The 57,671-nt window shown below is 47.7% G+C and carries 50 protein-coding genes (1 of these 50 running past the window's edge); 24 read left to right on the top strand and 26 right to left on the bottom strand.

What is annotated here, in order from left to right; all coding sequences use genetic code 11:
• Window positions 1–200: 200 nt before the first annotated feature.
• From MJ770_RS04890 to MJ770_RS04900, 3 genes are all read right to left on the bottom strand, one after another.
• On the bottom strand, window positions 201–365 hold the full coding sequence (locus tag MJ770_RS04890; protein WP_239250484.1) for a DUF1328 family protein: 165 nt from the start codon (window positions 363–365) through the stop codon (window positions 201–203).
• An 80-nt stretch (window positions 366–445) separates the two neighbouring features.
• On the bottom strand, window positions 446–757 hold the full coding sequence (locus tag MJ770_RS04895) for a BON domain-containing protein (protein WP_239250485.1): 312 nt from the start codon (window positions 755–757) through the stop codon (window positions 446–448).
• Between the two features lie 166 nt (window positions 758–923).
• On the bottom strand, window positions 924–1,082 hold the full coding sequence (locus tag MJ770_RS04900) for a DUF3309 family protein (protein WP_239250486.1): 159 nt from the start codon (window positions 1,080–1,082) through the stop codon (window positions 924–926).
• A gap of 891 nt (window positions 1,083–1,973) precedes the next feature.
• Between MJ770_RS04900 and MJ770_RS04905 the strand changes: the two genes are divergently transcribed.
• A complete protein-coding gene (locus MJ770_RS04905) occupies window positions 1,974–2,270 on the top strand; it encodes a BON domain-containing protein (RefSeq protein WP_239250487.1) in 297 nt (98 codons plus the stop codon).
• Between the two features lie 384 nt (window positions 2,271–2,654).
• Here the strand turns inward: MJ770_RS04905 and MJ770_RS04910 are convergent, their stop codons facing one another.
• Window positions 2,655–5,150, bottom strand: a complete 2,496-nt coding sequence (locus MJ770_RS04910; protein ID WP_445083126.1) for a glycogen/starch/alpha-glucan phosphorylase — start codon at window positions 5,148–5,150, stop codon at window positions 2,655–2,657.
• Between the two features lie 609 nt (window positions 5,151–5,759).
• Here MJ770_RS04910 and MJ770_RS04915 point away from each other — a divergent pair.
• From MJ770_RS04915 to MJ770_RS04930, 4 genes are all read left to right on the top strand, one after another.
• Window positions 5,760–6,527 carry an RluA family pseudouridine synthase gene (locus tag MJ770_RS04915; protein WP_239250488.1) on the top strand — a complete coding sequence of 256 codons (768 nt, stop codon included), beginning with the start codon at window positions 5,760–5,762 and terminating at the stop codon, window positions 6,525–6,527.
• A gap of 238 nt (window positions 6,528–6,765) precedes the next feature.
• Window positions 6,766–7,305 carry a sigma-70 family RNA polymerase sigma factor gene (locus MJ770_RS04920; RefSeq protein WP_239250489.1) on the top strand — a complete coding sequence of 180 codons (540 nt, stop codon included), beginning with the start codon at window positions 6,766–6,768 and terminating at the stop codon, window positions 7,303–7,305.
• Window positions 7,305–7,940 (top strand): DUF1109 domain-containing protein, encoded by a 636-nt coding sequence (locus MJ770_RS04925; protein WP_239250490.1) that lies wholly within the window; start codon window positions 7,305–7,307, stop codon window positions 7,938–7,940. The genes MJ770_RS04920 and MJ770_RS04925 overlap by 1 nt, the downstream gene beginning before the upstream one ends.
• Before the next feature lie 302 nt (window positions 7,941–8,242).
• Window positions 8,243–8,929 carry a spondin domain-containing protein gene (locus tag MJ770_RS04930; RefSeq protein WP_239250491.1) on the top strand — a complete coding sequence of 229 codons (687 nt, stop codon included), beginning with the start codon at window positions 8,243–8,245 and terminating at the stop codon, window positions 8,927–8,929.
• A 605-nt stretch (window positions 8,930–9,534) separates the two neighbouring features.
• Here the strand turns inward: MJ770_RS04930 and MJ770_RS04935 are convergent.
• Window positions 9,535–10,278, bottom strand: coding sequence for a hypothetical protein (locus tag MJ770_RS04935; protein ID WP_239250492.1), 744 nt, complete (start codon window positions 10,276–10,278; stop codon window positions 9,535–9,537).
• Between the two features lie 540 nt (window positions 10,279–10,818).
• Between MJ770_RS04935 and MJ770_RS04940 the strand changes: the two genes are divergently transcribed.
• Together MJ770_RS04940 and tyrS are read left to right on the top strand one after the other, a co-directional pair.
• Window positions 10,819–11,490: a 2OG-Fe(II) oxygenase gene (locus MJ770_RS04940; protein ID WP_239250493.1), complete on the top strand. Its 672-nt coding sequence runs from the start codon at window positions 10,819–10,821 to the stop codon at window positions 11,488–11,490.
• A gap of 426 nt (window positions 11,491–11,916) precedes the next feature.
• Entirely contained in the window at window positions 11,917–13,113 is a 1,197-nt protein-coding gene (gene tyrS, locus MJ770_RS04945; RefSeq protein WP_239250494.1) for a tyrosine--tRNA ligase, read from the top strand.
• Window positions 13,114–13,152: 39 nt separating this feature from the next.
• Here the strand turns inward: tyrS and folB are convergent, their stop codons facing one another.
• The gene (folB, locus tag MJ770_RS04950) at window positions 13,153–13,515 is read right to left on the bottom strand and encodes a dihydroneopterin aldolase (protein ID WP_239250495.1); all 363 of its coding nucleotides are present in this window, start codon (window positions 13,513–13,515) and stop codon (window positions 13,153–13,155) included.
• Between the two features lie 93 nt (window positions 13,516–13,608).
• On the opposite strand from folB, the gene plsY reads away from it, so the two are divergent.
• Window positions 13,609–14,223: a glycerol-3-phosphate 1-O-acyltransferase PlsY gene (gene plsY / locus MJ770_RS04955; RefSeq protein WP_239250496.1), complete on the top strand. Its 615-nt coding sequence runs from the start codon at window positions 13,609–13,611 to the stop codon at window positions 14,221–14,223.
• Here plsY and tsaD read toward each other — a convergent pair.
• Window positions 14,211–15,233: a tRNA (adenosine(37)-N6)-threonylcarbamoyltransferase complex transferase subunit TsaD gene (gene tsaD / locus MJ770_RS04960; RefSeq protein WP_239250497.1), complete on the bottom strand. Its 1,023-nt coding sequence runs from the start codon at window positions 15,231–15,233 to the stop codon at window positions 14,211–14,213. The two genes, plsY and tsaD, sit on opposite strands and share 13 nt — an antisense overlap.
• 609 nt (window positions 15,234–15,842) lie before the next feature.
• Here tsaD and MJ770_RS04965 point away from each other — a divergent pair.
• From MJ770_RS04965 to MJ770_RS05025, 13 genes are all read left to right on the top strand, one after another.
• The gene (locus tag MJ770_RS04965; RefSeq protein ID WP_256448797.1) at window positions 15,843–16,562 is read left to right on the top strand and encodes a response regulator; all 720 of its coding nucleotides are present in this window, start codon (window positions 15,843–15,845) and stop codon (window positions 16,560–16,562) included.
• On the top strand, window positions 16,559–18,703 hold the full coding sequence (locus MJ770_RS04970) for a putative bifunctional diguanylate cyclase/phosphodiesterase (protein ID WP_239250499.1): 2,145 nt from the start codon (window positions 16,559–16,561) through the stop codon (window positions 18,701–18,703). Before MJ770_RS04965 ends, MJ770_RS04970 begins: the two co-directional genes overlap by 4 nt.
• Window positions 18,700–20,601 carry a GGDEF domain-containing response regulator gene (locus MJ770_RS04975; protein WP_239250500.1) on the top strand — a complete coding sequence of 634 codons (1,902 nt, stop codon included), beginning with the start codon at window positions 18,700–18,702 and terminating at the stop codon, window positions 20,599–20,601. The genes MJ770_RS04970 and MJ770_RS04975 overlap by 4 nt, the downstream gene beginning before the upstream one ends.
• Window positions 20,602–21,137: 536 nt before the next feature.
• Window positions 21,138–21,605 (top strand): rRNA maturation RNase YbeY, encoded by a 468-nt coding sequence (gene ybeY / locus MJ770_RS04980; protein ID WP_239250501.1) that lies wholly within the window; start codon window positions 21,138–21,140, stop codon window positions 21,603–21,605.
• A 180-nt stretch (window positions 21,606–21,785) separates the two neighbouring features.
• Window positions 21,786–21,965, top strand: coding sequence for a hypothetical protein (locus tag MJ770_RS04985; protein WP_239250502.1), 180 nt, complete (start codon window positions 21,786–21,788; stop codon window positions 21,963–21,965).
• A 101-nt stretch (window positions 21,966–22,066) separates the two neighbouring features.
• Window positions 22,067–23,311 (top strand): serine hydroxymethyltransferase, encoded by a 1,245-nt coding sequence (gene glyA / locus MJ770_RS04990; protein WP_239250503.1) that lies wholly within the window; start codon window positions 22,067–22,069, stop codon window positions 23,309–23,311.
• Window positions 23,312–23,431: 120 nt separating this feature from the next.
• Window positions 23,432–23,911: a transcriptional regulator NrdR gene (gene nrdR / locus MJ770_RS04995; RefSeq protein WP_239250545.1), complete on the top strand. Its 480-nt coding sequence runs from the start codon at window positions 23,432–23,434 to the stop codon at window positions 23,909–23,911.
• 2 nt (window positions 23,912–23,913) lie between these two features.
• Window positions 23,914–25,026, top strand: coding sequence for a bifunctional diaminohydroxyphosphoribosylaminopyrimidine deaminase/5-amino-6-(5-phosphoribosylamino)uracil reductase RibD (gene ribD / locus MJ770_RS05000; protein WP_239250504.1), 1,113 nt, complete (start codon window positions 23,914–23,916; stop codon window positions 25,024–25,026).
• Between the two features lie 225 nt (window positions 25,027–25,251).
• The gene (locus MJ770_RS05005) at window positions 25,252–25,845 is read left to right on the top strand and encodes a riboflavin synthase (RefSeq protein ID WP_239250505.1); all 594 of its coding nucleotides are present in this window, start codon (window positions 25,252–25,254) and stop codon (window positions 25,843–25,845) included.
• Between the two features lie 5 nt (window positions 25,846–25,850).
• Window positions 25,851–26,945 carry a bifunctional 3,4-dihydroxy-2-butanone-4-phosphate synthase/GTP cyclohydrolase II gene (gene ribBA, locus MJ770_RS05010; RefSeq protein ID WP_239250506.1) on the top strand — a complete coding sequence of 365 codons (1,095 nt, stop codon included), beginning with the start codon at window positions 25,851–25,853 and terminating at the stop codon, window positions 26,943–26,945.
• 92 nt (window positions 26,946–27,037) lie between these two features.
• The gene (gene ribH / locus MJ770_RS05015; RefSeq protein ID WP_239250507.1) at window positions 27,038–27,490 is read left to right on the top strand and encodes a 6,7-dimethyl-8-ribityllumazine synthase; all 453 of its coding nucleotides are present in this window, start codon (window positions 27,038–27,040) and stop codon (window positions 27,488–27,490) included.
• Window positions 27,487–27,963 (top strand): transcription antitermination factor NusB, encoded by a 477-nt coding sequence (gene nusB / locus MJ770_RS05020; protein ID WP_239250508.1) that lies wholly within the window; start codon window positions 27,487–27,489, stop codon window positions 27,961–27,963. The genes ribH and nusB overlap by 4 nt, the downstream gene beginning before the upstream one ends.
• Window positions 27,964–28,489: 526 nt before the next feature.
• Window positions 28,490–29,209: a DUF2490 domain-containing protein gene (locus MJ770_RS05025; RefSeq protein ID WP_239250509.1), complete on the top strand. Its 720-nt coding sequence runs from the start codon at window positions 28,490–28,492 to the stop codon at window positions 29,207–29,209.
• Window positions 29,210–29,466: 257 nt separating this feature from the next.
• On the opposite strand, the gene MJ770_RS05030 is transcribed toward MJ770_RS05025, so the two are convergent.
• Window positions 29,467–29,655, bottom strand: coding sequence for a hypothetical protein (locus MJ770_RS05030; RefSeq protein ID WP_239250510.1), 189 nt, complete (start codon window positions 29,653–29,655; stop codon window positions 29,467–29,469).
• A gap of 688 nt (window positions 29,656–30,343) precedes the next feature.
• On the opposite strand from MJ770_RS05030, the gene MJ770_RS05035 reads away from it, so the two are divergent.
• Window positions 30,344–31,561 carry a type II secretion system F family protein gene (locus MJ770_RS05035; protein ID WP_239250511.1) on the top strand — a complete coding sequence of 406 codons (1,218 nt, stop codon included), beginning with the start codon at window positions 30,344–30,346 and terminating at the stop codon, window positions 31,559–31,561.
• Between the two features lie 596 nt (window positions 31,562–32,157).
• Here the strand turns inward: MJ770_RS05035 and rng are convergent.
• The 16 genes from rng to MJ770_RS05110 all read right to left on the bottom strand — a co-directional run bounded on the left by rng (window position 32,158) and on the right by MJ770_RS05110 (window position 51,626).
• Window positions 32,158–33,618 carry a ribonuclease G gene (rng, locus tag MJ770_RS05040; protein ID WP_239250512.1) on the bottom strand — a complete coding sequence of 487 codons (1,461 nt, stop codon included), beginning with the start codon at window positions 33,616–33,618 and terminating at the stop codon, window positions 32,158–32,160.
• Window positions 33,615–34,232 (bottom strand): Maf family protein, encoded by a 618-nt coding sequence (locus MJ770_RS05045; protein WP_239250513.1) that lies wholly within the window; start codon window positions 34,230–34,232, stop codon window positions 33,615–33,617. Before MJ770_RS05045 ends, rng begins: the two co-directional genes overlap by 4 nt.
• A 32-nt stretch (window positions 34,233–34,264) precedes the next feature.
• On the bottom strand, window positions 34,265–34,735 hold the full coding sequence (gene rlmH, locus MJ770_RS05050) for a 23S rRNA (pseudouridine(1915)-N(3))-methyltransferase RlmH (RefSeq protein WP_239250514.1): 471 nt from the start codon (window positions 34,733–34,735) through the stop codon (window positions 34,265–34,267).
• Complete coding sequence (rsfS, locus tag MJ770_RS05055) at window positions 34,732–35,091, bottom strand: ribosome silencing factor (RefSeq protein WP_239250515.1); 360 nt, start codon at window positions 35,089–35,091, stop codon at window positions 34,732–34,734. The genes rlmH and rsfS overlap by 4 nt, the downstream gene beginning before the upstream one ends.
• 1 nt (window position 35,092) lies before the next feature.
• Window positions 35,093–35,749 carry a nicotinate-nucleotide adenylyltransferase gene (nadD, locus tag MJ770_RS05060; protein WP_239250516.1) on the bottom strand — a complete coding sequence of 219 codons (657 nt, stop codon included), beginning with the start codon at window positions 35,747–35,749 and terminating at the stop codon, window positions 35,093–35,095.
• A 3-nt stretch (window positions 35,750–35,752) separates the two neighbouring features.
• Window positions 35,753–37,075, bottom strand: coding sequence for a dihydrolipoyllysine-residue acetyltransferase (gene aceF, locus MJ770_RS05065; protein WP_239250517.1), 1,323 nt, complete (start codon window positions 37,073–37,075; stop codon window positions 35,753–35,755).
• A 17-nt stretch (window positions 37,076–37,092) separates the two neighbouring features.
• Entirely contained in the window at window positions 37,093–39,753 is a 2,661-nt protein-coding gene (gene aceE, locus MJ770_RS05070) for a pyruvate dehydrogenase (acetyl-transferring), homodimeric type (RefSeq protein WP_239250518.1), read from the bottom strand.
• A gap of 103 nt (window positions 39,754–39,856) precedes the next feature.
• Window positions 39,857–40,456 (bottom strand): 5-formyltetrahydrofolate cyclo-ligase, encoded by a 600-nt coding sequence (locus tag MJ770_RS05075; RefSeq protein WP_239250519.1) that lies wholly within the window; start codon window positions 40,454–40,456, stop codon window positions 39,857–39,859.
• 68 nt (window positions 40,457–40,524) lie between these two features.
• A complete protein-coding gene (locus MJ770_RS05080; RefSeq protein WP_239250520.1) occupies window positions 40,525–40,701 on the bottom strand; it encodes a hypothetical protein in 177 nt (58 codons plus the stop codon).
• Window positions 40,702–40,795: 94 nt separating this feature from the next.
• Window positions 40,796–42,304, bottom strand: coding sequence for a threonine ammonia-lyase, biosynthetic (ilvA, locus tag MJ770_RS05085; protein WP_239250521.1), 1,509 nt, complete (start codon window positions 42,302–42,304; stop codon window positions 40,796–40,798).
• A gap of 420 nt (window positions 42,305–42,724) precedes the next feature.
• Complete coding sequence (locus tag MJ770_RS05090; RefSeq protein WP_239250522.1) at window positions 42,725–43,777, bottom strand: hypothetical protein; 1,053 nt, start codon at window positions 43,775–43,777, stop codon at window positions 42,725–42,727.
• Window positions 43,778–44,093: 316 nt separating this feature from the next.
• Complete coding sequence (locus MJ770_RS05095; RefSeq protein ID WP_239250523.1) at window positions 44,094–45,005, bottom strand: hypothetical protein; 912 nt, start codon at window positions 45,003–45,005, stop codon at window positions 44,094–44,096.
• A 169-nt stretch (window positions 45,006–45,174) separates the two neighbouring features.
• The gene (gene mpl, locus MJ770_RS05100) at window positions 45,175–46,509 is read right to left on the bottom strand and encodes a UDP-N-acetylmuramate:L-alanyl-gamma-D-glutamyl-meso-diaminopimelate ligase (RefSeq protein ID WP_239250524.1); all 1,335 of its coding nucleotides are present in this window, start codon (window positions 46,507–46,509) and stop codon (window positions 45,175–45,177) included.
• Between the two features lies 1 nt (window position 46,510).
• On the bottom strand, window positions 46,511–46,693 hold the full coding sequence (locus MJ770_RS15585; RefSeq protein ID WP_445083127.1) for a DMT family protein: 183 nt from the start codon (window positions 46,691–46,693) through the stop codon (window positions 46,511–46,513).
• Between the two features lie 159 nt (window positions 46,694–46,852).
• On the bottom strand, window positions 46,853–50,584 hold the full coding sequence (gene metH / locus MJ770_RS05105) for a methionine synthase (protein ID WP_239250525.1): 3,732 nt from the start codon (window positions 50,582–50,584) through the stop codon (window positions 46,853–46,855).
• A 784-nt stretch (window positions 50,585–51,368) separates the two neighbouring features.
• Window positions 51,369–51,626, bottom strand: a complete 258-nt coding sequence (locus MJ770_RS05110) for a hypothetical protein (RefSeq protein WP_239250526.1) — start codon at window positions 51,624–51,626, stop codon at window positions 51,369–51,371.
• 243 nt (window positions 51,627–51,869) lie between these two features.
• On the opposite strand from MJ770_RS05110, the gene MJ770_RS05115 reads away from it, so the two are divergent.
• A complete protein-coding gene (locus tag MJ770_RS05115) occupies window positions 51,870–54,995 on the top strand; it encodes an EAL domain-containing protein (protein ID WP_239250527.1) in 3,126 nt (1,041 codons plus the stop codon).
• Window positions 54,996–55,081: 86 nt separating this feature from the next.
• Here MJ770_RS05115 and MJ770_RS05120 read toward each other — a convergent pair whose 3' ends face one another.
• Both MJ770_RS05120 and MJ770_RS05125 read right to left on the bottom strand, forming a co-directional pair.
• Complete coding sequence (locus MJ770_RS05120; RefSeq protein WP_239250528.1) at window positions 55,082–55,474, bottom strand: YqaA family protein; 393 nt, start codon at window positions 55,472–55,474, stop codon at window positions 55,082–55,084.
• A gap of 63 nt (window positions 55,475–55,537) precedes the next feature.
• Entirely contained in the window at window positions 55,538–56,356 is an 819-nt protein-coding gene (locus tag MJ770_RS05125; RefSeq protein WP_320412214.1) for a DUF4197 domain-containing protein, read from the bottom strand.
• A gap of 226 nt (window positions 56,357–56,582) precedes the next feature.
• Between MJ770_RS05125 and MJ770_RS05130 the strand changes: the two genes are divergently transcribed.
• Window positions 56,583–57,671, top strand: partial view of a helicase HerA-like domain-containing protein gene (locus MJ770_RS05130; protein ID WP_239250529.1) — the 5' portion only. The gene runs 423 nt beyond the window's last position; 1,089 of the gene's 1,512 nt are visible here — the first part of the coding sequence; it begins with the start codon at window positions 56,583–56,585; its stop codon lies beyond the right edge, outside the window.

The raw sequence follows: 57,671 nt of genomic DNA on the forward strand, positions 1-57,671 counted from the left end.
TTGCTTAAAATATGGCCTCGTTAAACAAATTTCTAATTTTTAAAAGGCGTATCTTGTATGTTAGTAAAAAATAAGCTTGTTCAGATCTGTAACCAATATTAAATATTCATATTCAATATGATATCCGTTACGAATGTGACAGAAGCATAATCTTTTACACCACCTGTACTCTGCGAATTACCTCGCGGCACCTATAAAAGTCACTTGCGACTCATCAGTCCCATAATAAGCGAGATGACAAACAGGATCAGGAAGATAAAGAAAAGTATCTTGGCAATCTCGGCAGCGCCAGCTGCGATACCTGTAAAGCCAAAGAGCGCAGCGACAATCGCGATGACTAAAAATACAACGGTATAGTGGAGCATGATGTCTTCCTTTCACTTAATGGTCGGTCAACCAGACAAGGAGTGCTTGAGGACCGACCGCTATTCTTAACTTACTTGGCTTACTTCACCCGCATATCATTCTTGACCGATTCCACGCCTTTGACGCTACGTGCAACCTCTGCTGCCTTATTAATATCAGCTTGAGAGTTAACAAAACCGCTCAGTTGTACTACACCCTTGAAGGTTTCGACGTTGATTTCGGCGGATTTCAGGGTAGGCTCTTTTAAAACTGCCGCTTTGACTTTTGTGGTCAGAATGGTGTCATCGATATATTCACCTGTCCCCTCCTGCTTTGACGTGGCTGCACAGCCAACCATAAAAGCCAGCAAGGCAGTCAGGATAAAAGTTGAAAAACGATTAAATTGTGTCATGGTGATACCCTCCAGGTTTAATTGATGAAGCTAAATTTCCTCTCGATGCTTGCACTAGAACAGAACCAAGAGGCTTGTTTTTGCAACTTTCGTTGCGTTACAAATCAGAAACTCATATTTTGTTGTTCGTTGAGCGATCGCCACAAGGCAAACTCAGAGCAGCGTGCTATATTTTGCCCATCAGCAACAGAATGATCAGAATCAGCAACACCAATCCAATACCACCGCTGGGACCGTAACCCCAATTTCTACTGTAGGGCCAGCTTGGGATTGCACCGATCAGAAATAGAACCAGTATGATTAGCAGAATTGTTCCTATTGACATTTGATGTCTCCCATAATAAATCGAAGCAGCGTAAAGCCTGAGAAAGCTATTGCAGCACGACAACAATGATGCTTTCGTCGGCATTTTTAAAAAATTTGTTTCAACCGATATTTCTTCGAAACACTTTTTTGTAAGTCTAGGTAACAATCACCATTAGCTTTGGCAGTCATCGCTAAGTCTACGGTTGGAAGTATCACCTACCACGATATAGTTCGTCTGTGCTCCACCGCACATAGTGCTTATTTTTCTGCTCGTGGTTTATTAGGGGGCTTCTCCTGGCAGGATTAAGTAATCTGTTGCGCTGTAAGTATTAAAAAATGTAGTTTTTTATGAGGTCAAGTTAATCATGTTGATTTTGACGGTTGCAGAAGCCAAGGGCCTTTCCAGGCCGGCAATGCATTGATGGAAGATTCTGATAATCACCACTGGCTAATTTATTTCAGGGTATACATTGATTGAGCCCACCCGGCAGATTACTCTATAGTCAGCTTTACTTTGAAGGGAGTTTCAAACATTAGGACAAATTGCTTCTGGTTTAATGTATGTGATCATATGCAAATATATTTATATAACTTATTGTTTGTATTGCATATCTAAGGATTGTTGCATCTGATCAATGGGTTGTTTTTTATAAGTGGGCGCCAATTCAGTGATTATTTAAAATCATAGCAAAGCGATAAGCTTAAAGTTATGTACAATACTGCACAGACCGTACATACGCTGGTTAGTAATCTGCACCTCGGCTGCTAGTGCCAGCTTCCAACCTGTCGTAGTACTACTCCCCAGCTTTCCTAAGTTGGAATTTAAAATCTGTGTGAACAGGTTGGAGCATCCCCGCCCCAAGGCAGCGGTCAATCAGGCGTTTTTTTTAATAATCTGGGAGAAATTAGTATGAAACATATTAAATCTTTTTTTACTATTTGCACTGTAATTCTAGTCATGTCAATTTCAGGTTGCGCATCTATGACTGGAGAACATGTGCCTGATAACGTAATTACATCGAGGGTTAAAACGGCAGTTTTTAGTGATCCTACGCTGAAAGCTACCGATATAAATATTGAAACCTATAAAGGTGTCGTGCAGTTAAGTGGCTTTGTAAATTCCCCATCTGTGATACACAGGGCAGAAGCAATCACTCGTACTGTTATGGGCGTTAAATCTGTCCAGAATGATATGCGACTCAAGTAAATATGACATGGGGGATTACTAACGTAATCTCCCAAATATAAGCTGTGCTGAGATGGGCATGGCGTATCACCGGTCGCAATCACATCATAAGTTATGTTCCTTTTCTGGAACTCGAAATACCACCCCCCAATGTTCCGTTCAAAAATACCTTAAGGTGCCTCTAAAATTCAATTTTCCAGGCAAGGCATGGTATGAATAAAAAATTTGAGTGCGGCATATTGTTGATATGTAAACGACAATTTTTGGTGACGCCGTATTGTGACGGAGCTGGGTAAGCAGGCAAACTTTAAAGCGGCTGCTCGCAAAATTGGATTTTTTAAAAAATGTCCTTAATTTGTGAACCCAGAAGATTATCAGCGTGTATGGTTCGATAGTCTTCATGGGTTATTCGTTCGTATTGTCACTTAGAGATGGTTTGGTTATCGGCGCTACATGCCAGATATGTTTCGCATATTCGCCAATAGTACGGTCACTAGAAAACTTGCCCATGCCGGCGACGTTAAGAATGGCGCGTTTTGTCCACTCTTTTTGATCGCGGTACATTTCACTTACCTTGTCCTGGCAGTCAACATAAGAAGCGTAATCAGCAAGGAGCATGTAGCGGTCTCCATGCTTGAGCAGTGCATCTACCAACTCTTGATAGCGTTGCGGCTCATCGGGACAGAAATATCCCGACGCAATCATATCAAGCGCGTTCTTCAATTCAACGTTGCTGTGGTAATAATGCTGCGGATCATATCCTTGATGGGCAAGCGCCTTGACTTCATCGGTAGTCATACCGAAAAGAAAGAAATTCTCCGCCCCCACTTCTGCGCGGATCTCAACATTTGCTCCATCCAGCGTGCCAATCGTGAGCGCACCGTTCAATGTCAGCTTCATATTGCCTGTGCCTGACGCCTCCGTTCCAGCAGTAGAAATCTGTTCAGAGAGATCGGCGGCAGGCACGATGCGTTCCGCATTCGACACATCATAATTGGGGAAAAACACCAGTTTAAGCTTGCCATCGACCTGTTGGTCGTTATTGACGACGTCAGCAATATCGTTGATGAGCCTGATGACACGCTTAGCCATGGCATAACCGGGCGCCGCTTTCCCAGCGATAATGACTGTGCGGGGAGCAATGTCTGGATGCGATCCCGAACGGATGCGGTTGTATAGCGTGATGACATGCAACACATTAAGCAACTGTCGTTTGTATTCATGGATGCGCTTGATCTGAATATCGAACAGCGATTTTGAATCGACCGTAATGCCGAGTTGTTTGTGAATCAATCCGGCAAGGCGTTCCTTGTTAACCTGTTTGACTTCACGAAATTGTTTGTGAAAAGTGGCATCATCGGCATGCTTGCGCAGCTTCTGCAACTGGCTTAGTTCGGTCAGCCAATTTTTTCCGATGTGCTCGGTGATCAGCTTTGCTAATTTAGGATTGGCCTGATTTAACCAGCGACGCTGCGTGATGCCGTTGGTCATATTGATAATTTTGCCCGGAGTGATGCGCTCGAAGTCAGCAAAGATGGTTCCTTTCATCAACTCAGTGTGCAATGCGGCAACACCGTTCACCGCATGGCTACCGACGATGGCAAGGTGCGCCATACGGATGCAACGTACGCCATTCTCGTCAATGACGGACAGACGGCGCAACAGTTCATTGTCTCCGGGGAATTGGTGTGCCACCTGCTGCATGAAACGATGATTGATCTCGTAGATAATCTGCAAATGGCGTGGCAACATACTCTCGAACATGGCCACTGGCCATGTCTCCAACGCTTCTGGCATCAGCGTGTGATTGGTGTAGGAAAAGATGCGCGTGGTCAACCCCCATGCCTCGTCCCACAACAGATGATGTACATCAACCAGCAGGCGCATCATTTCAGCAACGGCAATGGAAGGATGGGTGTCGTTCAGTTGTACCGCAATCTTGTCCGGCAACGCCTCCCATCCGTCATGATTTTTTTTGTAGCGATGCAGCATGTCCTGCAGAGACGCACTGACAAAGAAGTATTGCTGCCGCAGGCGCAGCTCACGCCCCATCTCGGTGGAATCGTCCGGATATAGTACCTTGGCTAAATTCTCCGATGCGTTCTTGTCTGCTACTGCTTGAATATAATTTCCCTGATTGAAGTAGCTCAGTTCAAAATCTCGCGAAGATTTTGCTGCCCATAGCCGCATGTTGTTCACCGTCTTGCCGCCATAACCCGGAACTGGTGTGTCGTAAGCCATTGCCATCACATCGTCAGCATCCACCCAGTGGTGCCGCAACACGCCATCTTCATGTGTGTATTCCACTACACGTCCGTAAAACTTCACCGGATACAACAACTCAGGTCGCGGAAATTCCCACGGATTCCCATAACGCAACCAGTTGTCTGGGTGCTCCACCTGCACGCCATTTTCGATACTTTGTCGGAACATGCCGTATTCATAACGAATGCCGTAGCCATAGCAGGGAAGGTCGAGAGTCGCCATGGAGTCTAGAAAACACGCTGCAAGCCGTCCGAGCCCACCGTTCCCCAATGCTGCATCAGCCTCTATCTCGACAACTGCCTCTAGCTCCTGCCCAAATTCATACAGTGCTGCTTTGCATTGTTCATCAATTCCCAGATTGAGCATGGCATTGCTCAAAGTGCGTCCCACGAGAAATTCCAGCGACAGGTAGTAGACACGCTTAACATCGTGCTCGTAGTAGCTTTGCATCGTCTTCATCCAGCGTTCGGCAAGGCGGTCGCGCACAGTATAAGCGGTGGTATGAAACCAGTCGCGCGTTGTCGCATTGATGTGATATTTACTGTTGGAATAGACCAGATGATTTGCAAGTGAAGTCTGAATAGCCTTTTTACTCATACCGGCACTTCGATGCTGCTGTTTGACTTTGTTGCTCATTACGACCTCCATAGTTTTATGAATGTATCGCGATACTCTTGAGTCCGCGCTGATTCTCTGCGCATGGAGAAATAGTGTGTAGACATCAAGATGTTAGCTGGCGAGGTAAAAGTGCAAAAGGTAAAGTCGAATGGTACTAAGTTAAGTAAATTTAGCATGCAGCAAATTAGCATGGAGCGTTTGCTACCATTGAATTAACCTGTAGGACTTGTAACGGCACTATTCTGTAATTCTGAAATCATTGATCAAGTTATTGGATTATTAATAAATTTACAGACCTCTTCTATTTCATTCATCAATTCGATATCCTTAGCTTAAATGAACTGGTCAAGCGACTTGACCTGCGATGTGCGATGTTTTGTGTCAAGGCGTAGAAGGCGGAATCATGACTTTCAATATAGTGTAGAAATATTTAAATATTGGCACTTATGGCAAGGTCACTCAGAATCAAGGACACCTTTAAAATTGTTCGGCGGGCTGTCTCATGTGACTTCGAGAGGCAACACAAAAGGTGCGATCTACCTTGATGAGGAAGATAGGCTGAGCTGGTTTGCGCTGATTAACGAAGTAAGCTCGCGCTTCAGCGCATAAAGCTTCGCACAAAATTACATGACTGCAAGCCCCGAACCTTATCCCTCCACTTTCTTTGCTCACCCCATCGTTGATGACTTTGTGGCGCCTGCATGTCACGATTTTGTGGAAATTTTGTATCAAGATGACGATATCTTGTTGATCAACAAACCCAGTGGCCTGCTCAGTTTATCGGGTGCAAATCCTCTAAATTGGGATTCGGTACACTACCGTTTGGTACACGGCCAAAAAAGCGTGAGTCCTGCATTCCCGGAGGCAAAATTACCGCATCGATTAGATTTTGGGACATCGGGCATTATGGTTGTGGGGCTGAATGCAGAGTCAGCGCAACATCTCAATAAACAGTTTCAAGCACGCACGATTCAAAAGCGATATGTAGCCCTGCTAGAAGGTTGGGTTGTCGACGATCAGGGGCGAATTACAGCGGCCATAGCTAAAGATACAAACCAATTTCCTCGGGTAAAAATTTGCCACACCACAGGCAAAGCGGCCATAACTGAATACACGGTGTTACAGCGTCTAGAGCAACCGCGTCGGAGCCTTGTGCAATTTACTCCTCATACGGGACGTACACACCAGTTACGGATTCACAGCCAGGCGATAGGTCATCCTATTCTTGGGTGTGGCCTGTATAAAAGCGATCATAGTGAACAGATGGCAGATCGTTTGCTACTACACGCAAGTGACTTATATTTTGAGCATCCTACTGGCGGTAAACAGTTCCATGGACAGTGTCCCTGTCCGTTTAATGGGCTGAATGGTGTATGCCTTCCTCAGGTTGGTTAGTATCATATTGGTGCAAAATGAGATAAGTGGGGAGCTGACGATCGTTAATTCGATATCCTTGCTTATATGTGCGGATTAAGCGATTTGAATCGTGACTTTCACTTTTTTGTTTCAAGGCATGACTACAATATTTTGCATTCGCAGATTGAGTGTGGCTCCGGGCCCTCCACACTATTGACTGGAGCAGACTAATGGGCGAATCCCATCGATAATTAGAAAAAAATGACGCAGGAATTCGATGGCGAAAATTACTAAATCCCTTGAGACGCTGATGCGACAAGCGCTAGATGGGGATAAATGCGCTTACTCTGACTTGCTACGGGAGACCGCACATTTTTTGCGACCTTTTCTGCAACAGAAACTGAGCTCTAGGAATGACGTAGATGATTTGCTGCAGGAGATCCTGTTATCCATCCACAAGGCTCGCCATACTTATAATGACTTGCGTCCCTATAAGCCATGGGCCTATGCGATTGCCAAATTCAGATTGTTAGACTATTTACGCACACGCTATGCTGATCACCTGCGTTTTGCCATAGAAATATCAGAAGTGGAGAATTCTTTATATGGATGTGTAACAGAGCCCCGTATTAGTTACGAGTCCATCAACGGAGAAATATTTAAGCTTTCAGAAAAACAAGCGCTTATATTACAAATGATGCACCAGGAGGGGTACACGACCAAGGAAGTGGCTGGGAAAATCGGCATGACTGAAACGGCAGTAAACGTTGCAGCACACCGTGCTTACAAGGCATTAAAGCGCCAGTTGGAGGAGTGATGGATAGTATTGAACAATTGATTAAAGCATTGACTGAAGATGAAACAAAGTTGCGACCTGCGCCTCATCCGTTCATGCAAAGCCTCAAATGGATTGTTGCGGCAGCAGCCTACCTAGCCATTTCACTAGTATTTTTTGGCCTGCGTCCAGACATCATGCAAGCCACAGAAAATAAGTGGTTTATTGTCGAGCTTGTGACGCTGTTTGGCATCTTTGTAGCTACATCAGTTAGTGCTTCGTTACTCGCGTTTCCCGATTTGCATCAGAAACGCATCACTGCCTTTGCACCTATTCCTGTGTTAGTTCTGTTCCTGGTCGTCATTTTTCTCGCGTGGAGCGCAGACAATCCTTCTGCACTGTTGCCTGAGCATACCTATGAATGTACCTATTGCATCATCATGGTTTCATTGCTGCCAGCTATATGGACATTTTATTCATTGCGCAAATTTGCAAGCATACACTACCGCCTGGCAGGAGGCCTTGCTCTGCTTTCAGCGTCCAGCATTGGTGCTTTATGGCTGCGGCTGTATGAAGCGAATGATTCCATCATTCATGTCGTCGAATGGCATTACCTACCTATGCTTGTTGTCGGATTCATCGGTTTATGGCTGGGAGACATTATTTTGAAATGGTAGTCATCGCATGTGACTTACACTAAGGGTGATGTCCTATTTCAATAAAATCATCTGTTGTTACGTGTTTGTCGTGATGGGTAACCACGCCGTGCATAAGTAATTTCAAATTTTTCTTTTGAGATGCATCTATTTTTTAATGTCTTATGTAACCTTTTTTCCAACGAATACGAATTGTAGTAAGCAAAGCAAATTAGATGCAGCAACCCAAGTTGGACTGCGAATATCAAATTACGCTTGGCAAAACGTTTAGAGATTGACGTCTCTATTTTCAATTCTTATGAAGAAGGAGTTTTACAATGCACATGAAAAAATCTCTGATTCTTGGGTGTATTCTTTGCGCCACCGCCCTCAATATTGCCAATAGCTGGGCGAGCGAAGAGAAGGAAAAGAACAAGAATCATTACAAGTTGACATACAAAATATCTATTACAAACCTCACTCCTGGCCAACCAGTTACTCCCCTTATGGCCGCCACCCATCGACCGGGGATGTCGTTTTTTAACGCGGGCGATGCTCCAACCCCAGAATTGGCTATCTTAGCTGAGACCGGTAACGGCAATCCTATGGCGACACGGCTGAATAATACGCAGGGTTATGGCGATGTACAAGTCGGTGCAAGTGGAACTGCACCTGGCGAAACCACAATGATGACAATAACTGCGAACTCTGACAGAAATCACGTGAGCTTTGGCGCAATGCTTGGCAATACCAATGATGCATTCATTGCCCTGAGAGATGTTAAGTTGCCCAAAGGTAAGCGAGTCGTTACTTATTATGCAGATACTTATGATGCCGGCTCTGAAACTAACGATGAATCTTGCGGCACTGTAGTGGGCCCAGCTTGTGGCGGCGAGGGTTTTTCGCCGAATGACGTCGGCGAAGGTTTCATGCATATTCACAACGGTATTCACGGGATAGGCGATCTTGATCCTGCAATTTATGACTGGCGTAATCCGGCCGCCCAGATTGTTATTCAGCGCATGAATTGATTTAGTCTATTTGCTCGCGGTAGCAAAAGCCAGAGTGAATCGGCGCAACCAGCATCGATTCACCTTTTCAGTTCTTTCCTAAATCCTGAAAAAACTAGGCTGCATATTTTATAGTTGTAAACTCCCATAATTGATTTTGATATCCTCATGCACTTTCATAAGAAAATTTAGACGAGGATTAATATAAACCCATGATGAAAATATAAAAGCAACAAGAACGAGAGTGCGTGGGATCAGGTTCTGGCATGCCAACATTTCGTTGAAATGTCAGATATCACTTTCCGTGTAATAACTTTAATTGTCCTATTGACGACGCAACCAAATAATCTATGTATTGCTCTTTGCTTCAAGGAGGAATTCAATACAGCTTGTCAAACTTAAAAGATCGTAGCGAAAAGTGAGCTGAGCGAGAGTGATTTTGCGAACTTTCAACTGGCGGCGAAATGTCTGCTTACCCCATTTGAAGATTATTGCAAAATAATAGTTGTTCTATTGCCAAAACAAAACGACAAAATATACACCGCTCAGCTGCAATTTGCAGCCGATTGCCTATAAGTCCGACAGGCTGCTAGGGGTTTAGGCGGTGGGTCGTTAAGTAGTGTTGGCTAAAATCCTAATGGCAAGAACACTGCTGTAGAGATCGCCTGCACGATGCGTGTAATGCCGCGCTGCAATTTTTCTGATAACGTAATTGCCAATATGTCCAGGCTGCCGATAATTTTCCCGAATTCACGCTCAAAGCTAAGATTACGTTCGTGCTCATTCAGTTCATTGGTTAACAAATAAAGCTGTCCTTTGTCATCGCGCTTATTGGAGAGTTGCCACACAACGATTTCGACGTTACGTGCGGCATTAAAGATATTTTGCGGATCAATGATGTCGTTAAAGTAAAATTCAGTATCTCCACCGTGTGCTTTGATCAGCATCGTTTGCAGGCCTACGATCAACGACATTACTCGATCACCTTCATAATCAGGTTGGAACGCCTGTTGAATGGCATCGGAGCTTTGTGCTTCGCTAATTTCCTTGAAACGCCAGCCATGCTGGTTTTGGAATACTGATTTCACAAACTCTTCCGCGCTAGCCGTGGAGTTTTTTCTGAGTTCGCGGGGATTACGTTTATACAGTTTTATCATTAACGTACGCAGGATTTCGGTGTTTTCACGCATTTCTACATCAGCCAATCGATCAATATCTGACTTGCCAAGCTGGCTGAGAAAATTACGATCATTATTTTGAGGAATGTTCTTGCTATTGTTGACAGGTTCTGTAGTAGAGCAGGCAGCCAGTAAGATAGCTGCTGAACTGAAGACAAGGCAACGGAAGCTATTTAGTAACGTTAGGATCATGCGGTTCCACAATTATCGTTATTGTAAGATCGTTAGAGAGTTGAGCTGCGTTAGCATAGTAGCCTCTTGAACGGTCAAGCAAAAGCAGTATAAATGAATCCATGCATACATATTTGCAAGTAGTAATATTGAACTCATGGAATAAAATTCATCCTGCATAACGTGGTGTGTCGAGGCACTGCCTTAAGACTTCGTGCCGCTTGTTGTTCACGCTGCTATGGAGACAGACGCCAGATTCCAGTCTTCCCGGTAAGTTCATGCCCGTCGGTGTCAAATGATCGGGGAACAGTTTATCGATGGCCCTCGTCCCGGGATGAATTGTCTGACAATTCTGGATGTGCTGCCGTTTTTGTGCCATGATTCATTGCAGTCTCCTGAATTGTTTTAGACTCGCGCATGACGACCATGATTTATGGTGCCTCTAAAATTCAAGTTGCTAGGCAAGACACAAGTATAATATTTGAGCGTGACATATGGTTGATATGTAAGTGATAAATTGTTCGAGTAACGCTGTATCCATGATGGGCAGCAATGTTATGCATGTATTTGGTACATTTTTTAAAAACTGACGAACCAGGAATTCTGGTTTTTTTTGGATTAAATAAAATGATAATGTTACATAGCAAAGATTACATAGCACCTAAATGTGGCGTATTTACACAGGTCGCTAGTGATATATTTTCGACTCCTTTTTGGACGCCTGAATTTTGTGCGGGTCTTATTAAAGAGTTAAATTCAAGACCAGAGTTATTCTATGCGCACAATCCAGATGGGTATTCCGCTTCTGAACTTAACCTTCATAATTTAAGCAGGGTGTTTTCAATAGATATTTGCAAACAAATTATGGACAAATGCCTCCCTTCTCTGCTTTATGTATATCCATTGTTGAATATTCTAGGATTTACTTCTCCTTATTTTGTACGTTATGGAGAAAACGACGTGAAAAATATGAAGTTACATCATGATGTTTCTCTTGTTTCTATGCTTGTGAAGCTTAATGATGACTATACTGGGGGTGAACTTGTTTTTCCTCGGCAAGAATACAACAACAAAGACCTTCCTGTTGGACATGCAATTTTTTGGCCGGGGCAGGTTACGCATCCTCATCAAGCTCTTGATGTCACCTCAGGGACTAAATTTGCATTAACTGTTTGGTCGTGGCCTGTTCCATGGTCTGGAGAACATGGAATTTCAATTGAGTCTTTAAAATAACGTGTATTCAATTACGAAGTGCAACACTTAATGGTGGTTTGGTATAGTGCATCGGTATTCCAGAAAGCGCTTCAATGTGTTCTAAATTCCAGCACGTTCACGGTCTGTGGCAGTACAACCCATGCACGTCGTACTGCTTCCCCGATCACATTAGAGAACTACTTCATCGTCAAAGGAAAGTGTTTGATGTAGGTTGTCAATAATGGAAGCTGATGATTCTCGTTCTGCCAGTTTTTTTCGTAGAGCTGGTGTTTAAACTTAACGGAAGGGAGATAACTCAGCTGAACCTGCTAGTGCTGTCGCCTGTAAAATATTCCATTAAACACATCATAAGCATCCACGCATAGTTGCGAGCTCCGTTTGGTTTTACGGATAGAATGATTATTTACATAAATTAATTAACGAACATAAAAGAATCTGCTCAACATGACATTACAAGAATCAATAGGCGTGATCAAACGTGGTTGCGACGAGTTGCTGTTGGAAACCGAATTAAATCACAAATTGGTACTGGGTCGTCCTTTGCGCATCAAGGCTGGATTTGATCCGACCGCACCAGATTTGCACCTTGGGCATACAGTATTGCTCAATAAAATGAGGCAGTTGCAGGATCTTGGTCACCATGCGCTATTTTTGATTGGTGACTTTACCGGCATGATAGGCGATCCGACTGGAAAAAACACGACTCGCCCACCGTTGTCACGTGAACAGGTGTTAGAAAATGCGGAAAGTTACCGAGAGCAAGTATTCAAGGTGTTGGACCCGGATAAAACCGAAATTGTTTTTAATGCTGCTTGGATGGACAAATTTAGCGCAGCTGATTTAATTAAGCTAGCAGCTACCCATACTGTTGCGCGTATGCTGGAGCGCGATGATTTCGGCAAACGCTACAAAAGTAACCAGGCAATCGCCATTCATGAATTTATTTATCCCCTGGTACAGGGTTACGATTCGGTGGCGCTCAATGCCGACATGGAATTAGGGGGGTCTGACCAGAAATTCAACCTGCTCATGGGACGCGAGCTACAAAAACATTATGGCCAGTCGCCGCAGTGTGTGCTTACCATGCCATTATTGTTGGGGTTGGATGGGGTAAATAAGATGTCCAAGTCCCTTGGTAACTATATAGGCATCACTGAATCGCCGCAGGAAATGTTTGGCAAGTTAATGTCTGTTTCAGATAAGTTGATGTGGAGTTATCTGGAGTTGCTGTCATTTGAGTCGATGAGTACCATTGCTAAATGGCGCGCAGAGGTAGAGCAAGGAAGTAATCCGCGCGATATTAAAGTATTACTGGCTCAAGAAATAGTCACGCGCTTCCATAATCGAGCCGCAGCTGAAGAGGCGCTAGCTGAATTCGAGGCTCGTTTCAGGCGAGGTGTGCTGCCGGAAGATATGCCGGAAGTAACCGTTTCCGCTAGTGCAGGAAATATTGGTATTGCTCAATTACTCAAGCAAGCCGGGTTGGTGGAAAGCACATCGGAAGCCTTACGTATGATTACTCAGGGAGCCGTAAAGCTTGATGGTGAACGGGTGGTCGACAAAGCTTTGCAACTACAAACAGGTGCTGTGGTGGTGGTTCAGGTAGGCAAGCGCAAATTTGGGCGAGTGACGGTGAGTTAGCGACTTATCGGATTGAATTAGTTGTTTTAAACCTTAGTATTAGTTCGGCTCGGCCTGCCTGCGTTCAATGCTGATGCCCACCATGCGGCTATCGCGTATAGCATTTAGTTTGGCGACGCTGACTTTAACCCATGGCACGTTGAAGTCAGTAAGCAGAATCTGGGCAATGCGTTCGGCCAGTGCTTCCAACAGATTGAAGTGGTGGTTGCTTAGCGCGCTTTGGATGTGGCGTACGATTTCGGAGTAATCAAGTGCATCGTGTATATCGTCACTCTGACAGGCGCGAGTATTCGGTAGCGCAATTTCCATATCCAGTTGCAGAGTTTGCGGAACGCGTTTTTCCCACTCGTATACACCGATGAGCGTTTCGACTTTAAGTTCGCGTAGAAAAATAATATCCATGAAAAAGCTATTTGAGTTTGATTGGCTTGGCGTTTGCTTGCTTAAATAAACTTAAAGAAAAGTTTACCACTAGCGCATTTTAAGGTATTTCAAATGATGAACTTGATTTTTGTTGTGTGCGCTTATTTGTTAGGTTCGATTTCTTTCTCGGTGATAATGAGCCGAGTGTTTGCATTGCCTGATCCACGCACTTACGGTTCGCATAACCCGGGCGCGACCAATGTGTTGCGTAGTGGCAATAAATGGGCTGCAATATTAACATTGTTGGGTGATGCAGCGAAGGGTTGGCTAGCAGTGTGGGTGGCACAACACTTTGAGCCACAGGAGGGAAACTCGTTGCTGGTTGCAGCAGTGGCGCTTGCAGTATTTATTGGCCACCTTTTCCCTGTTTTCCTGCGCTTCAAAGGCGGTAAGGGTGTAGCTACCGCCTTTGGCGTGCTGCTGGCGCTTAATGTGTGGCTGGGATTGGCAGTGTCTGCGACTTGGATATTGGTTGCATTGGGATTCCGTCTGTCATCACTGGCGGCATTGTTAGCAGCCGTGGGTGCGCCGATCTATGCAATTACATTGGATTTGCCGTCCGAATATGTGCTGACGTTGGTGGGAATTTCATTATTGTTGATCTGGCGCCATAAGAGCAATATTAAAAATTTGTTAGCGGGCAAGGAAAGACGCATTGTTAAAAAAGGCGGTAATCATTCAGAATAGTTGAGCTGTTGCAAATCCCAGCGCGGCTTGACGTTAAAACGGTAATCTCTTTTCGCCTCTTGTTCTTGCAGGCGAAGCGCGGCGGCAAAGGCGATCATGGCACCATTGTCGGTGCAAAATTCAAGTTCAGGATAGTACACGCGAAAGCCACTTTTGCTGGCCGCTTCTTTGATTCGTGCGCGAAGCAGTCGGTTTGCGCTTACTCCTCCGGCGATCACTAGTTGATTAAGTCCCGTTTGCTTTAACGCAGCGACGGATTTGGTTGCCAGCACGTCCACGATTGCTTCTTGTGCTGCATAGGCGATGTCAGCACGGGTTTGTTCATCCAGCGTGTGTTTACGAGTCAGGGTTAACACAGCAGTTTTCAGCCCGCTGAAGCTGAAATCAAGATTGCCGCTATGTTGCATGGGGCGCGGCAAATGGAAATGGCCGGGCCGACCTTGATTAGCCAGCTTAGCCAGTTCGGGGCCGCCTGGATAACTAAGGCCAATAAGCTTGGCACTCTTATCGAAAGCTTCACCAGCGGCATCATCCAATGTTTCTCCTAACAAAGTATATTTGCCCACACCATCCACGCGCATCAGTTGAGTATGGCCGCCGGAAACTAATAGCGCGATGAAAGGAAACTTCAATTCGGCGTCGGACAACAGCGGAGATAGCAAATGTCCTTCCAGGTGGTGGATGCCAATGGCGGGAATATTTAGAGAATATGCCAGCGAACAAGCGGTACTTGCGCCTACTAATAATGCTCCGGACAAACCAGGACCTTGGGTATAAGCGATAGCATTCACATCTTGCAGACGGCATTTGGCTTCAGTGGCTACCAAGCGTATCAAAGGGAGCATGCGATGGATGTGATCGCGTGACGCCAGTTCCGGCACTACGCCGCCATATTCATTGTGCATGGCCACTTGAGTATGCAGTGCATGAGCCAGCAATCCACGCTCAACGTGATACATGGCGACACCGGTTTCATCGCAAGAGCTTTCAATACCCAAGATCAGTTTCATATTGGCAGGTCATTTAATAATGAGAGACATATTGTAGCGTTTTGCAAGTATGAAAACTCCATGTACAGATTAAGTGCAGTGCTATTGAGTTATTTTAACTTGTGAGTTCTTCGCTTGCCGTTCTCGTTCTCTACTCCACGGCGTGAATGACGAAGTGGAACATCCTGCTATTTGCGATAATTCCGTAATCGCAAGCGCTAGTATTGCGTCCGACAAAGCAGTTACCTATTAAGCCACCCCGAAATCAAATTTGTTCAAGCATAATCTATGTCACTGATAGAAAGCCTGCCCGGCTCGCGCAGCGCTTCAATCGCATAAACCAGTCAGTGGCGGATAGCGTCGAATTGGGATTGTCTACGTGCTGCACATCGCGAATTCATCATGCGATGATTATTTTTTACTTCACACCGGGCGCATTTAAACCCGAATTACTCACCAAACCGTTCGTGGATTTACAAAGATTCTGGCGCCCGGAGGGCGAGAGCCTGTAGATCTACACCAGTGTATCTGAAACAAATTCTCCGCAGAGAGGCTCCACGTACAGCATACCGCCGAATCTAAAGTAACGCCCTTAACTGCCGACATCAGTGCATTAGATAATTATTGAACTTGATCGTTTTAAGTTTAGTTTGCAATGAAAAAAGACCAGAGTCTGACTTTGAAATGCAGTCTTATGATGTCGTCCTGATGGATTGCCAGATGCCGATAATGGATGGTTATCAGGCCACGGCTGCCATTCGCGAGCGTCAGGCGGGCAACGCCAAACGACTGCCCATTGTCGACCTGACGGCCAACTCAATGGAGGGCGATCGCGACCAGTGCTTGGCTGCTGGTATGGACGACTACCTGTCCAAGCCTTTTTCCAAAAATCAGTTGCAGCAGGTGCTTAGCCGCTGGCTGCAATCAAAAACGGAAGGCAGGGTTGCTCCATCTGAAGTAACAGTGGTGAATAAACCCGCCTCAACGAGCCGGACTGCTGCCATCAACACGAAATTTCTGGATCAACTGCGTGAATTGGATCCCTCTGGCGGCTTTGGTCTGGTACGGCAGATTCTGCAGGTTTACCTGGATAGCACAGGTAGCACGGTGCGTCAGGTTGAGCAGGCACTCGCCACAGGCGATTTCGATGCCTTGTGCCGCGCCGTTCATTCCCTCAAGTCCAGCTCTGCTAACGTGGGAGCCGAGACGCTGTCTGGCATGTTCAGGCAACTGGAGGGCTTGGGCCGAGAGGGTAAACTGGATGAATCTAGCGTCATTTTCTGCGCGGCACGGCGGGAATACGACCAAGCGGTAAATGAAATTCGCAACTTGCTGGTGGAGTGCGCATGAGCCATCAGCGTATCTGCATCCTGGTCGTCGACCATGAGCTTACCGCCCGTTTGCTGATGCGGGCAGCACTGGAGAAGTCCGGCTTCGAGGTCTGCCTGGCCGAGAACGGCGAGGATGCCTTGCGTCAGATTCGCATCCATCCCTGTAACCTAGTCATGCTGGACGTGGAAATGCCTGGCATGAGCGGTTATCAGGTCTGCGCCCAGTTGCGCCACGAGGTGAGCAGTGAGCTACCCATCATCATGGTAACCGGCATGGATGACTATGAGTCTATCGAGAAAGCCTTTGCTTCGGGTGCCACGGACTTTATTGCCAAGCCTATCAGCTGGGGGCTCATCGGTCATCGAGTGAAATATCTGCTGCGCGCTTACTGTGTGTTGCAGGACCTGCACGCCTCCAATGCGCGCAACCTGGCGATCCTGAACGCCATCCCCGATCTCCTTTTCGAAATGGACTTGGACGGTCGCTACCTGGATTTCCACTCGCCACAAAACGAACTATTGGCCACGCCCCCCGACCAATTCTTGGGCAAAACGGTCACAGATATTCTTCCGCCAGAGGCAGCAACCATCTGCTTGTCAGCACTGCGTGAGGCGCATGAGAAGGGCACGTCTATTGGTCAACAGTTCAAGTTGGCACTACCCCAAGGTGCATGTTGGTTCGAGCTTTCTGTTTCGCTCAAGAAGGGGGGGGGCGCACAAAATCCCCATTTTATTGTTTTGTCGCGCGATATCACCTCACGGAAAGAGGCCGAGAACAGGATCCACCGTCTGGCCTATTTCGACTCCTTGACCGGTCTTCACAACCGACTTTCTTTCTCCAGTCGGCTGGAACGAGAGATTCAGCGTGCCGATTTCACAAATAACAAACTGGCCGTCCTGTTTCTGGACTTGGATGGTTTCAAAAACGTTAATGACACCTTGGGGCATGACGCAGGTGACCTGCTGTTGCAATGGGTAGCTGACCGGTTGCAACAGGGAATGCGCCCTGCAGACATGGTGGCACGCAATGTTTCCATGGAGGTTGGAGTCGAGCTGGCTCGCATGGGTGGAGATGAATTTACAGTACTCATCCCCAATCTGCAGCTTTCGGAAAGTGCCATGATCGTGTCGCACCGCATTCACGAGTTGTTGCGTCGACCTTTCGCTCTGGAGGGGAGAGAGGTAGTCATTACTACCAGCATCGGTATCGCTATCTATCCGACTGACGGTCAAAATGCAGCTACCTTGCTTAAGCATGCAGATACCGCTATGTACCATGCCAAGGAGCATGGGCGCGACAATACCCGATTCTACAGCGCTTCCCTCACCGAGGAAGCTATGCGGCGCCTTAATCTGGCAAGTAACTTGCGCACGGCCATTGTGCGAGGTGAGTTTTTCCTGGCTTATCAACCTCAGTTAGACCTGGCCAGTGGCCGTATACAATCCCTGGAGGCTCTGATACGTTGGAACCACCCACAGCTGGGACTCATTTCGCCCGTTGATTTTATTCCCATGACGGAAGAGAACGGGCTGATTGTGCCGATCGGCGAGTGGGTTATGCGTACCGCTTGCAGCGACGTGGCTCGCTGGCATGCCGCTGGGCATCCGCTACGCGTTGCGGTAAATCTGTCCGCCATGCAATTCAGGGATCTCAAACTGGGTAGCCGAATTGCAGCGATCTTGGCCGAAATGAAAGTCTCGCCAGAATGGGTTGAGTTGGAGGTGACCGAAGGTGCTTTGATGGAGAGCAACGAGTCTACCTTGGAAACGCTTAATGCTTTGCGGGAAATTGGTGTGCAGTTGTCGCTGGATGATTTTGGCACCGGTTATTCTTGTCTGAGTTATCTTAAAAGTCTGCCGCTGAATAATATTAAGGTAGACCAAAGCTTCGTGCGCGGTCTGCCAGCAGACATGGAGAGTCTGGCCATTATTCGAACCATTATTTCCCTGGCCAAAAATCTGGGATTCACAGTCACTGCCGAAGGTATAGAGACTCTTGATCAGGCACGCATCTTGCGTGGTATGGGGTGTGAAACACTACAAGGTTATTACATCAGCAAACCGGTGCTCGCTAGTGATATCCCCGCCTTGCTGGAGCGGCGTTGGACTGTGGATGAGCCGTCCTGCACAGATTCAGAACCATTGCACAGGCAAACATGAACAAAATCGAACAATTACGGATAAGCGGTAAGCTACCCAGCCCTAAAGGGGTAGCGCTGACCATTATGGAAATAAGCTTGCGCGAGAATGCGACTCTGAGCGAAGTGACTAAAGTGGTGCAAACTGACCCTGCCCTCTCCAGTCGCCTGTTGCGTCTGGTCAACTCGGCGACTGAAGCGAGTCGGCCATTGGCCTCCATTAATGATGCGGTCATGCGCCTCGGTATGACGGTTGTGCGTCAAATGGCCATGGGCTTTTCCCTCGTGGATCAATACCACGAGGGTACCTGTCAGGGTTTCGACTATCAAGAGTTCTGGTCCCATTCCCTGTTTATGGCGTTGGCCAGCCAGGAATTGGGCAGCGTGGTACGGATTGGATCACCGGACGATTTATTCGCTTGCGGACTGCTAGCGCAGGTCGGCAAACTGGCACTGGCCACTGTCTATCCTGCAGACTACGCCGCCATACTGGAACAGCAGGCTAACGGGGAAGCCTTGCTAGCACTGGAACGTGAACGTCTGGAAGTGGATCACGACGAGATGACCGCTGCCATTCTGGCTGACTGCGGTATCGCCAAAGCGTTGGCGGAGCCGATTTATTTCCACGCAGCCCCCGATCATGCTGATTTTGCCGAAGGTTCCCGGCCTTACCAATTGACTCATGTGTTCTATCTGGCCAGACGCATCGCCGATCTAGGTCTGGCTTCCGAAGCTGAACGCCATTGCAATATCTCTGAACTCCTGCGCCTTGGCGGCAAGATCGGCCTGGATGTAGAGTCTTTAGGTGAGTTATTCGACCGAGTTGTGCGGCAATGGTGTGAGTGGAGTAAGCTGCTGAAGGTGATGGCGAACCCACTTCCGGCGTTCTGCGAAATGACCAGCGCTCCGTTTTTCCGTCCCGAGCAGGAGGGAAAGCCCCAGACGGCCTGCAAGCGGGTGCTGCTGGTAGAAGACGATCTTATAACGCGCACTATAATGGAAGGTGTGCTGAGCAAACAGTTTGGCTGCACGGTTTACACAGTCGAGAATGGCAAAGATGCCCTGACAATGGCTTTGGAGGTTATGCCCCAGATCGTCATCACCGATTGGCTTATGCCAGTCATGGACGGCTTGGAGTTCTGCCGCACACTACGCGCCACGGACTGGGGTCAGTCCATGTACGTGATCATGTTGACGGGCGTGGAGACAGAGGAGAAGATCGTTGAGGCCTTCGAGGCGGGGGTTGATGATTATATGGCCAAACCGATGAAAATCCGCTCCTTGAACGCCCGCATGCGGGCGGCCCTGCATTATGTGAAGTTGCTGGAGGCATGGGAGCACGACCGGGCGCAACTCAAACAATTCGCCGCTGATTTAGCCATTAGCAACCGGCGGCTAGAACATACCGCGATGACTGACCTGTTGACCGGGTTGCCCAACCGGCGAGCCGGCTTGGATGCGTTGACCAGGAACTGGAGCGCCTCCAAGCGCACCGGTCAACCTGTGGCAGCGATGATGATCGATGTGGATTGCTTCAAGTCTGTTAATGACCGTCACGGCCACGCCGTGGGAGATCAAGTGCTGCAGGAAGTGGCTAGAGCAATCCAATCTTCCGCCCGAAAGGACGACAGCGTCTGTCGTATGGGCGGCGAAGAATTCCTGTTGGTGTGTCACAACACCGATCTTAGGGCTGCATTACTAACGGCCGAGCGTCTACGCAAGATGGTTCAGGCTCTGAAGATTAACATCAACGGCGTGGATATTCAGACTTCGGTCAGCATCGGTGTGGCTAGTCGAGATACAGATATGGAAGATCCAGACGATATGGTTCTGGGCGCAGACAAGGCGCTTTACGCCGCCAAGCACGCTGGCCGGAACCGAGCCTGTTACTTTTCGCAGGGCAAGACTCATTGCGCTTGAAGCAAATGGTAAAATCATTGATGTATCGGCCAAAAAATTTTACCGTGCTCGAATTGCTAATGCAAAACGCGGCGTTTTCGCGGCTTGTCTGCTTACTCCAATTCATCACAATATGGCGTTACTCTAAAAAATAATCACCTACATATAAACTAATGTGCTGCACTCAAATTTTTTTCTTGTGTCTTGTCGTGCTTTGAAATTTGAATTTTGAGAGGAGCCCTTGAACCTGAATGTGCAAAATTTGTTTCTACTCGGTACCATTTTATTTGCACTGTAATCCTCATCGAGGTTGAATTTTACGCTGTCAATAATCTTGGGCAGCGACAGGCTAGTGTAAATTGCGCGCGCAATATTGCAGAGTTTCTCGCTTGGTTCGCGAATGATTCTGACTGAACAGTCTCCATACTTCGGCGGGTGCATGGCAAAGTCAGGTAAAATTATTACGCGACAGCTCCTGAGTATTTTTGAGAGCGATTATTATTCCATTTCAGCACATGCAACACATTGTTCAATAATTTGGTTTTGAATTGAGGACTATGGCTACGCATAAATTATCCCTGTCGGTTCAATATGCGGTCGAGGGGATGAGCTTGCCTACACGTCAGCAGTTCCGCCGTTGGATAAAGGCTGCATTGCAACGTGATGTGCGCATCGTGTTACGTGTCGTAGACGAAATAGAAGGGCGTGCGCTGAACAAACAATTTCGCGGCAAAGATTACGCTACTAACGTACTTACGTTTACTTACGCAGATATGGACCAATTGTCTGATACTGCCGTTTTTCTGTATGGCGATATCGTGATATGCGCGCCAGTGGTGGAGCAGGAAGCATGTGAGCAACACAAGGATTTGCGAGCTCACTACGCTCACCTCGCCATCCATGCCGCCCTGCATTTGCAAGGGTATGACCACGAAAATGAGCAGGATGCCGTCATAATGGAAACGCTGGAAACCAAGTTACTGGCAAAATTAGGGCATGTTGATCCTTACAAATTTCAAGTTTAATAAGAGTTTTTTATAGATAAATAATCTTAAGTGTGATTTTTAAAGAACTCTCCGTTCCTCTCTAAAAATCCATGTTTCGTCTCAATATGGCGTTACTAAAAAATATCACTTAAGTATAAATTGTATATAAGCTAATAATCTACGAAGTAGAGGCTCGCAAATACATTTGGCGCGCAGTCAATGAGTAATGAACAAGCCCTCGTGAGTGATGCCTTCGGCGGTTTGCTGCTCAGGTCGACTAGACAGTTACTGAAGCGCGGCGAATATATTGTGATCGACGATTTTATTTTGCTGTGTTACAGCGTCATAGACGCAACTCCATTTATGACCGGTGAGATGCGAGTTTACTGCGTGATGTAAGATTTATAGTGCTTGTGCTCATGTGGCTGTAACAAGTTTGTTCCCAGCCAACGTGATAAAATAAGTGCCTTTCCCCTTCATTGACCTATTGGAAATCCATCATGTTCTCTAATAAAAACACTATTGCTCATTCCGACCCTGAATTATGGACAGCTATCCAGGATGAAAGTCGCCGCCAGGAGGATCATATTGAGCTGATCGCTTCAGAAAATTACACCAGCCCAGCCGTGATGGAAGCGCAGGGCAGCAAGTTGACTAACAAGTATGCCGAAGGGTATCCCGGAAAGCGCTACTACGGCGGCTGCGAATACGTGGACGTAGCGGAACAACTGGCTATTGATCGTGTAAAGGCTTTATTTGGTGCTGAATATGTCAATGTCCAACCGCATTCCGGCTCGCAAGCCAATCAGGCGGTATACTTGGCGATGCTCAAGCCGGGTGACACCATTCTTGGCATGTCGCTGGCGCATGGTGGGCATCTGACTCATGGCGCTTCTATGAATCTTAGTGGCAAGCTGTATAACGCCGTTACTTATGGCCTCAACGAAAAAGAAGAGATTGATTACGATACAGTGGAAAAGCTGGCTCAGGAACATAAGCCCAAGATGATTGTTGCTGGTGCTTCCGCCTATTCTTTGGTGATCGACTGGAAGCGTTTCCGTGCCATTGCCGACAGCGTGGGGGCATATTTGTTCGTGGACATGGCTCATTACGCCGGACTGGTGGCGGCCGGTTACTATCCCAGTCCAGTAGGTATTGCTGATTTTGTCACCAGCACCACCCATAAGACGTTGCGTGGTCCACGTGGCGGTATTATCTTGGCTAAAGCGGAATTTGAAAAAGTGCTTAATTCTGCGATATTCCCTGGTATACAGGGAGGTCCCTTAATGCATGTAATTGCCGCCAAGGCCGTGGCGTTTAAGGAGGCAATGACCAAGGAATTTAAAGAATGCCAAAAACAGGTGATTGATAACGCCCGCGTAATGGCCAAAGTGTTACAGGAACGCGGCCTGCGCATAGTGTCTGGGCGTACCGACTGCCATATGTTCCTGGTGGATTTGCAATCCAAGCATATAACCGGCAAGGACGCTGAGACGGCGCTGGGACGAGCGCACATCACGGTGAACAAGAATGCTATCCCTAACGACCCACAAAAACCGTTCGTTACCAGCGGTATTCGCATCGGCAGCCCGGCAATGACTACGCGTGGTTTTAAAGAATTGGAAGCGGAGAAGCTGGCGCACCTGATTGCGGATGTACTCAATGCGCCGAATGATGATGCGGTGATAAGCCGTGTAGCTGAGGATGTGAAGCAGCTATGTGCGAAATTTCCAGTATATGGTTAGAGGTGCAGCGGCAGGAAAAAAGGTTAAGGAAAACCGGAGGGCTTTAATTCTTTGTTCATTTCGGTGCGCCTCAATTTCCGTTTTTCGATTGCCGCTTCTTGTTTTTTATTCTTCAACCCGATGAAATGCCCGTTTTGTAAAGGGCCCGACACTCAAGTGGTGGATACACGCGACAGTGAGGAGGGAGATAGCATTCGCCGCCGCCGTCGCTGCCTATCTTGCGAAAAACGCTTTACCACCTTTGAGACAGTCGAGCTGCGAATGCCCCAGGTGGTCAAACAGAACGGTGTGCGCGCTGAGTTCGATGAAGAAAAGCTGAACACCAGTTTTAATCGTGCATTGCATAAGCGTCCGGTTCCTACAGAACTGGTGGATGCGGCCATAGATCACGTTATACAACGAGTGTTCGCTCTTGGTGAACGTGAGGTCGACTCTCGGCAAATCGGCGAGATGGTGATGACGGAATTGTTGCGGCTGGACAAAGTGGCCTACATTCGTTTCGCGTCGGTTTACAAAAGTTTCCAGGATGTTAGAGACTTTTCTGAGGCGATCGAAGCGGTGCGCAAATCGCCTGTAAAATCCAAACCGCGAGTGAGTTAAAGGTGCTGTCCACTCTAGATAATTCGTGGATGGCTAGCGCATTGCGACTGGCAGAGCGCGGTCTGTATACCACCAGCCCCAATCCGAGAGTCGGTTGTGTGCTAGTGCGCGATAACAAGATCGTGGGAGAGGGTTGGCACCAAAATGCTGGCGAACCTCATGCTGAAGTGCATGCATTGCGTGCAGCTGGCGAGGCGGCGCGCGGTGCAACTGTTTACGTTACGCTCGAGCCTTGCAGCCACCAAGGCAAAACGCCTCCTTGTGCCGACGCGTTGGTTGGTGCAGGCGTGACACGTGTGGTGGTAGCAATGCAAGACCCTAATCCGCAGGTGGCAGGAAAAGGTATGGAAAAATTGCGCGCTGCAGGTATCGAGGTCGAGTGCGGATTGATGGAAGTTTCGGCGCGCGAACTTAATATTGGATTTTCCTCACGTATGACACGTGGCATACCGTGGATACGCAGCAAGATCGCCATGAGTCTGGATGGACGCACGGCATTGAATAATGGTATGAGCCAGTGGATTACTGGTGCAGCAGCGCGACAAGATGTGCAACACTGGCGCGGGCGTTCCTGCGCAGTGCTTACTGGCATTGGTACAGTGCTGGCTGATGATCCGCAGCTTAACGTACGTGAACTGGATTTGGCCATACATGAGATTAAATTCGTGCGTCAGCCATTGCGTGCGGTGTTGGATAGCCAGCTGCAGTTACCGCTAACGGCACGAATTCTGTGCGGAGGTAATGTGGTGGTTTACACTGCAGCACAAGACTTCCAAAAAATTGTCGAACTCGAAAAATTGGGTGTGCGCGTAGCTGTGTTGCCAGATGAGTGTGGGCGTGTAGATCTAATTGCGATGCTGCGCGATCTGGCTGTAAACGGCTGCAACGAAGTGCTGGTGGAAGCGGGTAGTATCTTGAATGGCGCGCTGCTCCAAGCGGGGCTGGTAGATGAATTGGTGCTGTATATTGCACCGCAGTTGCTTGGTGATGTGGCGCGCGGCATGGCGCAACTGGGTGAATTTACTATGCTGGATCAGCGCGTGGAATTGGAATGGCAGGATGTGCGAAATGTCGGCAAAGATATGCGTATCGTGGCACGAGTACGTCATAAATGAATGTTTGCTTGTTCTGATTAGATTTAGAGATGTTTTCGGGAAAATGGGGATCGATCCAAATGCAGTAGATGAATAATAAATATTAATCCACATGTGACCTGATATTGAACAAAATTTTACTAAATTGATTCTGTTTTAATTGAGTTTCTTGTGCAAGTCAAACGTTAATGGGAAGAGTTTTGGAAATCGTAAAGTTGTATGCACCCAACGAAATCAGAGTGCAGTATGTTTAGTGGCATCATCGCAGACGTGGGCACCATTGAGTGTACGGAAAATTGTGATGGAGGTTTGAATCTCTCCGTAGTCACTCGTTCGCTGGGCATAGAGGACGTACAGCTTGGCGACAGCATTGCAGTGAACGGTGTGTGTCTGACTGTAGTAAAAATTGATGGCAATCGTTTCAGTGCAAACGTGTCGCAAGAAACATTGAATTGTACGGTCGGGCTGGAGGTGCAGGGTAATCGCGTCAATCTTGAAAAAGCGCTGCGCTTGGCAGATAGGCTGGGCGGGCATCTGGTGAGTGGCCATGTGGACGGTGTGGGCGAGGTGGTGGAATTTTCAGATCTCGTCGAAAGCTGGAAGCTAAGTGTGCGTGTACCGCAATCATTGGCGAAATACATCGCGGTGAAAGGCTCCATCACAATTAATGGTGTGAGCCTGACAGTGAATCAGGTGGAAGGTGATGTGTTCAGCGTGAATTTAATTCCGTATACATTAGAGGTGACCACACTGAACGAGTTAAGTGCTGGGGATAAGGTCAATGTGGAAATTGACCTTATTGCGCGTTACGTTGAACGTATTATGCAAGCACGGGGTTAGTGAACATGACAGATATTGCACCGATACAAGAAATAATTGCTGAAATCCGTGCCGGACACATGGTAGTCCTGGTGGACGAGGAAGACCGTGAAAACGAGGGCGACTTGTTGTTTGCCGCCGAATTCGTTACGCCTGAGAAAATAAATTTCATGGCCAAGCATGGGCGCGGACTGATTTGCCTTACACTGACAGACACACATTGCAAGCAGCTTAACCTGCCTTTAATGGTGCGCGACAATGGTTCCCCGTTGGGAACCAATTTCACACTTTCCATTGAAGCGGCGAGTGGGGTGACGACGGGGATTTCTGCAACCGATCGTGCACGCACCGTGCAGGTTTCCGTGAATAAAAATGCCAAACCTGCAGACATCGTGCAGCCGGGACATATTTTTCCGCTCATGGCGCAAAAAGGTGGTGTGCTGGTGCGCGCGGGTCATACCGAAGCGGGTTGTGATTTGGCGCAATTGGCGGGGTTGACCCCCGCTTCAGTTATCTGCGAAATCTTAAAAGATGATGGCGAGATGGCACGCTTGCCTGACCTGATAGAGTTTGCGAAACTGCATAGCTTGAAAATCGGCACCATTGCCGACCTGATCGAGCATCGTAGCCAGCATGAGAAGCTTGTCGAGCGCGTGGCAAAACGGTCAGTACAAACTGCTTATGGCGCATTCGATCTAATCAGCTATGTGGATAAAACTACGCAGCGCACCCATTTGGCTTTGGTAAAGGGTGACATCCAGCCGCAAGTTGAGACGCTAGTGCGTGTGCATGAACCACTGTCAGTGCTGGACTTTATGGAGCAGGTAAGTTTCACAAATTCAATCAGCGTGCATGATGCGATGCAGAAAATTAGCCACTCATCCGCGGGGGTGTTGGTGTTATTGCATCGCAACGAAACCTCGAGTGATTTGTTGGCGCGTGTTGAAGTGATGCCTGAGACGCACCATATCCCCCAGTGGGATTTGCGTAGTTACGGTATCGGTGCGCAGATTCTACGCGACCTGAATGTCGGCAAAATGCGTCTGCTTGCTACACCGCGCAAGCTGCCGAGTATGGCGGGATTTGGTTTGGAAGTTGTTGGTTATGCACCGCACGAATAAATAAGGGACATTTCCAGTTACTACTCATCACGTTACAAGCGCTTTTAGCCTTTCTTGACAAAGGTAAGCTGGGCGAGCTATCAGGAAAAAAAATGAAAGAAATCGAAAAAAGTCTGAACGGCGCAGGAATGCGTATTGGCATCGTACAAAGCCGCTTTAATCCTGTGGTTTGCGAAGGTTTACTGGCTGCCTGTCGTGGGCAGCTTGTCCAGCAAGGTGTGAGCGATGAAGACATCACGCTGGCAAGCGTGCCGGGCGCATTGGAGATACCACTGGTGCTGCAATGCATGGCTCAAAGCGGAAGGTTCGACGCGCTTATAGCGCTGGGCGCGGTCATTCGCGGGGATACTTACCACTTCGAAATTGTAGCTAATGAGTCCGCGCGCGGGGTGAGCGAAGTACAACTGCATGGCGGTTTGCCCATCGCCAATGCCATTCTTACAACCGATGTCGATGAGCAAGCAGAAGAACGCATGAATATTAAGGGCACGGAAGCTGCGTTAGTGGCGATCGAGATGGTAAATTTATTGAAGGATTTGGCATGACTGAACCAGCCACCCAAGCGAAAGTGGCTCCCAAAAGTTCGCGCCGCCGCTCACGCGAACTCGCTTTGCAGGGCATTTATCAATGGCGCTTGACGAGTGATGATCAATTACAAATCGAAAAACAAATTCGCGCTGAAAAAGGAGTAGGTCGTTACGATGTAGAGTTTTTCAGTAAGCTGCTGCGTGGTGTGCTGACCCATCATGCCGATCTTGAGACGGTAGTTGCCATGCATCTTGATCGCACCTTGGATGAACTTAGCCCAGTTGAGTTTTCTGTGCTGCTAATCGGTGCCTACGAATTAATATATCTTTCAGAAATTCCCTATCGTGTGGCTATCAACGAAGCGGTAGAGCTCGCCAAAATTTTTGGTGGTACAGACGGGCACAAGTTCGTTAACGGCGTGCTGGACAAAGTGGCCGCGCAAGTTCGCACAGTTGAAGTAAGCGGAAATAGCGGCAAAATTGTCACTTGATAGTGGGTGCAGGCGCATCAAGCCGTGCAAGGTAAATAAATCAATTCACCATTCGAACCACGGACCCCAGTTTATCGCTCTTGCGCGGCACCATTGAGCGTGGAGTGACCGCATAAGCAGCCCTGGTGAAGCAAACCCCGCTTCGCATAAGTCACTGAGCTGGAGGCCGCTTTTGTAATCAAATTCAATGTCTTATCTTCCTGTCCCGCAGCGTTCTTAGAGCTACCTGACGACCATCTAGTCATCGCAGAAATCGTACGAAAAAAACCAGATCTATGTGTTAAGCGTGTTTATAAACAGGCGAGGCTTGACAGATATCGCAAGACGTTTATTATGTTGCGGGCAATTTACATGAACAATAACGATTTATATTCGTGTTATATTGACAATGACGATTTATATTTATAGTCTGATTATCATATGCATCGTAGCTGTGGTTTTAATTTGTATGTAACTGCACCTGTACATGCTTATATTTTTCTATAGTAAAGAAACGGTTGGAGCCTATATAAAAGGAAATAAATTAATGAATGTAAATAAAAAAACCTTAATGCTAAGCGCCTTATTATTGGCTCATTCAACAGCGAGTTTTGCGGGCGAGCCACACACAAACAATATGTTCGGCACATGGACTGCTGTTACGTTGCAAGGTGATTTAAAATCGGTTTCGCCTAATCTCGAAAAAGTTAAATGGGAAATAATGAATCAAACACGTACCCGTGATGATTCTGCAAAAGGCTTAAGGTTCACTGAAAATGTATTGTTTAGTCAAATAGGTTATCAAGTGACTTCAAATGCGTCGTTTTGGGGTGGTTATGTCCGTAATTGGATTGACCCACTCAACAAACCGTCTTTTAAAGAAAGTCGGCCTTATCAAGATTTTCTCTGGAAACAAACACTTGGTAGTAACCTTCAGTTAATGCTACGTACACGTGTGGAACAAAGAATTAACGAGAAGTCGGGCAATGTTGGTGTTCGTCCTAGGCAGTTGATACAGTTTAGCCACCCCATACCATTTGTAAACGGACTCAGTGCGTACTTAGGTGATGAAGTTCTTTTCTATGCCAATAAAAATAGTTTTGGTAAACGAGGCTTTTCTGAAAACCGTATATTTACGGGATTGAGTTATCAATTTACCAATAAAATTGGCGCAGATTTAGGTTATATGGGGCAGTACGTGGACGATAAGACAGATATGAATTTATTCACTCATAATTTACAAAGCAATATTCGGTTTAAGTTTTAGCCTGATTGGTTGAACTGAACGATATGAAGCCCCACATCACAAGGAGTAACTGGGGCCGTATGCTGAATAACCCGATGCATTATGGAGCACCACGTGCTGCACCTTCACATGCGGCGACCGAATGCTTTGCGTGTCGCAAAGCAAAAAGACTCAAAGCTCACCAACATGGAGTAAACATATCCCGCTCGTATAACGTGGCATTGCCTAACGCCTCCAAAGGGGAGCATGCCTACTTCACCTCTCGAGAAGGTGATCTGTTAGGCTCCAGTTGTAATTGCTTCTGATGCTGCGCTTCTTTCTTTTGAAATCGCACTTGCTTTTTTAGCATCACTCCGTTCAGTCCCACAGTGTCGGCGCAATATCCATTCGCTCAGAAATGATTGCACCAACACGGTCGTTTCTCGTGAAACGGAAATACGTTGAACAACCTTACCACCGTCGGACATTTCAATAGCTCCATCAAGCCCGGTACAGATAATTCAGGTGACACTTTGACCTACAAGTTTACGTGATCCACCTGCACATTCAATTCTACTACTTCGCACCCTAACTGCTGGCTGAATAGCATCACGCATTTAGGGCACCGTTAAAAATCCAATATTCGTCACAATACCGCGTTACTCGAAAAAATTATCACCGTATATCAGATATATGCTGTTTTCAGTTTTTTACTAGCGACTTGTTTTGCCTGGCAACGGGGTAAGCAGCTCGCAAAATTGAATTGTTAGAGGCGACCTTTATAAAGATATCGACTTACCGGACCTTAGAGTATCCGAAATTTGTACCCTGGGTTGTAATTCTTCAAACCAGTGCGCCGATTCACATGCCTTAATGCTTTTCATAGATGCTCTGGTTAAAGTTCAAACTTCGCCAGATTACTAAATTTAGATAATCCAGCCTCAGAATCGTGTAGCAACGGTGATAAAAAACAAACCACAGCTGTCGCCCAAATCGTGGAAGATTCGCTGCAGACTTACAAAGCGGTTAAAGCTCGGCTGGAAATGACCGATAAAAATTAGAATGAGTGGCTTCAATGAGCCGCGGCGGTCACGTACTGATCATTTTGCGCTGAACTGATTTATGTTTCATAACAGCTTGCTTAACTTTGTTGCGAATTGTCATTAAGGAAACGTCATGGCAGCAGAAAGACTGAAAAAAATAGAGTTTCAATATCAATGGGAAGGTAAGGATAAATCCGGCAAACTGGTAAAAGGTGAAGTACGTGCTGCCGGCAATGCAGTTGCTGCCATGCAGCTGAGACGACTAGGCATTAATGCTACCAGTATAAAAAAAACCCGCAGTGGCGGAGGAAAAAAAATCACAGAGAAAGATCTCACTCTGTTTACGCGCCAGCTTGCGGTCATGATGAAATCTGGCGTACCGCTTCTACAATCATTCGACATTGTAGGCAAAGGACACCACAATCCTTCTGTTTCCCGCCTACTGAATGATATTAAAACCGACGTAGAAACTGGTAGTAGTTTGGAACAGGCGTTTCGGAAATTCCCACTGTATTTTGACGATCTATTTTGCAATTTGATAGGCGCGGGCGAGCACGCTGGTATTCTGGATAGCTTGTTGGAACGTTTGGCGACCTACCAGGAAAAAACGCTAGCCATAAAGAGCAAAATCAAAGGGGCGTTAATGTATCCAGTTTCAATTATTGCAATCGCATTTATTATCACCGCAGTGATCATGATTTTTGTTATACCGGCATTTAAACAGCTATTCTCCAGTTTTGGCGCAGATTTGCCTGCGCCTACGCTAATTATGATGAGCATCTCCGATTTTTTCGTTGCTTATTGGTGGGCGATTTTCGGACTTTTAGGAGGGGCACTTTACACATTTTTTTATTTCTGGAAACGTAGCAAAAAAATGCAGGACGTTCTTGATAGGGTAATGCTCAAGCTACCAATTTTCGGAAGTGTAATTCGCAAGGCCTCTATAGCGCGATGGACACGCACATTGGCAACCATGTTTGCCGCCGGAGTGCCACTGGTGGAGGCGCTTAACTCGGTAGCAGGTGCTGCTGGAAACGTGGTGTATTTTGATGCAACCAAAATAATCCAGCGGGAAGTCAGCCAAGGTGGCACCCTGACGGAAGCCATGCAAAATGTAGGTGTATTTCCAAGCATGGTACTGCAGATGGTAGCAATAGGAGAAGAAGCAGGTTCTCTGGATGGCATGTTAAACAAAGTGGCAGATTTTTTTGAAGCAGAAGTAGATGATGCTGTGGCGGCGCTAGCCAGCCTGATGGAGCCTATAATCATGGTGGTGCTAGGTACACTAATCGGTGGTATGGTAGTGGCGATGTACCTGCCTATTTTCAAGATGGGGCAGGCCGTTGGTTAAACTGCTCATTAGATATCTTGAGTATCGTTCATTTATCCAAATAGTAATCAGTGATCATATAATCGTCTCTAAAGGGCACCTCTAAAAATATTTTCGAAAAGCGGTCACTCATCATTTATGTAATTTTTTGAGCGTAATGTCACGACTGGTAGTTCTGACATTAAAGGTGATTTGTCTCATTTTCTCCGCGTACACGTATCACGCCCGATAAATACTGTTGGTGCAAAGTGTGCGCTGACTTATCCATTGATACCGTTGATTGAAAACCATGCATTGCTGCTGGGATCAATCACAACACTTGTACTGAAGATTTCAGTACGGTTCAATGTTGTTAATCATTGTCTTGCTCGAACTTTTTCATGGCTAAGCTCATGGACTGGAATTTTTGGGACAATTGAAGCAGAAACATAAGTTTTAATTATTTTTTCACAACCGTGGTTCTATCTCGGAGATGTTGAGGTCGGTATCGCTACTTGTGCCCATTTTGTGCATTTTCTGTAAATGCTTGACGCCATCATTAGTGTCATCTGTTTATATTTACTATTAACTGGTTAACAGTGAATCACAGCAGCTTCGCAATAGATATTACAGAAGAATCACATTAAGATAATGTCGTATTGCTCTTGGCTATATAAACTTTCCACCTGTAATGACACAGGTTTGCCGATAAGATCTGAAAGCTGGGCCAAGCTTTGTGATTCTTCGTCGAGAAACAGGCCAATGACCAGTTGTGAAGCCAGGATGCGATATTCACGAGCATTAAACTGGCGCGCTTCGCGCGTAATTTCGCGCACAATTTCATAGCATATGGTCTGTGCGGTCTTTACTTCGCCGCGTCCATCGCAGGTGGGGCAGGACTCACATAGTATGTGCGCCAGACTTTCGCGCGTGCGTTTACGTGTCATTTCCACTAGTCCTAGAGAGGAAAAGCCGTTTACTGTGATACGGGTGTGATCGCATGCCAGCGACTTTTTTAGTTCTTCTAGAACGGCATCACGATGCTCCTGGTTATGCATGTCAATAAAGTCGCAAATGATGATGCCGCCTAAGTTCCGCAGTCGCAACTGGCGTGCAATCACTTGTGCGGCATCCAGATTTGTTTTGAAGATAGTGTCGTCAAAATTACGCGAGCCAACGAAGCCACCGGTGTTAACGTCGACCGTAGTGAGCGCTTCGGTCTGGTCAATGATGATATAGCCCCCTGACTTGAGATTTACGCGGCGTGACAACGCACGCTCAATTTCCTCTTCTACTCCATACAAATCAAATAAAGAACGCTCGCCGACATAGTGTTTCAGTCGAGACATCGCACTGGAAATAAAATCCTGTGCGAAGGCAGCCATACGTTGATAAGTGTCGAGTGAATCTACCAGGATGCGCGTGGTGCTTTCGTTGACGTAATCGCGTAACACGCAGAGGCTGATGTTGAGTTCTTGATATAACAAAAAAGGGGCTGAGGATATTTTCGCTTGCTCTTGGAGTTTTATCCATAGCTTATTCAGATACTCCATGTCAGCGAGCAATTCTTTGTCCGTAGCAGTCTCAGCCATGGTGCGGATGATATAGCCGCCGCTGCTATTGTCGGGGAGCAACTGCTGCAGCTTGGCGCGTAGAAGCTCGCGTTCAGCTTCATGCTCAATGCGTTGCGATACCCCGATGTGTGATTCCTGCTGCTGCGGCAACAACACCAGCAAACGTCCGGCAATACTGATTTGTGTGGAAAGTCTGGCACCTTTGCTGCCGATGGAGTCCTTGATGACCTGTACCAGCAGGCTCTGCCCCTCATACAGCATTTTCTCAATGGGCTTAGCAGTGTCGCTGTTATTGCGGTTTTCCCAGATGTCCGCCACATGCAGGAAAGCTGAGCGTTCAAGCCCAATGTCGATGAATGCGGATTGCATACCAGGCAGCACGCGTTTCACGCGTCCTATATACACATTACTGACTACTCCGAGATTACTGCCGCGCTCGATGTGGAGTTGTTGCACTATGCCCTGCTGTACAACTGCAACGCGGGTTTCCTGCGGAGTAACGTTGATAAGAATTTCGTCATTCACAGAATTGGATAACCGAATATTTGTAGCAGTTCAGCCGTTTCGAACAGGGGTAGCCCCATCACACCTGAGTAACTGCCATCTATGTGTTGTATAAATACCGCAGCGTGACCTTGGATGGCATACGCGCCAGCTTTGTCTAGCGGCTCGCTGGTGAGGATGTAGCGTCGGATACGCTCTTCGGTAAGCTTGGCCATTGTTACCTTGCTGACCGACAGGCGCATTTCTGTGCGTTCTTCAAAGGACACTGCGACAGCACTCAATACATGGTGTTGGCGTCCGGAAAGCACACGCAGGGTGGCTACAGCCTGTTCACGATCTTGCGGCTTGCCAATAATTTTGCCGTCCAGAATAACGCTGGTGTCGGCAGCCAAAACCGGGAGTGGAAATAAATTGCGGGATCGCTGGAATATCCATCCGGCACTCACTTTCTCCTGGCAAACCCTTTGCACATGTGCTTCAGGTGACTCATTTTTGCGCGGAGTTTCATCCACATCCATCTTGCGGGATAAGCTGGAACGTAACAGCAGCGTTTCAAAATTAATCCCGATCTGCTTCAGCAGCTCTCGGCGACGTGGACTTTGCGAGGCGAGGTAAACACGAGAGTGAGGAATCATGGCACTTTAAAATCCTATATTAGCGGGCTGCATCATTCACGATGATAAGGGTGATTGTGCAACATGCTGTGGGCACGATACAACTGTTCCGCAAGCAGTACGCGTACCAAACCATGCGGCAGTGTCATACTCGACAATGCTAGCAGCTGCTGCACACTGTTTTTTATGGATTCGTGCAAGCCATCCGCGCCCCCGATAACGAAGGCCACGTCTCGTCCACCGCCCATCCAGCCTTGCATTTGTTGTGCTAGCTGTTTGGTGGAGAAATGCGCACCGCGCTCGTCCAGCGCAATGCGCAGCGCATCCTTTGGCAGAGCGGTTAGTATACGCTGCGCTTCTGCCTCCATCATCTGCGCTACGCTCTTGCCGGTGGTTCGCGGCTCCGGTTTTATTTCTATAAGTTCGATCTGAGCCTCGCGTGCCATGCGCTTGGCATACTCTGTGAAGCCCGTGGTAATCCAGGCTGGCATCTTGTGCCCGACTGCCACCAACCACAGTTTCATTTTGTTTCGCTATCTGCCTTAGGCGGCAGATGCCTCATACTCCATAGTTCTTCCAGCTGATAGTAGGCGCGCACTGCAGGCTGCATGATATGCACTACCACTTCGCCGAGATCAACTAGCACCCACTCCCCGCTTTCTTCACCTTCTATGCTGAGTGCTGGCTCACCGCGCAGCTTGAGTTGTTTGGATACATGATCAGCTAAGGCCCTGGTTTGACGCGGTGAATTGGCGCTGGCGATTACCATACGCTCGAATAGCTGACTTTTTTTGGTGGTATCTAGTACGCTGATATCATTGGCTTTAATGTCTTCCAATGCGGTCACTACGGCCAATATTTTTTCTTCAATGGTTAGCATGTTATGTATATAGTTGATGTAGTTGAATATAATCGGCCACTAAGTCTGGTAGCAGGTAATGTATGTTTTTATTTTCGGCACAACGTTTACGAATATCAGTGGCGGAAATTTCCAGGTCAGGCATATCCACCACCAGGATCGCTCCGGCAGGCGATTCACGCAAAATGCGGGGCACTGGGACAAGGCGTGCCCTGTACTCATCGCGCAAAGCCTCGTTTGCCCCATTTATAATGTTGCCAAGTGGGTGCCCGGCACGCTGCATAACTACTATGTGTGCCAATTCGAACAAATCTTTCCATTCATGCCAAGAGTGTAACAGCAGGAAGGCATCGCCGCCCATCAACAAACACAACGGCTGTTGCATACCTAGCTCGGCACGCAGCGTAGTAAGTGTGTCTACCGTATAACATGGATCGGCGCGAAAAATTTCTCGATCATCCAACACGAATGCAGCGTTGCCTTGTAGTGCCAGACGGGCCATATCCAGACGCTGCACCGCACTAGCGCGTGGCGCAGTGCGGTGCGGTGGCGTACCGCTTGGAATAAAGTGTACTGCAGCCAGGCAGCATTGCTCCAGCGCTTCCTGTGCCAAGCGCAGATGACCGTTGTGGACAGGGTCGAACGTGCCGCCCAAGATACCGATGGGGGCTTGATTCACGGGTTATAGCACCAATCGGCGAACATCCGACAAGACTTTTCCAAGATAGCTTGTGAAACGCACCGCATCCGCACCATCGATTACGCGGTGATCATATGCCAGCGACAGTGGCAACATGAGCCGCGGTACAAACCCCCCCTCTTTGAATACTGGCTTTATGCTCGCCTTAGATACACCCAGAATAGCTACTTCTGGCGCATTAATTATAGGTGTAAACGCTGTTCCGCCGATGCCGCCCAGACTTGAAATAGTGAAACAGCCACCTTGCATAGCGGTTGCGGTGAGCTTTTTTTCCCGTGCCATTATGCTGATTTCGCCCAACTCCTTGGCCAATTGAACGATGCCTTTTTGGTCTACATCACGTAACACTGGCACCACCAGGCCATCCGACGTATCCACTGCCACGCCGATGTGACAATATTTTTTCAGGACCAAGTTTTCACCGCTAGAATCTAATGATGAATTGAAATTCGGATATTGTTGCATAGCTGTAACCACAGCCTTGAGCAAAAATGCAACCGGGGTGATTTTTATTCCCTGTTTTGAGTATTCTTCGCCAAGCTCCTTGCGAAAAACTTCCATCTCAGTGATGTCAGCCTCATCGTGTTGGGTAACATGTGGAATGGAGACCCAGTTGCGATGAAGATTGGCGCCAGAAAGCTTTTTGATGCGCGAGAGCGGTTTGATTTCGGTGACGCCAAACCTGGAAAAATCCACTGCCGGCATGGCTGCAACCTGTAAGCCAGCGCCACCCGTGCCGCTTTGAGGTTGTGCAAGTGCAGTTTTAACGAAGCTCTGCACATCATTTTTGGTAATGCGTCCTTTACTTCCACCCCCTTTTACTCGTGTGAGATCCACTCCCAATTCACGCGCAAAACGCCGAATGGACGGACTGGCATGCGCTTTGCCTGTATGGTTACTTGGCAAGTCAGTTGGCGCTGCAGGCGCTTCAATAGTTTTTGCGGCAGGTGCTTCAGCAGATTTTGTGGCAGGTGCTTCAGAAGGTTTTGCGACAGCTGAATTTTCTGCTTCTTTTAACGGAGCCGGTGTGGTGGTGGGGCTAACCTCAACAGACGTTTCCGTTGTACTGGTTTCCATCGATAAAATCAGTGTACCTTCAGATACTTTGTCGCCCACTTTAACGCTAACATTATTCACCACCCCATCAAATGGAGCGGGCACATCCATCGTAGCCTTGTCAGTTTCCAGGGTCAGCAAGGACTGCTCAGCTTTGACCGTATCTCCCACTTTTACCATTACTTCTATTACCGGCACATCTATGTAGTCACCGATGTCCGGCAAAAGCACTTGTTTGATTTCTGCCACGTTTGTCTCCTGCTCGCTCATACCGTAGTTGGGTTCGGCTTGTCGGGATTGATATTGTATAGTTTGATCGCCTTGCTGACTTCGCTCATAGCCATCGTGCCTTCGTCAGCCAGCGCTTTTAAAGCGGCGACTGCTATATAGTAACGATCAACCTCGAAGAAATGGCGTAGCTTCTTTCGCGTATCAGAGCGGCCAAAACCATCCGTACCCAACACCTTGTAATTGCCGGGCAAGAAGGCACGAATTTGGTCAGCGTAGCTTTTGATGTAATCAGTTGCGGCAATTACTGGTCCCTTGCGCTTACCCAAACATAGCTCGGCGTAGCTTATGCGTGGTTCTGATTCGGGATGCAGCATGTTCCAGCGCTCACAATCCAGTCCATCCCGACGTAATTCATTGAAACTGGTTACGCTCCAGATGTCAGGGACTACGCCAAAGTCTTTCACTAATAATTCAGCTGCTGCGATGACTTCGCGCAGAATAGTCCCGCTGCCCAGAAGTTGCACTGTGGGTGCCGTGGCGGATTGAGCTTTGCCTTCATTGAATAAATACATGCCCTTGAGAATGCCGGCCTCTATTCCCTCCGGCATTGCCGGATGCTTGTAATTCTCATTCATCACAGTAAGGTAAAAGAACACATCTTCTTGTTCCTGATACATGCGGCGCATGCCATCCTGAATAATCACTGCCAGTTCGTACGCAAAAGTTGGATCGTAGGACACACAATTTGGAATGGTCGCCGCCATCAGATGGCTGTGGCCGTCTTGATGTTGCAGACCTTCGCCATTCAATGTGGTGCGCCCGGCAGTGCCCCCCAGCAGAAAGCCGCGTGCACGCTGGTCGCCCGCCGCCCAGATCAAATCGCCGACACGCTGAAAGCCAAACATTGAATAGTAGATATAGAACGGTACCATCGCCACACCATGGTTGGCGTAGGCTGTGGATGCGGCAATCCAAGATGACATTGCTCCTGCCTCATTGATACCTTCCTGTAAAATCTGCCCGGCCTTGTCTTCCTTGTAAAACATCAACTGATCGGCATCCTGCGGTGTATACAACTGGCCAACTTGAGAAAAAATGCTGAGCTGGCGGAACAATCCTTCCATGCCGAAAGTGCGCGATTCGTCCGGCACGATAGGCACCACTAGCTTGCCAATATTTTTGTCTTTCACCAATATACCCAGCATGCGCACAAAAGCCATGGTGGTGGAAATTTCACGATCTTCGGTACCTTTCAGTAATACTTCAAAGGCATCCAATCCCGGTATCTGCAAAGGCTTTGCCACTACTTTGCGATCGGGTACCGTGCCCATGGCTTTACTACGCTCGTGCAGATAACGCATTTCCAAGCTATCATCGGATGGACGACAGAAAGGCAATTTGGTGAGCTGTTCATCGGTCACTGGAATATTGAAGCGATCACGGAATTTTCGCAATGCTTCTTCGCCCACTTTTTTTTGCTGGTGGGTGATGTTTTGCGCTTCGCCTGCTTCACCCATACCATAGCCCTTTATGGTCTTGGCCAGAATAACTGTGGGTTGTCCCTTATGGTTTACTGCGGCAGAATAAGCGGCAAAAACCTTATGCGGATCGTGTCCACCACGATCAAGATGCCAGATTTCATCGTCCGACATGTCGGCGACCAGTTCTAGTAATTCGGGGTATTTGCCAAAAAAATGCTGGCGCACATAAGCGCCATTTTTGGATTTGTATGTTTGGTATTCGCCGTCTAGCGCTTCTTCCATGCGCTTTAGCAATAGTCCTGTTTTGTCCTTCTCGAACAAACGATCCCATTGTCCGCCCCACACAAGCTTGATTACGTTCCAGCCCGCACCACGGAATACACCTTCCAACTCCTGAATGATCTTGCCGTTGCCACGCACAGGACCATCCAGTCGTTGCAGGTTACAGTTAATAACGAAAATCAGATTATCCAATTTTTCGCGCGCAGCCAATGAAATCGCCCCCAGTGATTCCGGCTCATCAGTTTCGCCATCACCGAGAAATGCCCATACTTTGCGTCCATCGGTACTGACAATGCTCCGATTCTCCAGATAGCGCATGAAACGTGCTTGGTAAATAGCCATCAGCGGACCCAAACCCATAGACACGGTAGGAAACTGCCAGAAATTGGGCATCAGCCATGGATGCGGGTAAGAGGGTATGCCGTCACCATTTACTTCTTGGCGAAAATTATACAATTGCTCCTCGCTGAGACGTCCCTCCAGAAAGGCTCGTGCGTATATACCGGGCGAAGCATGTCCCTGAAAATAAATCAGGTCACCGCCATGATCCTCTGTCTTGCCATGGAAAAAGTGGTTAAACCCTACATCATAAAGCGTGGCCGCCGAAGCAAAGGTAGCAATGTGACCACCCAGTTCAGATGACTCGCGATTGGCATTAATCACAATAACCATCGCGTTCCATCGCGTGAGGGCACGAATGCGATGCTCAAGTTCGTGATTGCCGGCCGAACGTTGCTCCTTGTCGAGCTGTATGGTGTTCAGGTAAGGTGTGATCGTTTTAATCGGCAGAGCGAAACCGGCCAGGTGTGCTTTTCGGATCAGCTGGCTGATCAGGTAATGCGCGCGTTCCGCGCTGTCATTCTCCAACACTGAGTCCAGAGCATCCAGCCACTCTTGTGTTTCCTGTGAATCGGAATCAGGTAAATCATCCATATATCTGCCCTCTATCACTCTTTATTGTTAGTTTGTACACGCACCAACTTGTATGTTTGGTGCGTGTACAAAAGCGTGTTATTTGCCTGGGTGTAGGTCAGTATCACACTTTAATTGTTTCGGTTTCCGTCACCACCCATTCTACTTTATGGTCGGTGGTTTCCTGCGGTATGCCTTCGACCAGCTGAATAGCGAATGCTCCAGCAACCAGCGCAGGGCAGTAGCTCGGGTTCACATTCTTAATTCGTGCCAACAGCTTGTCATAAAATCCACCGCCGTAACCTAGTCGCGCACCGTCTCGCCCGAATGCTATTCCAGGCAACAAGATAAAATCCACGTCTTGCAAAGAATTTATTTTGTCGCAGCGCTCAACCAGTGGTTCGAGTATGTTCCACTTGCCAGGTGCCAAATCATGCTGCAAGTTCGTCACTCGGTAAACATCCAATTCTTTCGTGGCGCAGTTCACTTTGGGCATCAGCACGCACTTACCATCGCGCAATGCTTGTTGCACCCATTTTTCGGTGGAAACTTCCGCGCCGAAGTTCATATATGCCAGCACAGTGTTGGCCGTGCGATAAGCATTCAGGTTAGCGATGCGCACCGAGATGGCATGGCTCAAGCGTGTCCGATCAGCTACGGTCAATTGTTCACGCGCGGCAATTATACGTTGTCTGAGAGACTGTTTCGCAACCTGAATTGCCATGGGCGAATTATCTTTGCTCATATATTCAAATACACGGTGTTTTTTAAAATATCAACAGACGTTTTACATTATTTGTTCAAGAGTTTTGCTGTGAATGCAGCAATTACCGCCGCATGCTGACTTGAATAATCCGTCCAGAAACTCGAACTGGATTTCTGGATGCCATCCCAAAAGGAGAAATATTTTTCTTCTTCGTTATATAAGCCATAACCGCAGAATATCAAACTGCTCAGAACAGCATCCATAACAATCGTTCCCGCATGAACTCACGAAAAATGGTTGCGGATTTTTAAGTAATGGCTAACTCAAATTCACTCGCACACTACGAACACTTATCTGTCAGCTTAAGAACTTCATGTATGCTGGATTCTCACTCTCATCCCAATAACGATAACCGAGATTATCCAAAAAAATTCGCAGCGGCTTCTTGTCATGATGCGGCACTTGCATACCGATCAGTACGCGGCCGTAATCCGCACCATGGTTGCGATAGTGGAACAAGCTAATGTTCCAGCTATGGTTCATGCTATTAAGAAAAGTCATCAGTGCGCCAGGGCGTTCCGGAAATTCGAAGCGAAACAGGATTTCATCCTGCAAGCCAGGTGCATGCCCCCCTACCAAATGGCGTACGTGAAGCTTGGCCATTTCGTTGTCAGTGAAATTCGACGCGGGTAGTTTGTGTTTCTCCAGCGTGGCAACGAGCTTGGTGGTTTCAGACTGATCTTTCACTTGCACGCCGACGAACACATGTGCCTCATTGGGATTCGCATAACGATAATTGAACTCAGTTATATTGCGCTGACCTAGCAAAGTACAAAATTTGCGAAAGCTGCCGGGGGTTTCCGGTATGCTCACTGCCAGAATAGCCTCGCGGTTTTCGCCGAGCTCTGCCCGCTCTGCAATGAAACGCAAACGGTCAAAATTCATGTTGGCACCGCTAGCAATTGCCACCAGCGTCTTTCCCTTTAATTTTTCGCGTTCTACATACAGCTTGGCACCAGCAATAGCCAGCGCTCCAGCAGGCTCAAGATTTGTGCGGGTATCTTCGAACACATCCTTAATCGCGGCACAGATGGCGTCTGTGTCTACCAGTATAATTTCGTCCACCAATTTGCGGCATAAACGGAGAGTCTCCTGCCCGACCTTTTTTACAGCCACGCCATCAGCAAACAAGCCAACATGCTCAAGCGTGACGCGCTTGCCAGCCTTAATCGAGCGGCTCATGGCATTGGACTCTAATGGTTGCACACCGATAACCTTGATTTCCGGGCGCACCGCTTTGACGTAAGCAGCAACGCCTGAAATTAGGCCGCCGCCGCCGATGGGCACAAAAACAGCATGAATAGGATGGCTATGCTGCCGCAGTATTTCCATACCGATAGTTCCCTGTCCGGCGATTACGTCGGAATCGTCATACGGATGGACGAAGGTAAGCTTGAGTTTTTTCTCCAATTCCAATGCATGCAAATAGGCATCAGAATAAGAGTCGCCATGCAATATTATTTTTGCACCTCGGCTGGCAACCGCATCCACCTTAATTTGCGGCGTGGTCACTGGCATGACAATGATGGCCTTGCAGCCCAGTTTCTGCGCCGACAACGCTACGCCCTGAGCGTGATTACCGGCTGAGGCAGCGATGACACCCCGCTTAAGCTGCGCCGACGACAATTTCGCCATCTTGTTATAGGCGCCGCGTAACTTGAACGAAAATACCGGCTGCATGTCTTCTCGTTTGAGCAGAATCTTATTGCCAATGCGAGTGGACAGCTTGGGCGCAACATCCAACGGGCTTTCAATAGCCACGTCATATACGCGGGCGGTGAGGATACGACTTAAATAACTTTCCATGAAGGCTCAATAAATTAGTTAATGATGCAAGATTAGCAGGAATTGTGTGCAACCAGAAAGGGTTTCCATATGGCTTGTTAGCAAAGTAATAATGTCCACTTACCTCCATATAGAAATGTCCACTGGTGATTAAACTTACTACCCATGGTTCTCAATGGCGGCATTTTCTACTTCATATTTCACTGAACTGTAACGATAAGTGGTTATTTTTGAATAGCTACGATGCTCAGTCAGCGCTATCGGCAAGCATGAAATGGAGCAAGATATGCGTATTCCGACGAATGGAGATGTGAAGAATGAATCATAACGAGCAGCTTCAAATATATAATCTATATAACGGATGACGAAATTGCGCGGCTGCACATTGTGTCTAACCAAGTAGTCATTTTAGTTGTTTACAACTTTTTTGGGGAATGCAACCTATATGCCAAACTCTTTCATGAGACCTATCCTGAAGAGGTCTCGATCGTTCTTTGATGTAAAAGTGGTAACTCGGCTGAAATTAACAAATCCCTTCCATTTGATGTCAATATATCGTTCTACCTGAAACGAAATCAGGCTATGCAATTGATGATTGTTCGTTCCCCGTTTATTCATCGCTACATAAGGTCCAATACCCGCGCTGGCAGCCCAATTTTTATCCAGGGGTTGTACGAACCATCCTTGGGCCGCTACACCATTGCGATGTACTCGAACTTCGTCGTCACCCTCCATAATCCCAGAAATTGAAGCTCCCCAATGGTTCCCATAGTATTTTTTAGCTTCTACAGAAAACCCCAGAGCGCCCTCTGATACGCCATGGTTGGTTTGAGAAATACCTGCAGTTATTCCAAGCCAAATCGGATTACTATAGGACTCTGACTGGATGCGTGCGGGCACCTTGTCAAAATATTTCCCGATTCCAACAAGTAAAGCAACTGAAGAATGCTTTTCTGGCATGGAAACATGGTTAAGTGCATACCGCATATGCAACCCTGGAGAAAATCTATTCAGATCCACCAAAGCTGCAACTGATAGCAGCGCGCCCAATTTTGCCTCATTGAGTTCAACGCCCTTGATGGTTGTGGTATTCATACTAAAGTAGGGGCCGAGACCCAATTCTAAATTTATCTTTTGGCTGACAGGCTTTCTGTAAACCATTTGAGCACCAAAGCCATCACGGTGATTATTATCAGGATGGCCTTCATTAAAATGAAATAAATCGAGTCGAAGTTTTGCATCATGTAGATTAAACTTTTCAGCAAGGAATGCCGGGACACTTATTTCTTTGCCGAACCGGAATTCAAAGGTACGTCCTTCCATATATCTGTCGCCAACTACGCCTTTGCCATACGCGAATCCATTTCCTATTGTTGCCGATGCATAAGCGTTATTATCGCTGTCAGTAGTTATTGAATGAGATGCGTCTTGCGGAAAACTTGATTTTATATCTTTATTTTCATGGTCTTGAGCCCAAGCTATTAAGGGTGCCATTAGCAAAACAAATAGAGAAATATATCGCATTTTAAAAAGTGGACTAATTTTGATTTAATGAAATTATTTATTTAAAGACAGATAATAGTAGGTCAAATTACTTGATTTATAATAATTTTACAAATCTTTTCTATTTTATTTTTCAATGCGATGCTCTTGCTTATATGTATTGATCAAGCAACTTGATTCGTGTATTTTTCATATGGTGAGTGGTGAGATGTTGGGCTTCATTGCATTCAGCGCAACCTATCGTGTTTGCCCCTTTATTTCAGAGTCTAACCACCTTTCTTTCATCAGCGCTTTAGATTTCGCAGGGTTAGACCTTCCTGGTGGCACAGCCTTGAGAGGCATATAAGAAAAACTCTCCGTGATAGCCGAGGAGCCGCAAGATGTACTCGCGAAGAATATCCTGTATGCGCTCGTATATACTCAATTGCATCGCATGAGATTTTCGAGAAAGGCCTGAGTGAATGATCTCATTACGCAATGTTACAATTTGCTTTAGCCCTCTACGCATACCTACGGACAGCAGCATTTCGGAAAGCAAGTCTTCAAATGAAAATTGGGCGCCTGGTTTGCCTGGCTTGCTCGGTGGCTTTCGATAGTAGCCTTTGATGTATGAAATGCCAGCCGTGCGTGCATAAGTGTCTTTCAAATTTTCCAATGTAATAAAGAGCAGTAAGAGTCGGATTTCAGTCGGTTGGCTTGGGCGCGTGGCCTGTAGCAAATAGTGAAAGACAACGGGCAACTTACGTTTTTTACTCAGTCTGAAATAGACTGGGTACGCTTGTTCAACAAAGTTCTTAATTTTTACAGGGTAGGCCAAGTTAAACGGCGGGCGGAAGGGGTTGGCGATTCCGGATACCGATTTGATATGCCCGGTTGTTTTGCACGTTGGAAAATGATGGCCATAACAAAGTACTTGTGATTCGGTGGCAAATGATAGCAGCCAACAAATTGCGTCGAGAGTAGCTAGCACATCTTCTGAATGGTTTGATTGAACGTCATCGACTTCTACGGTTGTCGTTTCGCAGAATGTTCCATGAAGATCTTCAGTTTTTCCATGTGCGACATCAGTACGTTGTCGAAAGCAAAACTTCCACTTGCCGCATTTAAAACGGACAACGTCACGTATCCAAGATCCGTCGGGGCGGTGTGTTACCTCGATGCCGCCTATAAGGCAGTTTGCTACGTATGCAGTAAGGGTAGGCAAATTGTGTAGGGGCAACGTAAAGGTAGACGCCAATAAAACAAAATTTTTTTATCGGGTTGGTTTATAAACATAGCAAAAATTCTAATTGCTGACATCTAAAAATGCAGATTTTCAAGCATCTGCTGCTCAAATTTTTGCTGCACATACATGAGCGCGAACTCTCAATTGCTCGAAGCATATGGCATTATGAACTAGCTAACCTCTGCAACAACTTCTCATGTATCCCGCCAAATCCGCCGTTACTCATGACCAGAATGTTATCACCGGGTCGAGCGGCGGTAACAATAGCGGATATCAATTCGTTCAGATTATCTTTTATGACAGCCCTTTCTCCCAGCGGAGCGAGTGCCGCACGTGCATCCCAGCCGAGGTTGAAGTCGTAGCAAAATATCCTGTCTGCATCCTTAAGACTGTCGGGCAGAGCGTTCTTCATTACGCCGAGTTTCATGGTATTGGAACGCGGCTCCAGTACTGCCAGGATGCGTGCACTGCCTGCTTCAGCGCGCAGCCCTGACACGGTGGTGGCAATCGCAGTGGGGTGATGCGCAAAGTCGTCATACACGGTGATACCGTTGACCACGCCTCTTACTTCCATACGACGTTTGACGTTTTTAAATTCGCTCAATGCAGCCAGTCCTAGCGTGACGGGCACACCGGCATGACGTGCGGCGGCAAGTGCGGCGAGTGCGTTCAAGCGGTTGTGTTCGCCCATTAATTCCCATTTCAGTTCGCCATTTGCTGAGCTATTAAAAGTAACGTGATTATCAGCGTCGATGTTCCAGCTGTCAGCACCGGCAAATAATTCCACAGGTGTCCAGCAGCCGTGATTGATAACGCGCTTCAATGAATCGGCTCGGCCGTTGCTGATAATCAGCCCGTTACCGGGCACCGTGCGCACCAGATGATGGAATTGTGTTTCGATGGAGGCGAGGTCAGCAAATATGTCAGCGTGGTCGAACTCCAGATTGTTGAGGATGACGGTACGCGGACGGTAATGAATGAACTTGGAGCGTTTGTCGAAAAACGCGGTGTCATATTCATCCGCTTCAATGACGAAGAAAGGCGTATCGGTTAAACGTGCAGAGAGTCCAAAATTCTGCGGCACACCGCCGATCAGGAATCCTGGATTCAAGCCGGCATATTCCAGTATCCATGCCAGCATAGAGCTGGTGGTGGTCTTGCCATGGGTGCCTGCAACTGCCAGCACCCACTTTCCCTGTAGCAGGTTTTGCGCCAGCCACTGTGGGCCGGAAATGTAGGGTAGGTTGCGATTGAGAATTTCTTCCATCAGCGGATTTCCGCGCGATACTACATTGCCGATAACAAAAATATCCGGTAGAAGGGTGATCTGTTCCGGGCCGAAGCCTTCAATCAGCTCTATGCCTTGTGCCTCAAGTTGTGTGCTCATCGGCGGATAAACGTTGGCGTCGCAGCCGGTTACGCGATGTCCTGCTTGTTTGGCCAGTACAGCTATGCCACCCATGAAGGTGCCACAAATACCAAGAATATGGATGTGCATGTTATGCCTTGAAAATAAGAATCTTCGCGTTCGTCAGGGATCGCGCGGTATAGCCGATGCGGTTGGCTGGTGCTTGGAGCAAGCTCTCGAATAGTGCTTTACTCCAGCTGCGCCAATGCAGTAATGTACTCGGCGAATGGATAATTCTTTGGAGGTGCCCATGCCGGGCAATAGTCGTGAACATGTTTGCAGCAATTAACTGTGGTGCGGTTAGCAACAGTGGTGTGCGATCAGAAAATTGAAGCCGCTACTTTCAGCATAGCAATGCATATTGCCATGCTGAACTTTTCAGGAAATAGCGCAATTCAAAAGTTTACGCGGATATTGTCAGGCCCCTTTATCGTTAAGCATCATAATTTAAAACGGGCGCTAACCAGCGTTCGGTTTCTTCAAGGCTTAACCCCTTGCGCTGTGCGTAGTCTTCTATCTGATCTTTGTCTACTTTTGCCGAGGCAAAATATTGCGATTGCGGATGAGAAAAATAAAAGCCGCTTACAGCAGCTGTCGGCAGCATGGCAAAACTTTCAGTGAGTGTAATACCAGCTTTGTTAGGTGCGTCCAGTAGTTCAAACAGGGCCTGTTTCTCAGTGTGATCGGGGCAAGCCGGGTAACCTGGGGCTGGGCGGATGCCGCGATATTTGTCATCGATTAAATCTTCAGTGCTGATCTGTTCATCAGCAGCATAGCCCCAGAACTCGCGTCGAACACGGGCATGCAGCATTTCGGCGAAGGCTTCGGCCAGACGGTCGGCCAAGGCTTTCAGCAGAATACTGTTGTAGTCATCATGCTTGTTCTCGTATTCCGCTACGCGCTCGTCAATACCGATGCCGGCAGTGACCGCAAACGCGCCGATATAATCAGACACGCCGCTTTCTTTGGGCGCAATAAAATCACCGAGGCTGAGGTTGGGCTTGTCTTTTGGCTTTACCATTTGCTGGCGCAGGTTGTGCCAAGTCATGGCTACTTGGCTGCGTGATTCATCAGTGTAAATTTCGATGTCGTCGCTATTTACACTGTTGGCCGGAAAAAGACCAAACACTGCGTTTGCACCTAACCACTTTTCATCTACGATGCGCTTGAGCATGGCCTGTGCATCGTCAAACAAATTACGTGCTGCTTCGCCAATCACTTCATCAGTGAGAATTTTCGGATAGCGCCCGGACAGCTCCCAAGTCTGGAAGAAGGGCGTCCAGTCGATGTAGGGGCTGATTTCTGCCAGTGAGTAATCGCTTAGCGCCTGCACACCAAGGAAATTGGGTTTGGGCGGTGTATAGCTGGCCCAGTCTGTTTTCAGACCATGCGCGCGTGCATCAGCCAGCTTGTAACGGGCACCTTGTGGTTTTTTGTTGGCATGCAGTTCACGCGTCTTGGCATAGTCGGTCTTTATGCCAGCCACATAGTCGTCACGTAACGTGCTGCTCAACAGGTTGTTGCACACACCCACCGCACGCGATGCATCCGTTACATAAACGGTGACGCCGCTGGTATAGTTAGGCTCGATTTTTACCGCTGTATGCATGCGAGAAGTGGTTGCGCCACCGATCAGCAACGGGATGGTGAATTCTTGGCGTTGCATTTCCTTGGCTACATACGCCATCTCTTCCAGTGAGGGCGTGATTAATCCAGACAGGCCAATAATGTCGACTTTGTGCTCGCGTGCTGTGTCCAAAATTTTCTGGCACGGCACCATCACGCCCATGTTGATAACTTCGAAATTGTTGCACTGCAGCACCACCGTGACGATGTTCTTACCGATGTCATGCACATCACCCTTGACTGTGGCGATGAGGATCTTGCCCTTGGGTTTATTGTTACCCGAACGTGCCTTCTCTGCTTCTATAAATGGCACCAAATGCGCTACTGCTTGCTTCATCACGCGTGCGGATTTCACCACTTGTGGCAAGAACATTTTGCCCGCGCCGAACAGGTCGCCAACGACGTTCATGCCGGTCATCAGCGCACCTTCGATCACCTCAACTGGGTAAGACGCCTGTAACCGAGCTTCCTCTGTGTCTTCAACGACATAGGTGTTAATGCCACGCACCAAAGCGTGGGTCAGGCGTTCCTGCACAGTGCCTTGTCGCCATGCCAGATCTTCCACTTGGGCCTTGGCGCCGCCGGTCACATTTTCGGCCACCGTTACCAGTCGCTCGCCTGCATCGGGACGTCGATTCAATACTACGTCTTCCACCGCGTCGCGCAAATCTTTTGGAATTTCATCGTACACACCGAGCTGACCGGCATTAACAATCCCCATGTTCATACCCGCTTGCACCGCATGATAGAGAAACACAGTGTGAATAGCTTCGCGTACCGCATCGTTACCACGGAATGAGAACGATACATTGGATACACCACCGCTAACTTTTGCGTAAGGCAGGTTTTGTCTGATCCAGCGCGTGGCTTCAATAAAATCCACCGCGTAGTTGTTGTGTTCCTCTATGCCGGTGGCAATGGCGAAAATATTCGGGTCGAAAATAATATCTTCCGGCGGGAAACCAACTTGATTCACCAGAATGTCATAGCTGCGTTTACAAATTTCCATCTTGCGCTGTTGAGTATCGGCCTGACCCTGTTCGTCAAATGCCATTACGACTGCCGCTGCACCATAGCGCCGCACCAGCTTGGCATATTTGATGAACTCGGCTTCGCCTTCTTTCATGCTGATCGAGTTGACGATGGCCTTGCCCTGTACGCATTTCAGACCAGCCTCGATTACCGACCATTTGGATGAATCAATCATAAGCGGTACGCGCGAAATATCTGGCTCTGATGAGATAAGGTTGAGGTACTTCGTCATGGCAAATTGCGAATCCAGCATCGCTTCGTCCATGTTGATGTCTACAACCTGTGCGCCATTATCTACTTGCTGTTGCGCCACGTTGACGGCTGTCGTGTAATCCTCGGCGAGGATGAGGCGTGCAAACATTTTCGAACCGGTAACGTTGGTGCGCTCACCGACGTTCACGAATAAGGAATCATCGCCGATGTTGAATGGCTCCAGACCGGATAGTCGACATTTTTTTTCAAGCTCTGGGATGCGGCGCGGCGGGATTCCTTTTAATGCCTCGGCAATTGCCTTGATGTGTGCCGGCGTGGTACCGCAACAGCCGCCCGCGATGTTGAGGAAGCCGCTAGTGGCAAACTCCTTAACTAGCTTGGCGGTATGTTCCGGCGATTCGTCATAGCCAGAATCAGACAGTGGATTAGGCAAGCCGGCATTGGGATGCGCACTCACATAAGTGGTGGCGGCACGCGACAATTCCTCGACGTAAGGGCGCATTAGTTCCGCTCCAAGCGCACAATTTAGTCCAATAGATAAAGGCTTGGTATGCGACAGCGAATTCCAGAATGCTTCAGTCGTTTGGCCCGACAAGGTGCGCCCGGAAGCGTCGGTGATGGTGCCGGAAATCATGATCGGAACGCGCACGTTATGAAGATCGAAATATTGCTCGATGGCGAACAATGCGGCCTTGGCGTTCAGCGTGTCGAAAATAGTCTCCACCATCAGTAGATCTGCTCCACCATCCAGCAGGCCGCGTATGGCTTCGGTATAGCCTTCCACCAGCTGATCGAAGTTGATGTTGCGGAAACCGGGGTCATTTACGTCCGGGGATATGGATGCTGTACGTGTAGTTGGTCCCAACACGCCCGCTACAAAGCGCGGCTTGTCGGGTATCCGTTTTTCGTATTCGTTGCACATATCACGTGCCAACTTTGCGCCAGCCACGTTTAACTCATATACCAGATGCTCCATCTGGTAATCTGCCATCGACACGGAGTTGGCGTTGAAGGTATTGGTCTCAAGGATGTCCGCTCCCGCTTCCAAGTATTCTGCATGGATGCTGCGAATGATCTGCGGTTGCGTCAGCGTCAGTAGGTCATTGTTGCCTTTGAGGTCGAGCGGGTGGTCGGCAAAACTCTGACGAGGCTCGGTATTACCGTCATGTGCGACTACGCCGCGATAATGCTCCTCGGTCAATTTGTATAGCTGAATCATCGTTCCCGTCGCACCGTCCAGTATAAGGATGCGTTGTTCCAGCAAGCGTTCAATAAGATGGGGGGTGGGGTTCATAGCGTCAGATATTTAAAAATGAAAGTGGATTTTAACATGCCTCATGCAAGACGAATCTCTTAACAGTCAATTATGTCGTTGTCTGCGCGATTGCAGGCAATGGAATAATTCATTTTGAGCTGGCTTTGGGTTGTTCACAATATTTGCAGTTTTTAGATTGGCGTGCCCATTCGATGTTGGCAGTCGCTTACTGGAGAGTCCGTTTTGGGAGGGACGCACACGGGGTTCGGTGGCAAAAGACGGCGCTTGCTGTTTTTTGTTTATCCAGAGCTGTGTCTTATGCAAACCTCTAGAAATCGCAATTTTGCGAGCAGTCATTTGGTGGCTTGTCTGCTTACCATGTTTAGTCACAATACGGCATTGCTCGAAAAATTATCGCTTGCCATATGAGCTATATGTAGCGCTCAAATTTTTTATTCTTGCTTTGTATCGCATGGCAGCCTGTCGGACTTAAAGGAAATTAGCTGCAAATTTAATTGAGCGGATTATATTTCCCCACTTTGTTTGCGCAATAGAACAACTATATATCCTGCGAAATCGTCAAAACCTATCCTCGTTCAGCTAAGCTTTTGCTGCGACTCACTAACCTCCCGACGCTTGCACGATACTTTTTTTGTTATTATGAATAGCATTCAACACATGCGTGCACTCCCGAGTAGTAGTAGATCGCTTAAGGCAATATCTCAGTTCAAATTATAAATCGACAAAAAAATTGGGTAAAACTTTGATCAATGAGTTTGCCGGTGGGCACATGACCCGCATCATTTCGCGGGCTGCGTTAAGGTTAATATCCAAACCTAAAGTTGAAAAATGGACACCCAGTAATTAGTCTGGAAAGGATCAAAAAGTGCATGCATAACGAACGAAAGTGCTGTGGCCGGATAAAAAATTGCCCTGATACGACTCTGGCGTCCACGTTGGTACCCGTTTTGAACTTCATGCCGTTACGTTGCAAGGTCTCTCCGACATCGGCAATCAATTGTTCACCCGCTTTCTTTGCTGAAAAACGACAGAGCTTGAATGGTACGGTAGCGACAGGCATGGCTTCGTATCCAAAACTGCTGTTTTAAGTCGGCCTGCTGTGTTTGTTATTTATAGTTGTTTAAAACGTTTAATAACAGTATGGTGCTTACTAAATCAGCGTTGCTTTAGCGCAATCAACTTGGCCCAAGTGACGAATGATCTTGTTGTGTTTCGAAATTGAACCCGCGTCAGAATCTCAGAATCATTGGGCGATGGCTAACTATTTTTACGATTTGCAGCGCGCCCAAAAGGAATGGCCACAATGACAATTTTTAAAGACAATTTGTCTCGATTGTCACTCCATTTCTGGTTGACGCTGGGAATGCTTGTTGTTTTAGCTGCAACCTTTGCTGTTTATGTTGAGGCAGAAAGAGAGGTCAGTCGCGTTAACGATTTGCGGCAGCATTCATTGCTGCTGTCTAATGAGTTGCGACAGTCATCTGATGACCTTACCCGTATGGTTCGCACTTATGTGGTGACCGGCACCCCCATCTACAAGCAGCGCTACCAGGAAATTCTCGATATTCGAAATGGCAGGAAGCCTCGTCCAATCGACTACCCAAACATCTACTGGGATATCGTGCAGGGAGACGGCCAGCGTTCGCAGCTGTCGGAGATAGCGGTTCCTTTGCTGGATTTGATGAGAGGGGTTGGTTTTACTGAAGCAGAATTCGCCAAGCTGGTGGAGGCAAAAAATAACTCGGATATGCTCACGCGCACTGAATTGGCCGCAATGGAGCTGATCGAGTCAACCAGTTCGCCGATTGAGGTAAATCGTGTCAAAGCAACGCTAATGCTGCATGATGCAACCTATCACCAAGCCAAAGCCAGTGTCATGCGGCCAATCAGTCAGTTTCAAAGAATGATGGATCAGCGTACGCTGGAAATTGTTCATGCCGCCAAAACTCATGCTTCAAAAATGTGTGTGGCCTACATAATGGTGGGTTTGCTGTTAGCGTTCCTGCTGTGGAAATTACAACGGAATTTGTACACGATTTTGGGTGGTTCAGTGAACGAGCTGCATACGCGTATCGCCCACCTTGGCAGTGGAAACTTTTCATCCGTAATCTCGGTCGCCAAAGGCATGGAGAACAGCGTGCTGGACTGGTTGTCGGAAACGCAGATGAATCTGGCTAGAATTGACACTCAGCGCAAAGAAGCCGAAGCAAAAAGTCAGCGCTTGACCAAGCTTTATGCCGCTTTGAGTAAGTGTAACCAGGCCATCGTGCGTTGCACTAGCGAGGCGGAGTTGTTGGAGCAAGTCTGCCGCGTTGTAGTGAATTTCGGCGGGATGGACATGGCATGGATAGGCGTTCTTGATGAGCATAGCAAACATATAACGCCGATTACATCCTTTGGCAGTGGCGTGGAATATCTGAGCGGGCTGCAAATTTCAGTGGAAGCCGATGGACTATACGGGCGTGGGGCGACTAGCTCGGCGTTCCGCGGAGATTTGCCGTTTTGGCGTCAAAATTTTCAACATGACCCCATCACGACCCCATGGCGTAAGCACAGTGCACAGTTTGGATGGGTGTCATCTGCCGCACTTCCCCTGCATCGGAATGATGAGGTTATTGGGGTTTTAACTCTCTATACCGATGTGGATAACGCATTTGACGAAAATGTGCGCAATTTGCTTGTGGGAATGGCGATGGACATAGACTATGCGCTGAAAAACTTTGAACATGAGGCGCAGCGCAAGCGGGCAGAAGAAGCATTGCGGGCAAGCGAACAGCGCTTACGGACCATCATTGAGACAGAGCCGGAATGCATAATGGTCGTAGGCAGCGACGGACGAATCATGGAAATGAACGCTATAGGCCTTGCCATGCTCGAGGCGGATTCTATAGAGGAGGTGCAACAGCATAATCTTGTAGACTTTATTCTTTCCGAATATCACGATTCTTTTCTCGCCATGCACAAGCGCGTGATGGGTGGAGAAAATTGTATTTTTGAGTTCGAAATAAAGGGGGGCAAAGGTAAACAGCACTGGCTCGAGACTCATGCCGCGCCACTCAGTGATGCGGACGGCAAAATTACGATGTTGCTTGGTATTACCCGAGACATTACAGCGCGCAAGGAAGCCGAGAACCGTATTCAATTTCTAGCGCATTTCGATGCGCTCACCGGGCTACCGAACCGCGCCCAACTAAACAAGCACGCTAAACATGTCATTAGTTTGGCGCAGCGGAGTCAAGTGCCGGTTACATTGATGTTCCTTGATCTCGACCACTTCAAGAACATTAACGATACTCTCGGCCACAGTGTAGGCGATGCTTTGCTGATCGAGCTAGCCAAACGACTGCGCTTGGTGCTTCGCGAGGAAGATATGGTGTCACGTCTTGGTGGGGATGAATTCATCTTTTTGTTGTACGGAGTCGATGCGCACGAGGCGTCCCATGTGGCGCAAAAACTGCTGGATGTTATCGCCGAACCGTGCAAAATAGTACAGTATGATCTGGATATAACTGCCTCAATCGGCATTGCAATTTATCCGAGTGATGGCGCAGATCTGGAGACTCTTTCCAAAAGTGCTGATTCAGCCATGTATCGAGCCAAGCACGAAGGTCGTCATGGTTACCGGTTCTTTACTGCGGAAATGCAAATTCGTTCGATGCGTCATCTGAACGTGGTCAATGCGCTACGCCAAGCGATTGAACGCGATCAACTTCAGATTTACTATCAGCCGCAGATATCCGCGCGTGACGGCCACATTATCGGGGTGGAAGCTTTGCTAAATTGGACACATCCAGTGTTAGGTTCAGTTTCGCCAGCGGAATTTATCCCCGTCGCCGAAGAAAGTGGGCTGATCCTGCCGATTGGGGTTTGGGTATTGAGGCATGCGGTGCGGCAGGCAAAATCATGGGTGCAGAATGGCCTTGCCCCAATGAGTATGGCAGTGAATCTTTCCGTAATTCAGTTTCGCCACCCCGACTTGCCTGATCTGATAACGCGCATCCTCGACGAAGAGGGCTTGCGGCCGGAATATCTGGAACTGGAGCTGACCGAGGGTGTGGCGATGCACGATCCGCAACAGGCAATTGCCGTAATGAACAAGCTGCACGAGCGTGGCGTGCGCATGTCGATTGATGACTTTGGTACCGGCTTTTCATCACTGAGCCACCTGAAGAAATTTAAGGTGTACAAACTCAAGATTGATCAGTCTTTCGTGCGCGATATCTGCACCGATCCGGAAGACAGGGCTATCGTTAGCGCTGTTATCAATATGGCAAAGAGCCTTGGGCTGAAAACTATCGCCGAAGGTGTGGAGACAGCGGGACAGTTAGCGTTCCTGCTGGAGCAGGGGTGTGATGAGTGGCAGGGATATTATTATTGCAAGCCATTGCCAGCCGACCAATTCGAGGAGTTTTCTCGATTGAATGCCTGATAGAGTCTCGTATAGGCTGCGCTCGAATTTTTTAACTCTTCCCTGATTTTGCATAGAAACTTGAATTTTTAGATGCGCCTTCAAATCTAGAATGCAATCGCAATTATCCAATAACGCGCGAATTTACCTAGTGCCATGAAAAATGCGGCCTGCCATGGATTAAGTCTTAGCCATCCGGCAGCAAGACACAGTGCATCACCAAGTAATGGCACCCAGGCTAGCAGCAATGCAGGTGTGCCATAGTGCTGTATTTTTTCCACATGTTTAAGCTTACGGGTTTGAGGTAGTAACCGACCCATACCGAATGACACCATACCACCTAGCGTATTGCCGAGAGCACTTAGCAAAAGTGCGGGCCAAAATAATTCCGGATACACTTTCAGCACACCAATCAGTACAACTTCGGAGCCACCAGGAAGCAAGGTGGCGGCGAGGAAGCTGCTTATGAAAAGCGATAGCAGACTGGTAGATTCAGTCATGCTCAGAAAGTCGGCGGGCTCTGTTAAAGCCACCTTTCTTGCTAAAAATTAATGACAGACTGATTAAAACTTGATTGCCGAAAAAATCTTTTTTGCCAGATTACCGGTTGCTTTAAGTGGGTTTGCGCGAATCACTTTTTCCTGTTCGGCCATCATTAAAAACAAGCCGTCCATTGCCTTGCGCGTAATGTAGTCATCCATCTTGGTATCACGTTCGTCTATCAAACCAAACTGCACGCCCTTTCCAGCGAATTGATCATAGGTTTCCGCGAGCTTTACTTTCTGCATTGAAGTTGCCACGATAGGTTTAAATTTTTCGGTCAACGCAGTTTCAGTGTTTTTGCGGAAATATTGCGTGGCGGCATCACTGTCACCTGTGAGTATGCTTTTGGCATCTTCTACGCTCATTTTATTGACAGCGCCGACTAGCAGATCTTTTGCCTCAGGCACCGCTGCTTCGGCGGCGCGATTTATAGAGGTAGTCAAGTCGTCGGAAAACTTTCCCATGCCAAATTTACGTAATAAGCCATCTGCTTTTTGCAGGCTTTCCGGCAGAGGAATGCGCACCTTGTCGTTGCCGAGGTAACCATTCTCTTTGGAAAGGTTGGCCACGGCAGTTTCTGCACCCTGAATAAGGGCTTGTTTCAAGCTGGAAACCTGATCATTGTTGCTAAAATCGGCCAAATTTGTTGCAGATTTTTCAGCCCCAGTTGTCGCTGGTGTGTTGCTAGGGGCGGCAGACTCTGAGTTTTCAGGGCTGGATTTGCCAAAATTGTCAAGCCCTTTGTTGATTAAGTCACCAAAGTCAATGGCGTGAGTATGGCTGGCAGCAAGCGTGATAAAGGCAAATAGAACGCTTTGGATTATATGTCGAGGCATCATGGTATTTCTCCTTTAATGAGGTGGTTTAAAATTTGGCATTAAACTGTTGTAAACTTTTTGGGAAACACTCAGATTGAGTATCGAGTATATTATTACCAATGTGGTAAAAGCGTGTTGGTGAGGATGCATAATTTTCCTGCATTGTAATACTGAATTAGTGTATGCATGTAATCATTACATTTCTGCCACATTTTTTGCAGAGCCACCAAATCAACTCGGAGTCAATATGAGCGAACCGCTATTGATCGCTAAGCATAACAAGCAAGAACTTTTTCTACTGCCGCAAATGGCCAACCGCCATGGACTGGTAGCAGGTGCGACAGGAACTGGCAAAACTGTTACCCTGCAAACACTTGCGGAATCCTTCAGTTCTATTGGTGTACCCGTATTTCTTTCTGATGTCAAGGGGGATTTGTCCGGTTTGAGCAAGGCCGGTGGCAACAATCAAAAAGTTGCCGAAAGAGTCGCGCAACTCGAACTGAAAAATTTTGTGCATCGCGCCTACCCTGTGACGTTCTGGGATGTATTCGGAACCAAGGGGCATCCGCTACGTGCCACTATTTCTGACATGGGGCCGGTGCTCATTGGGCGTATGTTAAATTTGAACGAAGTGCAGCTGGGCGTGCTGGCACTAGTGTTCAAAGTGGCTGATGACAGTGGGCTGTTATTACTTGACTTGAAGGATTTGCGCGCGCTATTGCAGAGTGTTGGTGACAATGCAGCAGACTTCACCACCGAATATGGCAACATCTCAACCGCCAGCATCGGTGCAATTCAACGCGGCCTGCTGCAAATTGAAATGCAAGGCGGTGAAAGTTTTTTTGGTGAGCCGATGCTCAATATTGCTGACCTGATGCAGACAGATGCTAACGGCCATGGCATGATTAACATTCTGGCCGCCGATAAATTAATGTCTTCGCCCAAAGTGTATTCCACTATGTTGCTGTGGTTACTTTCCGAGCTATTTGAGAATCTGCCAGAGGCGGGTGATCTTGCCAAGCCCAGACTGGTATTCTTCTTTGACGAAGCGCATTTGTTGTTCAACGATGCTCCTGAGGCACTACTCGATAAAATTGAACAGGTGGTACGACTGATTCGGTCTAAAGGCGTAGGTGTGTATTTTGTCACCCAAAACCCGGCAGATGTGCCGGACAAGGTGCTGGGTCAGCTCGGCAACCGCGTGCAGCACGCGCTACGTGCCTTTAGCCCACGCGACCAGAAGGCTGTGAAGGCAGCAGCTGAAACCATGCGTGACAATCCCGACCTGGACGAAAAAGTCGCTATTACTACGCTGGGCGTAGGCGAAGCACTCATT

Source organism: Candidatus Nitrotoga sp. M5, from assembly GCF_927904885.1.
Lineage (GTDB): Bacteria > Pseudomonadota > Gammaproteobacteria > Burkholderiales > Gallionellaceae > Nitrotoga.

Excerpts from the sequence above, each read along its gene's own strand:
- glyA (WP_239250503.1), top strand. The coding sequence starts at position 22,067 with ATGTTCTCTAATAAAAACACTATTGCTCATTCCGACCCTGAATTATGG.
- mpl (WP_239250524.1), bottom strand. The coding sequence starts at position 46,509 with ATGCACATCCATATTCTTGGTATTTGTGGCACCTTCATGGGTGGCATA.
- MJ770_RS05125 (WP_320412214.1), bottom strand. The coding sequence starts at position 56,356 with ATGATGCCTCGACATATAATCCAAAGCGTTCTATTTGCCTTTATCACG.
- aceE (WP_239250518.1), bottom strand. The coding sequence starts at position 39,753 with ATGGATGATTTACCTGATTCCGATTCACAGGAAACACAAGAGTGGCTG.
- MJ770_RS04920 (WP_239250489.1), top strand. The coding sequence starts at position 6,766 with ATGGCGAAAATTACTAAATCCCTTGAGACGCTGATGCGACAAGCGCTA.
- MJ770_RS05090 (WP_239250522.1), bottom strand. The coding sequence starts at position 43,777 with ATGGCACCCTTAATAGCTTGGGCTCAAGACCATGAAAATAAAGATATA.
- MJ770_RS05035 (WP_239250511.1), top strand. The coding sequence starts at position 30,344 with ATGGCAGCAGAAAGACTGAAAAAAATAGAGTTTCAATATCAATGGGAA.
- MJ770_RS04910 (WP_445083126.1), bottom strand. The coding sequence starts at position 5,150 with ATGAGCAACAAAGTCAAACAGCAGCATCGAAGTGCCGGTATGAGTAAA.
- MJ770_RS04935 (WP_239250492.1), bottom strand. The coding sequence starts at position 10,278 with ATGATCCTAACGTTACTAAATAGCTTCCGTTGCCTTGTCTTCAGTTCA.
- nusB (WP_239250508.1), top strand. The coding sequence starts at position 27,487 with ATGACTGAACCAGCCACCCAAGCGAAAGTGGCTCCCAAAAGTTCGCGC.
- MJ770_RS05075 (WP_239250519.1), bottom strand. The coding sequence starts at position 40,456 with ATGGCAATTCAGGTTGCGAAACAGTCTCTCAGACAACGTATAATTGCC.
- MJ770_RS05120 (WP_239250528.1), bottom strand. The coding sequence starts at position 55,474 with ATGACTGAATCTACCAGTCTGCTATCGCTTTTCATAAGCAGCTTCCTC.
- MJ770_RS05110 (WP_239250526.1), bottom strand. The coding sequence starts at position 51,626 with ATGCCTGTCGCTACCGTACCATTCAAGCTCTGTCGTTTTTCAGCAAAG.
- MJ770_RS04890 (WP_239250484.1), bottom strand. The coding sequence starts at position 365 with ATGCTCCACTATACCGTTGTATTTTTAGTCATCGCGATTGTCGCTGCG.
- folB (WP_239250495.1), bottom strand. The coding sequence starts at position 13,515 with ATGGATATTATTTTTCTACGCGAACTTAAAGTCGAAACGCTCATCGGT.
- MJ770_RS05030 (WP_239250510.1), bottom strand. The coding sequence starts at position 29,655 with ATGTCCGACGGTGGTAAGGTTGTTCAACGTATTTCCGTTTCACGAGAA.
- ilvA (WP_239250521.1), bottom strand. The coding sequence starts at position 42,304 with ATGGAAAGTTATTTAAGTCGTATCCTCACCGCCCGCGTATATGACGTG.
- MJ770_RS05005 (WP_239250505.1), top strand. The coding sequence starts at position 25,252 with ATGTTTAGTGGCATCATCGCAGACGTGGGCACCATTGAGTGTACGGAA.
- MJ770_RS04930 (WP_239250491.1), top strand. The coding sequence starts at position 8,243 with ATGAAAAAATCTCTGATTCTTGGGTGTATTCTTTGCGCCACCGCCCTC.
- ribBA (WP_239250506.1), top strand. The coding sequence starts at position 25,851 with ATGACAGATATTGCACCGATACAAGAAATAATTGCTGAAATCCGTGCC.
- MJ770_RS04925 (WP_239250490.1), top strand. The coding sequence starts at position 7,305 with ATGGATAGTATTGAACAATTGATTAAAGCATTGACTGAAGATGAAACA.
- ybeY (WP_239250501.1), top strand. The coding sequence starts at position 21,138 with ATGGCTACGCATAAATTATCCCTGTCGGTTCAATATGCGGTCGAGGGG.
- MJ770_RS04970 (WP_239250499.1), top strand. The coding sequence starts at position 16,559 with ATGAGCCATCAGCGTATCTGCATCCTGGTCGTCGACCATGAGCTTACC.
- MJ770_RS15585 (WP_445083127.1), bottom strand. The coding sequence starts at position 46,693 with ATGTTCACGACTATTGCCCGGCATGGGCACCTCCAAAGAATTATCCAT.
- tyrS (WP_239250494.1), top strand. The coding sequence starts at position 11,917 with ATGACATTACAAGAATCAATAGGCGTGATCAAACGTGGTTGCGACGAG.
- MJ770_RS05115 (WP_239250527.1), top strand. The coding sequence starts at position 51,870 with ATGACAATTTTTAAAGACAATTTGTCTCGATTGTCACTCCATTTCTGG.
- MJ770_RS04895 (WP_239250485.1), bottom strand. The coding sequence starts at position 757 with ATGACACAATTTAATCGTTTTTCAACTTTTATCCTGACTGCCTTGCTG.
- MJ770_RS04940 (WP_239250493.1), top strand. The coding sequence starts at position 10,819 with ATGTATTTGGTACATTTTTTAAAAACTGACGAACCAGGAATTCTGGTT.
- MJ770_RS04975 (WP_239250500.1), top strand. The coding sequence starts at position 18,700 with ATGAACAAAATCGAACAATTACGGATAAGCGGTAAGCTACCCAGCCCT.
- plsY (WP_239250496.1), top strand. The coding sequence starts at position 13,609 with ATGATGAACTTGATTTTTGTTGTGTGCGCTTATTTGTTAGGTTCGATT.
- MJ770_RS05045 (WP_239250513.1), bottom strand. The coding sequence starts at position 34,232 with ATGATTCCTCACTCTCGTGTTTACCTCGCCTCGCAAAGTCCACGTCGC.
- MJ770_RS05080 (WP_239250520.1), bottom strand. The coding sequence starts at position 40,701 with ATGGATGCTGTTCTGAGCAGTTTGATATTCTGCGGTTATGGCTTATAT.
- ribH (WP_239250507.1), top strand. The coding sequence starts at position 27,038 with ATGAAAGAAATCGAAAAAAGTCTGAACGGCGCAGGAATGCGTATTGGC.
- nrdR (WP_239250545.1), top strand. The coding sequence starts at position 23,432 with ATGAAATGCCCGTTTTGTAAAGGGCCCGACACTCAAGTGGTGGATACA.
- tsaD (WP_239250497.1), bottom strand. The coding sequence starts at position 15,233 with ATGAAACTGATCTTGGGTATTGAAAGCTCTTGCGATGAAACCGGTGTC.
- MJ770_RS04905 (WP_239250487.1), top strand. The coding sequence starts at position 1,974 with ATGAAACATATTAAATCTTTTTTTACTATTTGCACTGTAATTCTAGTC.
- rlmH (WP_239250514.1), bottom strand. The coding sequence starts at position 34,735 with ATGAAACTGTGGTTGGTGGCAGTCGGGCACAAGATGCCAGCCTGGATT.
- MJ770_RS04915 (WP_239250488.1), top strand. The coding sequence starts at position 5,760 with ATGACTGCAAGCCCCGAACCTTATCCCTCCACTTTCTTTGCTCACCCC.
- MJ770_RS05025 (WP_239250509.1), top strand. The coding sequence starts at position 28,490 with ATGAATGTAAATAAAAAAACCTTAATGCTAAGCGCCTTATTATTGGCT.
- MJ770_RS04900 (WP_239250486.1), bottom strand. The coding sequence starts at position 1,082 with ATGTCAATAGGAACAATTCTGCTAATCATACTGGTTCTATTTCTGATC.
- metH (WP_239250525.1), bottom strand. The coding sequence starts at position 50,584 with ATGAACCCCACCCCCCATCTTATTGAACGCTTGCTGGAACAACGCATC.
- MJ770_RS04985 (WP_239250502.1), top strand. The coding sequence starts at position 21,786 with ATGAGTAATGAACAAGCCCTCGTGAGTGATGCCTTCGGCGGTTTGCTG.
- rsfS (WP_239250515.1), bottom strand. The coding sequence starts at position 35,091 with ATGCTAACCATTGAAGAAAAAATATTGGCCGTAGTGACCGCATTGGAA.